This is a genomic window from Phenylobacterium sp. (assembly GCF_965229015.1).
Lineage (GTDB): Bacteria > Pseudomonadota > Alphaproteobacteria > Caulobacterales > Caulobacteraceae > Phenylobacterium.
The window spans coordinates 718511-773266 of sequence record NZ_CBDDIM010000001.1 but is presented as its reverse complement, the minus strand read 5'-3'; the positions used below and the strand labels follow the sequence as shown (position 1 = coordinate 773266).

The window sequence follows — 54756 nt, the reverse complement described above, 5'->3', positions numbered from 1 at the left end:
TTCTTGCCGATGCGCCTGATCGATCGATACCTGCTTCGTCAGCTCTTGGGACCGACCGTCTTCGCGACGCTCGCGCTGACGGCTGTCGCCCTGTTGTCCACCAGCCTGTCGCAGCTCGACATCATCGTCAGCCAGCGCCAGAGCGCCCTGGTCTTCCTGGAGGTGACCCTGCTGGCCATGCCGCAGCTCATCAACATGGTGATGCCCATCGCCCTGCTGGTGGCCGCCCTGGTGGCGCTCAACCGCCTGCACGTGGAGCAGGAGATCGTGGTCTGCTTCGCGGGCGGCATGAGCCGCTGGCGGGTGATCGCGCCGGCCCTGCGCCTGGCCGGCGTCGTCACCCTCATCGCGCTGTTCATGAACCTCTGGGTCCAGCCCGCCGCCTCGCGCCAGATGCGCGAGACCCTGTTCCAGGTGCGCACGGACCTGGCCTCCACCCTGGTCCGGGAGGGCGAGTTCACCGAGCCGGCCCCCGGACTGACCGTCTACGCCCAGTCGGTGGACAATGGCGGCCTGATCCACAACCTCTTCATCCACCAGACCAAGAGCGACGGCGGGGCCACCACCTACACCGCCGACGAGGGCCGCGTGGTCAAGCGCGGCGACAAGCCGGTGCTGCTGATGCGCAAGGGCTCCAACCAGGAGTTCAGCCGCACCGGGGTGCTGAACTTCCTGTCCTTCGACGAATACGTCTTCGACCTGTCGCGCTACCTGCAGTCCGACGAGATGGTCCACTACAAGCCGTCTGACCGCTACCTGCACGAACTGCTGTTCCCCGACCTGCAGCAGGTCTGGGAGAAGCAGAACCGCAACAAGCTGCTGGCCGAGGGCGCCGCGCGCCTGTCGACCCCGCTCTACAACCTCACCTTCATGAGCTTCGCCCTGCTGGCCATCATCGGCGGCGGCTTCTCGCGCCTGGGCTATGGCCGGCGCATCGCCACCGTCGCCGGCCTGGCCGTCGCCGTCCGCATCCTGGGCTTCGTCGTCCAGGCCGGCAGCGAGTCCGAGCCCTGGCTGAACCTGGCCCAGTTCATCGTGCCCCTGGGGGCCATGGCCCTCGCCCTGCGCGGCATCTTCAAGCAGCGGGTCAGCCGCTTCATCGACGTGCGCCTGCGCCCGGCCCGTATCGCCCAGGCCGCCGCATGATCGGGACCGGCCGCCTCGAACGCTACGTCCTGGTCCGCACCTTCACCGGCGTCGGCGCGGCGCTCGCCGTCATCTCGGCGGTGATCCTGCTGGTGCAGTTCGTCGACCTGTCGCGCTCGGTGGGCGTGCGCGCCGATGTCGGGGTCGCCCAGCTGTTCGGCCTGACCCTGCTCAAGGCGCCGGCCCTGATCCTGCTGCTGCTGCCCTTCGTCTTCCTGGCCGGCGGCATCAGCGCCTATGTGGGCCTCAACCGCTCCAGCGAACTGGTGGCCATGCGGGCCGCCGGCATCTCGGCCTGGCGCTTCATCCTGCCCTCGGGGGTGGCGGCCTTCCTGGCCGGCGTCGTGGCGGTCACCGCCTTCAATCCCCTGGCCTCGGCCTTCAGCGCCCGCTTCGAGGCCGACCGCGCCAGCCTGATGGAGAACTACCTCACCGACGCCCCCAAGGAGGTCTGGCTGCGCCAGGGGGACGACCGCAACCAGATCGTCATCCACGCCAAGGCCCGCGACGTCGTGGCCGGGCGGGTGCGGCTCAAGGGGGTCTCGCTCTTCGTCTACCAGAAGAACAAGGCCGGCCTGCCCGAGTTCAAGCGCCGGCTGGAGGCCGCCCAGGCCGAGCTGCTGCCGGGCTTCTGGAAGCTCACCGACGTGCGCGAGGCCACCGCCGGCGAAAGCTCGGTGCGCTCCGACTCGCTGTCGATCCGCTCCACCTTGGATTCCGAATCGGCCATGGAGCGGTTCGCCTCGCCCGAGGCCATCGCCTTCTGGCGGCTGCCCGCCGCCATCCGCCTGACCGAACAGGCCGGCTTCTCCGCCGACGGCTATCGGCTGCGCTTCCAGCAGCTCCTGGCCACGCCCCTGCTGTTTGCGGCCATGTCGGTGCTGGCGGCGGCCTTTTCCCTGCGCCTGGCCCGTTTGGGCGGCCTGGCGAGCCTCGCAGGCGCCGGCGTGGCCATCGGTTTCATCTTCTTTTTCTTCAACGAATTCTCCGGCGCCCTGGCCGATGCGGAGATCATCCCGCTCTACGCGGCCGCCTGGGCGCCGCCCTTGGTCGCGCTCCTGTCCGGGCTGACTTTGCTCTGCTACACCGAAGACGGTTGAATCGTTGGCGTTCCCGGCTATCAGTCCGCCAACAACCGCCTGGAGGGGGTTTCCTAGCTTCATGAGTCGTGGTCGCCGTTCCGTCTCCGTAAAGCGCGGCCTGCTGGCGAGCGTCGCGGTCATCGTCGTGGCGATGTCCGCGCAGGCCCACGCCCAGGCGCCGGTCGGCAAGGCCCCCGTCGACGGGCTCGAGCCCGGTCAGCTCTACATGGAAGCCGACCTCGTCATCCGCGACGACAAGAACAAGATCACCACCGCCCGCGGCCAGGCCGAGGTCCGCTACGAGGGTCGCACCCTCCGGGCTGACGAACTCATCTATGACGAGGTCCGCGGCGTGATGACCGCCAAGGGCCAGGTCCAGATCATCAACGCCGACGGCAGCATCGAATATGCCGACGAGCTGGTGCTGGACGACGCCATGAAGGCCGGGGTCGCCACGGGCTTCGCCGCCCGCCTGGCCCCCAGCATCAAGCTGGCCGCCGCCACCGCCGTCCGGCGCAGCGAGCGGGTCAACGAACTGAACCGCGCGATCTACACCCCCTGCGAGATCTGCGCCGCCGACGGCTCGCCCAAGACCCCCACCTGGTCCATCAAGGCCGACAAGGTGGTGCAGGACCGCGACCGGCAGCTGATCTACTACCGCAACGCCGTGATCCGCATCTTCGGCGCCCCGGTGCTCTATCTGCCGCTGTTCTGGCACCCCGACCCGCAGGCGGTCCGCAAGTCCGGCTTCCTGCCGCCCAAGCTCGGGGCCTCGAACCGCCGGGGTCTCAGCTATGAGCAGCCCTATCTGCAGGTTCTCTCGCCGTCTTCGGATATCACGCTAAGCCCTCAAATTAACACGAAAGTTAATCCGTTCTTCAACGGGCATTACCGCAAGCGGTTCTACTCCGGGGCCGTCGACGCGCGGTTCGGCTACACCTACGACGAGGACTTCGACGGCAAGGGTAACCGCTTCGGCGACGCCACCAGCCGCAGCTACGTGCTGGCCGCGGGCCAGTTCGCCATCGACGAGCGCTGGAACTGGGGCTTCACCGCCGAGCGCACCTCCGACGACCTGCTGTTCGACAAGTACGAGATCGGCGACGTCTACACCGCCCGCGGCCCCTATGTGGCCGACGACCGCCGGCTGATCTCCCAGATCTACGCCACCCGCCAGGACCAGCGGTCCTACTTCTCGGCCGCGGCCTTCTCCATCCAGGGTTTGCGCCCCGGCGACAACGACCGCACCTTCCCCATCGTCGGTCCGCTGATCGAGGCCCGGTGGGAGCCCGAGACCAATATCGCCGGCGGCCGCCTGCGCCTGCTGGGATCGGCCGTGGCCCTGACCCGCGATCAGTCGCCGGTCGGCGCCCCGCCCCTGCACCTGGCGGGCCTCGACAGCCGCCGCGTGACCGGCGAGGCCGACTGGCGCGCCACCTACACCGCCCCCGCCGGCATAAGGGTTTCGCCCTTCCTGAACCTGCGCGGCGACGCCTACAGCCTCGACGACCTGAACGCCGTCAAGGGCGCGTCCAAGACCCTGTCGCGGGGCCTGGCCGTGGCCGGCGCCGACATCAGCTGGCCCTTCGTGCGCCGGTTCTCCGACTCCACCGTGATCCTGGAGCCCATCGTCCAGATCGCCGCCTCCCCCAACGCCCGTCAGGTGGTGGTGGGTACCAGCGCCACCGGCGCGCCGGTCTATCTCAACGAGGATTCCGTCGCCTTCGAGTTCGACGAGACCAACCTCTTCCGGGCCAACAAATTCCCCGGCTACGACCTCTACGAGGACGGCGTGCGGGTGAACGCCGGCGGCCGGGCCTCGGTGTTCTGGGACGACGGGCGCCGCGCCAGCCTGCTGGTGGGCCGCAGCTTCCGCAACCAGAGCAACGACGTCTTCTCCACCCAGAGCGGGCTGCGCCAGACCAGCTCCGACTGGATCGTCGCCGCCGACGCCCAGCCCATCAAGGGTCTCTCATTCTTCGCCCGTACGCGATTGGATTCAGACGACTTTACGGTCCAGCGGGCCGAGGCCGGCGCCAACATCTCGATGAAGCGGGCCAACGGCTATTTCCGCTACCTGCGCGACCGCGCCAACGCCAACGGCGTCAAGGTCGAGAACCTCGATCTCGGCGGCGACCTCTACCTCACCAAGCACTGGGGCCTGACCGCCTACGGCAACCGCGACCTGGTCCAGGACGCCTGGGTGATCCGCGATCTCGGCGTCACCTACCGCGACGACTGCACCCGCGTGGACATCATCTATCGGCGTGAAGACACCGTGGTCGGCCGCCTTGGCCCCACCGAGTCCATCGCCATACGCCTCACCCTCGCCACATTGGGCGGACCGTTGTATGCGAACTGAAATTCGCCACCGAAATGGCCCTTCGCACCGACCTGCCCATGGCCATCCGCTCCAAGGAAACTCCTCACCCATGATGCGTGCGCGTAATGTCACGGGCCTTTCGGCGCGCGGCGCCGCCATGGCGATCGCCCTGGCCACGACAGCGATTCCCTCGGTCCTCTGGGCCCAGGAGGCGCCGCCGGCGGCCACCGCTCCGGTCGAGACCGCCGCCCCGGCCGCCCCGGTCCAGCCGGCGGGGATCAACGAGTCCGTCGCCGCCGTCGTCAATGACGACATCATCTCGACCTACGACCTGGCCCAGCGGATGCGCCTGCTGATCGCCACCTCGGGGGTCCAGCCGACGGCTCAGAACCTGCCCCAGTTCCAGCGCGAGGCCCTGGTGGGCCTGGTGGACGAGCGCCTCCAGCTCCAGGAACTGCGCCGCGTCGAGCGCGACCAGAAGATGGAGATCATCGCCACCGACGACGAGGTCACCGAGGAACTGGCCGACATGGCCAAGGGCAACAACATGTCGCTCGAGCAGTTCCTGGGCAATCTCAAGGCCCAGGGCATCGGCGAGGAGACCCTGCGCCAGGAGGTCCGCGCCAACACCAGCTGGCAGCGCTGGATCCGCGGCCGCTACGGCTCGCGCCTGCGCATCGGCGACGACCAGGTGAAGGCGGTCCAGCAGCGTCTCGCCGCCGCGGCCTCCAAGCCCCAGTACCAGATCAGCGAAGTCTTCATCGACGCCAACCGCGTCGGCGGCATGGACACCGCCATGACCGGCGCCGGCCAGCTCATCACCCAGATGCAGCAGGGCGCGCCCTTCCCCGCCGTCGCCCGCCAGTTCTCCGCAGCCGCCACCGCCGCGGCCGGCGGCGACGCCGGCTGGATCACCGCCGGCGAAATGGCCCCCGAGGTCGACGCGGCCCTGGAGCAGATGCGCCCCGGTCAGCTCTCGCGCCCGATCCAGGTCAAGGACGGCGTCTACATCATCTACCTGCGCGACAAGCGGGCCGGCGCCGGCGGCATGATGGTCAGCCTCAAGCAGGCCGCCGTCGGCCTGCCCCAGACCGCCGACCCGAGCGCCGTGGCGGCCGCCAACGCCAAGCTGGTGGCCCTACGCGCCCAGGTGACCGGCTGCGGCGACCTGGAGGCCCAGGCCGCCAAGGTGCCCGGCGTCGTCGCCGGCGACCTCGGCGAGGCCGAGATCAAGGACCTGGCGCCCGCCTTCCGCGAGGCCGCCGAAGGCCTCGAGGCCGGGCAACTGTCCCAGCCGATCCGCACCAGCGCCGGCCTACACCTGCTGGCCGTCTGCGCCAAGCGCGCCAGCGGCGGCGAGGGCCAGTCCAAGGAGCAGATCGAGAACCGCCTGTTCGGTCAGCAACTGAGCATGATCGCCCGGCGTTACATGCGTGACCTTAGGAATTCGGCGACCATCGAGACCAAGTGAAGACAGGCCCACTCGCCCTGACGCTCGGCGATCCCGCCGGCATCGGACCGGAGATCATCGTCAAGGCTTGGGCGCAGCTGCGTCAGTCGGGGCCAGCCTTCCTTGTGGTCGGCGACAGCCAGTCCCTGGCCTCGGCCTCCGGCTCGGGCGCGGCCATCGTGCGCCGGGTGATCTCGCCGGACGAGGCCGCCAGGGTCTTCCCCGACGCCATTCCCGTCCTCGACATTCCCCTGCGCGCGCCGGTGGTCTCGGGCCAGCCCACCGCGGCGGCGGCCAAGTCGGTGATCCAGTGGATCGAGACCGGGGTCGGCCTGGCGCTCTCCGGCCAGGTCTGCGGCCTGGTCACCGCCCCCATCGCCAAGGCCCCCCTCTACGAGGCCGGTTTCGCCTTCCCCGGCCATACCGAGTTCCTGGGGGAGCTCACCCAGTCCACCCGCTATGACGGGGCCCGCGGCCCCATCATGATGCTGGCCGTGCCCGGCCTGCGCACCACCCTGGTCACCGTCCACGAGCCCGTCGCCAAGGTGTCGGCGGCGCTCACCATCGAGAAGGTGGTGAACGCCGGCCTGGTGACGGCCCAGGCCCTGCGCCGCGACTTCGGGATCGAGGTCCCCCGCCTGGCCGTGGCCGGCCTCAATCCCCACGCCGGCGAGAGCGGGACCATCGGCCGCGAGGAGCACGACATCATCGAACCCGCCGTCCGCGCCCTGCGCGACCTCGGCGTCGACGCCGTCGGCCCCACCCCGGCCGACAGCCTGTTCCCGGAAGAGATGCGCGCCCGCTATGACGCAGCGCTGTGCATGTATCACGATCAGGCGCTTATCCCCGTGAAGATGCTCGACTTCTGGGGCGGCGTTAATGTGACCCTGGGCCTGCCGATCGTGCGCACCTCGCCCGATCACGGCACCGCCTTCGACATCGCCGGGCGCGGCCTGGCCCGCGCCGACAGCCTGGTGGCCGCCATCCGCATGGCCGACGAGATCGCCACTCGCCGCGCGGCCTGATAGGCAGGGCCATGACCCTCGACGACCTCCCGCCCCTGCGCGACACCCTCGACGCGCACGGCCTGATCGCCAAGAAGAGCTTCGGCCAGCACTTCCTCTTCGACCTCAACATCACCCGCAAGATCGCCCGCCTGGCGGGCGTCGGCGCCGGCGACCACGTCATCGAGGTGGGGCCGGGCCCTGGCGGCCTGACGCGGGCCCTGCTGGAGACCGGCGCGCGGGTCACCGCCATCGAGAAAGACCCCCGTTTCCTGCCCTTGCTGCAGGAGCTGGCGGAGGTGAGCGGCGGCGCCCTGACCGTCCTGCTGGAGGACGCCCTCACCGCCGACGAGGCCGCCCTCGCCGCCGGCCGGCCGACGGCGGTGGTCTCCAACCTGCCCTACAACGTCGGCACCCCCCTGCTCATCAAGTGGCTGACCGGCCCCTTCACCCCGGCCTCCCTGACCCTGATGTTCCAGAAGGAGGTGGCCGAGCGGATCGTGGCCGCCCCGGGCTCGGACGCCTATGGCCGCCTGGCGGTGATCGCCCAGGCCACCGCCGACGCCAAGCTGGTGATGGAGGTCTCGCCCCGGGCCTTCACCCCGCCGCCCAAGGTCACCTCGGCCGTGGTCCACCTGGTCCCGCACGCGACGCGCCTGGACCAGGCACTGCTGAACGCCCTGCAGACGGTCACCGCCGCAGCCTTCGGCCAGCGCCGCAAGATGCTCCGCTCCAGCCTCAAGCAGCTGGGCGGCGAGAGCCTCTGTGAGAAGGCCGGCATCGATCCCTCACGCCGGGCCGAGACCCTCGACGTCGCGGAATTCCTGAACCTGGCCCGCGCGATCTAGCGGGGGGCGAGGCGCGGCGCGCCCAGCCCGCAGGCCTCCGGGCCACGCCCGCGGCCGTCATGCCAGCTCGGGCCGCGACGCCCCGCGCAGGCGGTCTCCGGGTCGGTCGCCGCGCCGCTGGAGGAATAGGACAGGCCGATGGACTGGCGGTCGCCGGCCCCATAGCCGCCATAGCCGTCATAGCCGCCATAGCCCCCGTATCCGTAGCCGCCGAACCGCGCGTTGCGGCTCTCGCTGACGGCGATGGCCAGGGTTCCGGTCTCGCCGATGGGGATCAGGCTCATCGCGTAGGCGCTGCGATAGCCGCCGGTGCCGACCGCGATCCCCACCTCGCCGTGGACCTGGCGCTTGCCCTCCCCGGGCGTGATCCCGTCCACGCCCTCGTCCTCGAGGCTGGGGGTCGGCGTGGACCTGATGAACTGCTCGATCTGGGCCGCGGTGGAGAGCTCCGCCGCCGGCGCCGGGGTGGCCGAGGCCGTGGCGACCGCCTCCTCCGCCCGCGCGCCGCTCGCCGCCAGCAGGGCCGAAAGCGCCAGGCCGGCGGTCCAGGATCGTGGCGTCATGGGAAAAGCTCCTTCGTCCCCAAGCTCGTCCGCGATTGCGGCGCGCTGAGGGCCCGACGGTTTCAGTCCTATCGCAAAAGCGAGATCGCGCCATCCCAGGCGAGCTTGCCCCCCACCCCGATCAGCAGCAGGTAGATCACCCGGTAGAAGGCGGCGCCCGGCACGCGCCGGACCAGCCAAACCCCGGCCCAGGTCGAGGCGATGGCCAGCGGCAGCAGGGCGACCGAGGTGGCCAGGCTCTGGTGGGTGAACTGCCCCAAGGCCAGATAGGCCGGGACCTTCATCCAGTTGACCACCGCGAAGAAGATGGCGCTGGTGCCGATGAACACATCGCGCTCCAGCTTCTTCGGCAGGACGTACATCTGGAAGGGCGGACCGCCGGCGTGGCTGATCTGGCTGGTGAAGCCCGCGGCGATCCCCGCCAGCACGCCGCGCCAGGGCAGGCCCTCGGGCCGCGCCGCCACCACCGGCGCCGCCGCCCGCTCCAGCCACAGCCGCTGCAGGGCGAAGACCACGCTCACCGCCCCCACCGCCAGCTCCACCGCCCCGGGCTTGACGAAGGCCGCGAGCGCGAAGCCCGCGAAGATCCCCACCGCCGCGCTGGGCAGCATCAGGATCAGAATCCCCCGGTCCCAGGTCTTCCGGAACGCCCAGACGCTGACCACGTCCTGGACGATCAGGATCGGCAGGGTGATGGAGGCCGCCAGCACCGGCGAAACCGCGAGCGCCATCAGCGGCACCGCGATCACCCCGATTCCGGCGAACCCGCCCTTGGCCAGGCCCAGGATGATCACCGCCGGAACCGCCAGGACGTAGAACCACGGGTCGGTGATCATCGGCGCCGGCCGCTCTGGTCCGAGCCGGTCGCGACATCGGTCCCCGGCCCGCCGTCGCGGATGGTCTTGTCGCGATAGATCACCGCCCCGATCAGGTTGGGCGTCCGGCCGATCGCGGCGCAGAAGTCGTCCCAGTGCTCGCTGGGCACCCACAGGCAGGGGCTGCGCGGATCCTCGTCGATGGCCAGGTCCACCAGGTCGCGGATCCCCATCATCCCAATGCGGCCACGCGGGCGGCGAGCGCGGTGTTCACCGCCTCATAGGCCGGCACGAAGTCGCGGGCGATCTGGGCCTTGGAAAACGTCATGGGGATCAGGCCCCGCAGGTCCTCGCCGTGCAGGAGCCGCGTGCCGCCGGCCTCCGGCGACAGGGTGAAGTGATGCCGGCCCCTGAACAGCAGGGGGACCGTCCCGGCCCAGGCCAGGGTCCGGCCCGGCTCGCAGGCCACCAGGGTCACGGTCTGGGAGATCGTCGCCCCGGGCGTCTTGGAGGCCAGGTTGCGGAACACCATCTTGACCTTCGCCCCGGGCGCCGCCTCCCCGTGGGCCTCCAGGTTGAGCGGGTTCCACGCGCCATAGCGTTCGAAATCGGCCAGCACCGACCACACCGCCTCCGGCGCCGCGGCGATCAGGGCCTCGGTGCGGATCAGGTGGGCCATCAGCGCTTCTTGCCCAGCTCGACGGCGATGTCCTTCACCATCATGCCGACCTTGCGATAGGCGCTGATGATCTGGTCGTGGGTCACCCCCCAGCGCTTGGCCCAGTATTCCACCTGGTGGCGCTCCTTGGGATCGAGCCGCGGCGAGTCGCGGAAGTCCCGCTTGCCCTTGGGTTCGGCCATGTCAGCTCCTTGAATCCGAGCCCCTGGATTGTCACCGTCCCCGGCCTTGGGCAAGTCCCGCCGCGAGGCTTGCCGCTGGGCCATGCCCAGGGTCTAGACTGGCGGGGGGGCCCGAGCTCGGAGGAGAGGCCCGCCATGGTCGCACCTGGACTCATCGCGGCCCTGCTGATCGCTGGCGCCGCGCCCCCCACCCCGGTCGGCGTCTGGCAGGACACCAACCAGCGCACCCGGGTGGAGATCGCCCCCTGCGGCGACCGGCTGTGCGGCGAGATCGTCTGGTTCCAGTGGCCCAACAACGCCCAGGGCCTGCCCCTGGTGGACCGCAAGAATCCCGACCCGGCCCTGCGCGGCCGCCCCCTGCTGGGCCTGCAGATCCTCTACGGCCTGCGCAGCGTCGACGGGCGCACCTGGAAGGACGGCCGCATCTACAATCCCGACGACGGCGTGAACTACCGGGCCACCATGACCCTCGACGACGACGGCGCCCTGCGGGTGCGGGCCTATGTACTGCATCCCCTGCTGGGCAAGACCCGGGTCTTCCTCCGCGCCCCCGACGCGTCCGAGGGGCCGCCGGCCCCCTGACGCTCAGGCCGCCGGGCAGGCCAGGCCCAGGCGCACGCCCTTCAGATAGCCGCGCCGCGCCGTGGCCGCCAGGATCGCCAGCCGCAGCTCGCGGTCCAGCTTGCCGGCCTGGGTCATCAGGCGCAGCACCCAGCGATAGGGGATGGCGCCGCGCACCGCGCCCACGATCGCCCGGTCAGCCGCCCGGCCCATGGCGCCCGAGCGGGTCTCGACCGCCGCCAGCACATCGACGTCGGGCCCCAGCAGATCGTCCAGCTGCAGGATCTCCCGGGCCAGGGCGGCGCAGTCGGGGGGCGTGGCCAGGGCGTAGGGCGCCAGCGCCACCGCCTTCAGCTCCGGCGGCGTCACCGCCCCGGAAATCCCCAGGCCGCTCTCCCCGCCCCGCGCCATGGCGCTGGAACGCTGGGCGGCCGACGCGCGCTCGGTCGGCGGGGCCTTGGTGGAGGCGCAGCCCCCCGTCGCCAGGCCAAGGGCCAGGATGGGGACGAGGACGGCGCGGGAGAAGGTCTTGGTCATGGCGGTCACGGTCTCAACCCAGGGTGCGTGCGAGCTTGGCCGTGCAGGACGCTCCGCGACCTGATTCAGATCAAGGCCCCGCAAGGTTCTGGGTCGAGGATCGCCCCCGCCCTTGACCGCCGAGGGCCCGTGCCGCCTGACTGCGGCCGATGGAGACGCCTATCGAAAACGATCTTCTGCTCCGCCTGGGCCTGGCCCTGGCCATCGGCCTCATCGTCGGCATCGAGCGCGGCTGGCGCTGGCGCGACGCGCCCGAGGGCGCCCGCACGGCCGGGGTGCGCACCTTCACCCTCATCGGCCTGCTGGGGGGCCTCTGCGGCGCCCTGTCGATCCTGGCGGGCAGCTTCGTCCCCTGGGTCGCGGGCCTGGCCGTCCTCACCGCCGCCTTCGCCGTCTTCAGCTACCGGGAGAGCACCTTCGAGGCCGACTTCAGCGTCACCAATGTGGTGGCGGCCATGACCGTCTTCGTGCTGGGGGTCCTGGCGGCCATGGGCGACATCCGCGCCGCCGCCGCCGGCGGGGTGGCCACCGCCGGCCTGCTGGCCAGCCGCGAGACCCTGCACCGCGCCGTCGCCCGCCTCAGCTGGATCGAGCTGCGCTCGGCCCTGCTGCTGCTGGCCATGACCGTGGTGATCCTGCCCCTGCTGCCCAACCGCACGGTCGACCCGCTGAACGCCCTCAATCCCCACGAGCTCTGGCTGCTGACGATCCTGATCGCGGCGGTCTCCTACAGCGGCTACATCGCCCAGAAGGTGGCCGGCCCCGACCGCGGACCGCCGCTCGCGGGCCTGCTGGGGGGCCTGGCCTCCTCCACCGCCACGACGCTGGCCATGGCCCGCCTGAGCCGCCAGGCCGACGACGCCCGCGGCCTCGGCTCCGGGGTCTGCCTGGCGGCCATGGTCTCCCTGATCCGCGCCACCGTCCTGGCCGGGGTCCTGCAGCCGGCCCTGGTCCCCCTGGTGGCCATTCCCGCCGCCGCCGGCGCCCTGGTCTTCGCCGCCGCCGGCCTCCTGCCCCTGCTGCGCCCGGCGCTCGGCGCCCCGGCCCGCCCCGACACCGTGCCCTTCGAGCTCTCGGCCGTCCTCGGCTTCGGCCTGCTGCTGATCGTCGTCACCTTCCTCGGCGCCTGGGTGACCCGGGAGGCGGGCGTCACCGGCGGCTACCTGTTCGCCGTGGTCTCGGGCCTGGTGGACGTCGACGCCATCACCCTTTCCACCGCCCGATCGGTAGCCCGTGGCGTCAGCCTCGACTTCGCCGCCGGCGCCATCCTGGCCGCCTTCGCCGCCAACGCCGTCCAGCGCGCCGTCTTCGCCCACCTGTTCGGCAGCCGCCCCTTCGCCCTGCGCTTCACCCTGGTCTCCGCCCTGGCGCTGGCCGCCGGCGCCACGGCCTGGGGGGTGCGGGCGGCGCTGTAGCGCGACGCAGACTCCTCCTCTCCCCTTTCAAGGGGAGAGGTTGGGTGAGGGGGTGAGGAACTCCGGCTCGCGCTTGCGAGCCGGTTGAGATCGACAACGATTTGTCGATCTCAGTGACGAACGCCTTCGCGCAGCGAAGGCTCGTGCCGACGCGCACCGCCCAGCCGAATCGCCCCCCTCACCCCACCCTCACCCCCCGAAGAGGCGGGGGGAGAGGACCTCTCGCAACCGGCGACCACACCCCCTAAGCTGCCCCCATGTCCACCAAACGCCCCGGCGTCCTCCTCGCCATCGCCTCGGCCGTCCTGTTCGGCGCCAGCACCCCCTTCGCCAAGCTGCTCCTGGGAGGCGGGGTCAGCCCCTGGCTGCTGGCCGGCCTGCTCTATCTCGGCTCGGGCCTGGGGCTCACCGTCGTCCACCTGGCGAGGGGCGCCCTGGGGGTCCCGGCCGCCGAGGCGCCCCTGCGCCGCGCCGACCTGCCCTGGCTGGCCCTGGTGGTGCTGAGCGGCGGGGTCGTGGGTCCGGTCCTGCTGATGGTGGGTCTGGCCACCACCGCGGCCTCCAGCGCCGCCCTGCTGCTCAACCTCGAGGGCCTGGCCACCATGGCCATCGCCTGGATCGTGTTCCGCGAGAACGTCGACCGCCGCCTGCTGCTGGGCGCCGCCGCCATCCTGGCCGGCGCCGTCATCCTCTCCTGGCAGGGCGGTCCCGCGGGCCTCGGCCTCGGCGCGCTCGCCATCGCCGGCGCCTGCCTGGCCTGGGGCATCGACAACAACCTGACCCGCAAGCTCAGCGCCGCGGACCCCGTCCAGATCGCCCTCATCAAGGGCCTGGCCGCCGGCGCGGTGAACCTCGGCCTGGCGCTCACCCTGGGCGCCCATCTGCCGCCCCTGACCCAGACCCTGGGCGCGGGCCTGGTGGGCCTGCTGGGCTACGGCGTAAGCCTGGTCATGTTCGTGCTCGCCCTGCGCCACCTCGGCGCGGCCCGCACCGGCGCCTACTTCTCCACCGCCCCCTTCATCGGAGCGGTCCTGGCCATCGCCATGTTCGGCGAGCCCGTCACCCTGCAGCTCGTCGCCGCCTCCGCCCTGATGCTGATCGGCGTGGCCCTGCACCTGATGGAAGCCCACGAGCACCCCCACACCCACGAGGCGATGAACCACGAACACCGCCACGTCCACGACGCCCACCACCAGCACGAGCACGGGCCCGACGACCCGCCCGGCGAACCCCACAGCCACCCCCACCGCCACACCCCCCTGACCCACACACACGCGCACTACCCGGACCTGCATCACCGGCACGGGCACGGAGCGGGGTAGGCGAGGCCGCAGGCTCATCTCCTCTCCCCTTTCAAGGGGAGAGGGTAGGGTGAGGGGGTGAGGAACTCCGGCTCGCGCTTGCGAGCCGGTTGAGATCGACAACGATTTGTCGATCTCAGTGACGAACGCCTTCGCGCAGCGAAGGCTCGTGCCGACGCTCACCACCCGGCCGGACCGCTCCCCTTCACCCAAGCTCTCCCCCCGGAAGAAGGGGGGAGAGGAGGACCTACCCCTCCACCACCTTCGCCGCCTCGCCCCGGTTCAACCCCGGCAACCTCGGCGGGATCGGGTTCAGCGCCGACACCTCCGGCAGGCTCATCCCCGCCGCCGTGACCATCGCCCTCAGCTTCTCCACCTCGTCCTCCAGGCAGAAGTCGCGGACCTGCACATTGATCACCGGCGCCTCCGGCTCCAGGTCCCGCTCCACCCGCGCCCCATAGACCCGCGGCGCCAGCTTGGCCGCCTGCCATTTCAGGGTGTCGATCCGCAGTTTCGGCACCGCCACCGACTTGACCGTGGCCGCCTTGGCGATGGCGCGGGCCTCGTCGAACATCCGGTGCGCCTGGACCTGCCGGGCCTGCCCATAGCGCGTCGCGAACTCCGGATAGTCCGCCAGCCAGCGATAGACCGTGGCCGAGGACGGCAGGTCGGGCGCCGCGCACACCGCCTCCAGCCCCTGCGACCCCGCCGCCAGCCGCTCGCACACCGCCGCCGCCAGGGCCTCGTCGAACGCCACCGGCCGCACCCGGATCACCAGGGGCCGCGCCGCCATCACCACCGCGCCCTTGGCTCGGGCCGCGTCCACCCGGGCCTTCAGGTCCGGATACCGCTTCAGCCAGCCCCGCAGAGTGGTCTCCTGCGGCATCTCCTCATCGCGGCACACCACGGCCAGCGGGTCGCCGGCCTCCAGCCGCAGGCACACCTCCTCCACCACCGGGGCGACCTCGCCCCAGACCCGCTTCCGGCTCATGGGAATATCCTGAAATTGTAGGGATCACGGCCCCCGGACGCGCCACGCGCAGTCCTCACCGATGGCGCAAATCTACCAAACTTGCGCGAAACCGCAAGAACATTTAGCGAACATCTTGCTTCTCTCTCCTGAGCAGAAAGGATACGGTGACGAAACCACGCCGGTAGTGTGCACTTGGCCAGTTGTTCGATTTAGTTCGCGGGGAGACCCCAATTCCATGGCCGGACCGCTAAATCCCTACACCGGCGCGCTTGAGCTTCCGGAGGTCGCTGAAGGAATGGCAGCCGCGGCAACAAATGCTGCTCGGCTCCTCGCGGATGCCGAGCTGCTCTTCGAACACGAACGATATCCGGCCGCTGCCTCGCTAGCGATCCTCTCGATTGAGGAGCGTGGAAAGATCCAAATTCTCAAAGAATTCGCCATTCTGCCAGACGACCATTGGACTAAGACTTGGCGAGCTTACCGTAACCACCGCCACAAGAACGTCGGGTGGATATTGTTTGATCTGGTGCGCCGTGGTGCACGGAAGTTGGGGGAACTCAGCCAAGCTGTTGATCCAAAGGGGGATCACACCGCTACGTTGGACGCTGTGAAGCAGATCGCTATTTACTCGGACTGCTTTGGCGCGCGGCATTGGAGCCTGCCTGCCGAGGTGATCGGCCGGGAAACGGCCGCGTCGATGCTCGCGGTGGCGAGGAGCATGTGGCCAGCGCGGACAATGAGCGTGCGTGAACTGGAGCTCTGGCGCGAACATGTTCGGCCGCATTACGGGACACTTGGGATGAGCGGCGCAATGATCCGCCTCCAGACCGCGTTGTACGCAGAGGGGCTTACAACGACGACGCCCGAAGAACTTGGAGCGTTCATGGTCGGGGTGTGACCCTCCGGGTCTCAACCCTCCGCCAGCAACCCCTCCACGAACTCCGGCAGCCACGTGTTCCGCCCCGGCTTCAGCCGCTCGGCCCGGTAGATGTGGCTCAGGTCCGCATAGGCGCGGTCGAAGTTCTTGTTCACGATCACATAGTCATAGGCGCCCCAGTGGGCGATCTCGTCCTTGCCCAGCAGCAGGCGGCTGTTGATCACCGCCTCGGAGTCCTGGGCGCGGGCGTGCAGGCGGCGCGACAGGTCCTCCCAGGAGGGCGGCAGGATGAAGACCCGCACGCTGTCGGCGGACGCCGCCTCGGCGATCTGCTTGGCGCCCTGCCAGTCGATGTCGAACAGCACGTCCTTGCCGGCGTCCAACGCGGCCATCACCGCGGCCTTCGGGGTGCCGTAGAGATTGCCGTTCACCTCGGCCCATTCCAGGAAATGGCCCTGGGCGATCATCGCCTCGAACCCCGGGCGGTCGACGAAGAAGTACTCGCGCCCCTCCTCCTCGCCGGGCCGCGGGTCCCGGGTGGTGGCCGAGATCGACAGCGTCATGTCGGCGTTGTCCGACACCAGCCGCCGCGACAGCGAGGTCTTGCCTGCGCCCGCCGGGCTGGAGACCAGCAGCAGCAGGCCGCGCCGGGTGGTTTCCCAGGGCTTGGAATGGTCGTCGGTCATCGGGGGCTATTCCACATTCTGCACCTGCTCGCGGAACTGCTCGATGGTGGCCTTCAGGTCCAGCCCCACCGTGGTCAGGCCCGGCAGGGCAGATTTCGAGCATAGGGTGTTGGCCTCGCGCATGAATTCCTGGGTCAGGAAGTCCAGCCGCCGTCCGGCCGGGCCCTCGCCGGCCATCAGGGTCCGGGCGGCCTCCACATGGCCGGCCAGCCGGTCCAGCTCCTCGCGGACGTCGGCCTTCACGGCGAGCGCCGCGGCCTCCACCACGATCCGCTCGGCCACGCCCGGCGCGTCGGGCGCCAGCTCGTTCATCCGCCGCTCGAAACGTTCCTTGATCGCCGCCGTCTGGCCCGCCGCCTCGCTCTCGGCCTGGACCACCAGGGCGGCGATGCGGTCGATCTGCCCGGCCAGGACGACGGCGAGGGACGCGCCTTCCTCCCGGCGGTTGGCCAGCAGGGCGTCCAGGGCGGCGTTCAGGCTCGCGGCCATGGCCGCCTCCACCTGGGCCAGGGTCTCGGGATCGTCCACGGCCTCGCCGGCCTCGATCACCCCGCGCAGGGCCAGCAACCCGTCAAGGCTGGGCGTCGCCGCCCGCCCCTCGGCGACATAGGGCGCGCCCGCCGCCAGATAGCGTTCCAGCTGCTCCAGGTTGATGCTGACCTTGCCGGCCACGTCGCTGCGCTTGCCGGTGATCCCGATGGTGACGTTGCCCCGCTGGAACCGCGCCTGGGCGGCGTCGCGGGCGGTGCGGTCCAGGGCCTCGAACCCGGGGACCCCGCGATAGCGGATCTCCAGGTTGCGCCCGTTCACCGAACGCGCCTCCACCGACCAGCTCCAGTCGTGGCTGGCGCCCTCCGCGCGGCCGAAGCCCGTCATGCCGGAGAGGGGCATCAGCAAGCCCTCAGGAAAGAGGAGCCACGAACCTCGCGAACACCACGAACATGAACCCGGCGGCGCTTCCCCAGAGTGTCATCCCGGTTTCCGCGCAGCGGAAGACCGGGACCCAGAAGCACCGATCCATCCTGCAAGCCCCCGCGCATCTGGGTCCCGGACAAGCCCTGCGGGCTTTCCGGGATGACACGGGTTTGCTTGTTCGTGTGGTTCGTGGACAATCTCATGGGCGCTCCCGCGCACACGGCGGCGCTCACCCTACGGCTCCACGGTCACGCCGGGCGCGTCCACGGGCGCTCCGGCCAGGTCGGAGGTCTCATTCGCCGTCGCCGCGCCTTTGGAGCGCTCGATGGCGCGCCACTTGGCGACATTGGCGTTGTGCTCCTCCAGGGTGGAGGCGAAGACGTGCCCCCCCGTCCCGTCGGCCACGAAATAGAGCTCGGTGGTCTTGGGCGGGTCCAGCACCGCGGCGATCGCCGCCCGGCCCGGATTGGCGATCGGCGTCGGCGGCAGGCCGTTGATGGCGTAGGTGTTGTAGGGCGTGGCCGCCGCCAGCTCCGAGGCGCGGATGCCGCGCCCGAGCGGCTCGCCCTGGGTCAGGCCGTAGATGATGGTGGGGTCGCTCTGCAGGCGGATGCCCTGGCGCAGGCGGTTGATGAACACCGCCGCCACCCGCGGCCGCTCACTGGCCTTGCCGGTCTCCTTCTCCACGATGGAGGCGAGCGTCACCGCCTCCTCCGGGGTGGCGAAGGGCAGGCCCGGCTGGCGCTTGGCCCATAGGCTGGCCAGCAGTTCGTCGCGGGCGTCCATCATCCGGCGCAGCACCGCCGAGCGGTCCTCGCCCCGCTCGTACTGATAGGTCTCGGGCAGGATCGAGCCCTCCGGCGGAGCCGCGGCCACCCCGGTCAGGTCGGTCTTGGCGGCCAGCGCGGCCACCACCATGGCGCTGGTGCGGCCCTCGGGGATGGTGATCTGGTGGCGGACGATCTTGCCGTCGCGGATGTCGGCCAGGACGCTGGCCATGGAGGCGCGGCTCGCGAACTCGTACTCGCCGGCCTTCAGGGCCCGCGCCGCCCCGGTGACCTGGGCGGCGGCCACGAAGACCGGGGCCGAGCGGATGACGCCCTCATGGGACAGGGTGGAGGCGATCTCGGGCAGGCTGGCGCCATGGCGCAGCATCACCGTGGTGGCGTCGCCCGACCTGGCCGCGGGCCCCGGTCCCTGGAAGGACCAGACCACCCAGACGGCCACCAGCATCGCGGCCACCGCCAGGGTGGCCGCCGCGCTCAGCAGCATGATGACCAGCCTGCGCAAGGGGGTGATGCCGCCGTTCCGTTTGGGGGATCGCGGCCTCTGGCTCACGTGACCTTCTTGAACACGACCGAGGCGTTGGTGCCGCCGAAGCCGAAGCTATTGGACAGGGCGTACTCGATGGCCATCGGCTTCGCCTTGTGCGGGATGAGGTCGATGACCGTATCCACCGAGGGGTTGTCCAGGTTGAGGGTCGGAGGGGCGATCTGGTCGCGGATCGCCAGGCAGGAGAAGGCCGCCTCGATGGCCCCGGCGGCGCCCAGCAGGTGGCCGGTGGCCGACTTGGTGGACGACATCGAGATGTCCTTGGCGTGGTCGCCCATCAGACGGGTGACGGCGCCCAGCTCGATCTCGTCGCCCATGGGGGTCGAGGTGCCGTGGGCGTTCACATAGTCGATGTCGTCGGGCGTGACGCCGGCGTCCTTGAGGGCCATCTTCATGGCCCGGAAGCCGCCGTCGCCGTCCTCGGCCGGGGAGGTGATGTGGTAGGCGTCGCCGGCCAGGCCGTAGCCCACGACCTCGGCGTAGATCTTCGCGCCGCGGGCCTTGGCGTGCTCGTATTCCTCCAGGACCAGGATGCCGGCGCCCTCGCCCATCACGAAGCCGTCGCGGTCCTTGTCATAGGGACGGCTGGCCTTGGTGGGCTGGTCGTTGAAGTTGGTCGACATGGCGCGCGCGGCGATGAAGCCGGCCATGCCCACCGGGCAGATGGCGGCCTCGGCCCCGCCGGCGATCATGATGTCGGCGTCGCCGTACTTGATCAGCCGGGCGCCGTCGCCGATGGCGTGGGCCCCGGTGGCGCAGGCCGTCACCACCGAGTGGTTGGGGCCCTTGAAGCCGTAGCGGATGGAGACCTGGCCCGAGGCCAGGTTGATCAGGGCCGACGGAATGAAGAACGGCCCGATGCGGCGCGGCCCCTTCAGGTGCAGCTCCACGGCGTTCTTCTCGATGGTGGCAAGGCCGCCGATCCCCGAGCCGATGATGACCCCGGTGCGTTCCTTGTCCTCGTCGGTCTCCGGGACCCAGCCCGAATCCTTCACCGCCTCGTCGGCCGCGGCCATGGCGTAGAGGATGAAGTCGTCCACCCGGCGCTGGTCGCGCGGGCTCATGGTCTGGTCGGGGTCGAAGGAGCCCGGAACGTCCGGGCCGCCGCCGCCGCGCCCGTCGACGCGCGGGACCTCGAAGGCCACCTGACAGCCATAGTCGGTCGGATCGAAGGTCGTGACCCGACCCGCCCCGGACTTGCCCGCAAGCAGGGCCTGCCAGCTCAACTCGGTTCCCTGGCCCAGGGGGGTCAGAAGACCGATGCCGGTGACCACAACTCGACGCATGGTGGAGCTCCAAAACGCAGACCGCCGCGGCTCATGTGAGCGTCGCGGCGGTCAAATCTTGAACGAACTCTGGGCCTTAGGCGCCCAGACGCTCTCCGATGAACTTCACCGCGTCGCCGACGGTCTGGATGTGCTCCGCCGCGTCGTCGGGGATCTCGATATCGAATTCTTCTTCGAAGGCCATCACCAGTTCGACGTTGTCGAGGCTGTCGGCGCCCAGATCGTCGATGAAGCTCGCCTTCTCGGTGACCTTCTCCGGATCGGCGTCGAGGTGTTCGATGACGATCTTACGCACGCGCTCGAGGATGTCGGACATCAGGTTTAGTTCCTCAATTAGTCACTTGATCCATCCGTGACCGCCGACATGTTGTCAACCGTAACGGAGCTTCGATTTCGGCCTTCGCCCAACCGCTTCGGGCGTGGCCGTAGCATGTTCGCTTGGCCTAGGCCAACAGTTCAGATCATCGCCATGCCGCCGTTCACATGCAGGGTCTGCCCCGTCATGTAAGCGGCTTCATCGCTGGCCAGATAAACGCACGCCGCGGCCACATCGCTCCCGAGGCCCAGGCGGCCGGCGGGGATGGTGGCCAGGATCTGGGCCTTCTGGGCCTCGTTCAGGGCGTCGGTCATGGGGCTCTCGATGAAGCCCGGGGCCACGCAGTTGACGGTGATGCCGCGGGTGGCGACTTCCTGGGCCAGGGCCTTGGAAAACCCGATCATTCCGGCCTTGGAGGCCGCGTAATTGGCCTGGCCGGGATTGCCCATGACCCCCACCACAGAGGTGATTCCGATGATCCGCCCGGCCCGGCGCTTCATCATCCCGCGCATCGCCGCGCGGCTGAGGCGGAAATAGCTTTCCAGGTTGATCTTCAGGACGGACTCCCAGTCCTCGTCCTTCATGCGCATCAGCAGGCCGTCCTTGGTGATGCCGGCGTTGGCCACCAGGATGTCCAGGGGATGGCCGGAGACCTCCTCGGCCTTGGCGATCAGCCCGTCCACCGATTCGGCGTCGGCCAGGTTGGCGGGCGCGATGGAGGTGCGATCCCCCAGTTCCTTGGCCAGCTCGGCCAGCACGGCCTCACGGGTGCCCGAAAGCACCACATGGGCGCCCTGGGCGTGCATGGCGCGGGCGATATGGGCGCCGATGCCGCCCGTGGCCCCGGTGACGAGGGCGGTCTTTCCGGTGAGGTCGAACATCAGAGGCTGCTCGCGAAGGATTCGAGGTCTGCGGGGGTGTTCAGGGGCGTGGCTTCGGCGTCGGGCGCGATGCGCTTGGCCATGCCCGACAGCACCTTGCCCGAACCGGCCTCGGCGAAGCGGGTCACCCCGCCCTCCTCCACCAGCCAGATCATGCTCTCGCGCCAGCGGACGCGGCCGGTGACCTGCTCCACCAGCAGCCGGCGGATCTCCTCGGGGTCGAGGGTCGGGCGGGCGGTGACGTTGGCCACCAGGGGCGCGCGGGGCGCCAGGATGGTGGCCGAACCGAGGGCCTTTGCCATCTCGTCGGCGGCGGGCTGCATCAGCGGGCAGTGGAAGGGTGCCGAGACGTTGAGCGGAATGGCGCGCGCGCCCAGCTCCTTGGCCTTCTCGATGGCCGCGTCGACGGCGGCCTTGGCCCCGGAGATCACCACATTGCCGTTGTTGTTGTCATTGGCCACCACGCAGACCCCGAAGGCCGAACCCGCCTTGGCGGCCTCCTCGGCCAGGGCCACGTCGCTCTTGGGCCCGATCAGGGAGGCCATGGCCCCCTCGCCCACCGGCACGGCCCGTTGCATGGCCTGGCCGCGCAGCTTCAGCAGGCGGGCGGTGTCGGCCAGGCTGATGGCGCCGGCGGCGGCCAGGGCGGAGTACTCACCCAGGGAGTGGCCGGCCACGAAGGCGGCCTTGTCGATCCCGATCTTGAATTCCTTTTCCAGGGTCCGGCTCACCGCCAGGCTGACCGCCATCAGGGCGGGCTGCGCGTTCTCGGTGAGGGTGAGCTGGTCCTCCGGCCCCTCCTTCATCAGCTTGAACAGCTTCTGGCCAAGGGCGTCGTCCACCTCCTGGAACACTTCGCGCGCGCTGGCGAAGGCTTCGGCGAGGTCGGCGCCCATGCCCACGGCCTGGCTGCCCTGACCGGGAAAGAGAAAGGCGAGGCTCATCTGGGGCTCCCTTCGGCGCGCGTTGGCGCCACTTCGATTCAAGGGCGGAGGGTTAGGGGATTGCGTCCCGCCGGGCAAGGCGGGCGGCGCTTCCGCTACGACAGGCTGGAATTCCCGACGGTCCGCCCGCAAGCTGGCGAAAACACCCGGGAGGCCTCCATGCGCGCCGTCATCCGCCGTAACAAGCAGCTGGTCTGCGATGAAATCCCCGAGCTGACCCCCGGTCCCGGCCAGGTGCTGGTCAAGACGCTGGCCTGCGGCATCTGCGGGTCGGACCTGCACGCCCTGCACCACATGGAACACATGATCGAGACCTCGCGCCGCGCCGGCGGCGGCGGGGACGCCATGGGCGGCGGCTTCAACCCGTCCGCCGACACCGTCTTCGGCCACGAGTTCTGCGCCGAGATCCTGGAGCATGGCCCCGGGACCACCGGCGCCCTGAAGGCCGGGACCCGGGTGGTCAGCGTGCCCGCCACCCTCACCGGGACCGGGGTGGAGCTGCTGGGCTATTCCAACGCCCTGCCCGGCGGCTTCGCCGAACGGATGATCCTGTCGGAGATGATGCTGCTGGAGGTGAAGAACGGCCTGCCCACCGACCAGGCCGCGCTCACCGAGCCCTTCGCCGTCGGCGCCCACGCCGTAGCCAAGGCCCGTCTGGACAAGGACAGCGTCAGCCTGGTGATCGGCTGCGGCCCGGTGGGCCTGGCGGTGATCGCCGGCCTCAAGGCCAAGGGCCACGGTCCGGTCATCGCCGCCGACTATTCGCCGCGCCGCCGCGCCGCCGCCGAGATGCTGGGCGCCGACCTGGTGATCGACCCGGCCACCGAGAGCCCGCACGCGCGCTGGGAAGCCTTCGGCGTGCCCACCGCCCGTGCGGCCCAGAACATGGCCCGGATGATGGGCAAGACCTTCGGCCAGCCGGTGGTCTTCGAATGCGTCGGCTCTCCCGGCATCCTGCAGCACCTGATCGAGGCCTCGCCGGCCGGCAGCCAGATCGTGGTGGCCGGGGTCTGCATGGAGACCGACAAGATCGAGCCGGCCATCGCCATCACCAAGGAGATCGAGCTGACCTTCGTCTTCGGCTACTCGCCGGAGGAGTTCGCCCAGACCCTGCACCAGATCTCCGAGGGCGTGATCGATGTCAGCGGGGTGGTCACCGGCAAGGTCGGCCTGTCGGAGGTCGCCCAGGCGTTCGTCACCCTCGGGGACCCGGAATCCCATGTGAAGATCCTCGTCGAGCCAGGGCGCTGATGCCCCGCCTCTTCGGGCTGGCCTTCGCCGCCCTGATGCTGGCCGCCGGCCCCGCCAGCGCCCAGACGACCCTGCGCGATCTCTGCCCCGACCGGCCGGGCAAGGGCAGCCCGCCCTGTATCCTTGATGTCGGCCACCTCCAGGCCGAGATAGGCCTGGCCGACTTGCAGCGCGACCGCCAGTCGGGCGTGACCACCGACAGTCTCGCCTATGGCGACCTGGAGCTGCGCGCCGGCCTGACGCCCCGCCTGGAGGCTCAGCTGGCCTGGTCGCCGCTGCTGTCCGTCCGCCAGAAGGCGGCGGGACTCAGCACCCGCGAGACCGGCGTCGGCGACCTGACCCTGGCCCTGCGCGCCTCGCTGAGGAACCCGGACGGCCAGGGCCTGTCCATCGCCCTCCAGCCCTATGTCAGCGCGCCCACCGCCACCCACGGCTTTGGGGCGGGCGGTTGGGAGGGCGGGTTGATCGTCCCCATGTCCCTGCCCCTGACGCCGGACCTGGCCCTGGCCTTCTCGCCCGAGCTCGATCTGGTGCGCGACAGCGGGGGCCGGGGAACCCACCTGGCCTGGAGCGCCGCGGCCGGGGTGGGCCACGGCTTCGGTCCGGTCCAGGTCGGGATCGAGCTTTGGGCCGGCCGCGACGACGACCCTTCCGGCGCCGTCACCCAGGCCAGCCTCGACCTGATGGCCGCCTGGAGCCCCAGCGGCGACCTTCAGCTTGACCTGGGCCTCAACGCGGGGCTGAACCGCGACACGCCCGATATCGAAATCTATGCCGGCCTGGCGCGGCGCTTCTAGGATGCCGCCCATGAGAACCTCCTTCGTCAGCTTCCCCACCTCCGCCGGCCTGCAGGTCGCGGGCCTGCTGCGCACCCCGCGCGAGGCCACCGCCCCGGTCGGCGCCGTGCTGATCTGCCATGGCTCCGACGGGGTGGACGGGCGCGGCGAGTACTATGCCGGCGCCCTCAACGCCGCGGGCCTCGCCACCCTGGAGATCGACATGTGGGCCGCGCGGAGCACCTCGCGGGGCGCGGCGGGCCGGCCGCGTTCGCCCATGGAGACCCTGCCCGACGCCTTCGGCGCGTTGAAGCTGCTGGGGGAGCAGCCGGAGATCGACCCGGCCCGAATCGGCGTCCTGGGCTTCTCCTGGGGCGGGGTGGTCACCCTGCTGAGCGCCACCCGCGGCCGGGCAGATCCCCTGCGCGGGGCGCTGGCCGGGTTCAAGGCCCACGCCGCACACTATCCAGTCTGCTACGCCTACGCCGCCGACCCCCGCATGGCGCTCACCGACCTCACCGGCGCACCAATCCTGATCCAGACCGGGGACATCGACACCTACGACCACCCCGACGCGGGGGCGAAGCTGGCCGCCGCCCTCAGCGCCCAGGGGACGGCGGAGGTGCGCAACATCACCTATGCCGGAGCCACCCACGGCTTCGACCGCGACCTGCCGGCCCAGACCATCAACGACCCCTTCGCCCACAACGGCGCCGGCGGGCCGGTGCTGATGGAATTCAACAGGACGGCGGCGGAGGCCGCGCGCGCCGAGGTGGTGAGCTTCTTCACCAGCGCGCTCTAGGCAACACAGCGCCGCCTGGCGCGTTCACCCCTTCGGATTTCTCGGAGGGTCAAATGGCGGCGCGTCCAACCTGGCAGGGTCACCTGCGCCTCTCGCTCGTCTCCTGTCCGGTGGCGCTCTACACCGCCACCAGCCGGACCGGCGACGTGTCCTTCAACATGCTGCACAAGACCACCCACAACCGCATCCGGATGATCCCCACCGATCCGGAGACCGGGCCGGTGGAGCGCGCCGACATCGTCAAGGGCTACGAAATCGAGAAGGACCACTACGTGGTGGTCACGCCCGAGGAGATCGACAGCGTCCGGCTGGAGAGCACGCGGACCATCGACATCGACAAGTTCGTCGACGCCGAGGAGATCGACCGCCTCTACTGGAACGACCCCTATTTCCTGGTCCCGGACGGCAAGGTGGCGGTGGAGGCCTTCACCGTCATCCGCGAGGCCATGGAGAAGGCCGGCAAGATCGCGCTGGGGCGCCTGGTCATGCACCAGCGCGAGCGGATGCTGGCCATGGAGCCCCGCGGCAAGGGGCTGGTGGCCTACACCCTGCGCACCTTCGACGAGGTCAAGGCGCCCGAGGCCTTCTTCGACGACATTCCGGAGGCCAAGGCCGACAAGAACATGATCGCCATCGCCGAGAAGATCATCGAGCAGCAGGAGGGCGACTTCGACCCCCGCGAGTTCAAGGACCACTACGAGGAGGCCCTGCGCGCCCTGATCAAGGAGAAGGAGAAGGGCGCCGGCCGCAAGGTCACCGTCGAGGCGCCGCAGGGCGCTGAGGTCATCGACCTGATGGAAGCCCTGCGCCGCAGCCTGGCCGGCGACAAGAAGGGCGCGGCGAAGGCGACCAAGCCCCCCGCCAAGAAAGCCGCCGCCAAACACCCGCCGGCCAAGAAGCGCGCGTAATCCCCTCCGCGTCATCCCGGACGCCGACAGGCGATCCGGGACCCAGGGGCCGCGCGCTGCGGCCGGGATGACGGCCAGTGGCTACACCTTCCCCAGCCGCTTGATCGCCGCCGCCAGGGGCCGCTCGGAGTCGAAGTAGTCGGCCCAGGCCGTCAGCTTGGGCAGCAGGCCCGGCACGGTGCGGATCGTGTACTTGGCCGGGTCGAGCCCCTTCTTCACCTGGCTCCAGGTCAGCGGCATGGAGACCGGCGCGCCGTCCCGGCCGCGAGGCGAGAACGGCGCCACCGCCGTCGCCATCCGGTCGTTGCGCAGATAGTCGAGGAAGATCCGCCCGCCGCGGTCCTTCTTGGCCATGGTGATCAGGAACCGCTCGGGGTCGTCGGCCGCCATGGCCTTGCACACGTCCCGGGCGAAGGCCTTGGCGGTGGGCCAGTCGATCTTCCCGGCCTTCAGGGGTGTGACCACGTGCAGGCCCTTGCCGCCGGTGGTCTTGCAGAAGCTGACGAGACCCAGGTCCTCCAGCCGGTCGCGGACCTCGCGCGCCGCCTCGATCACCGCCTCGAACGGCACGTCCGGCGCGGGATCGAGGTCGAAGACCAGCCGCCCCGGGACCTCGGGCTTGAAGGGCTCGCAGTTCCAGGGGTGCAGTTCCACCGCGCCGATCTGGGCCGCGGCGATCAGGGCCTGCGGCCGGTCGATCTGCAGGTAGGGCTTGCGGTCGCCGAACACTTCCACCTCGGTGAACAGGGACGACGAGCCCCGCGAGGCGTGGCGCTGGAAGAAGGTCTCACCGCCCGTGATCCCGTCCGGCATGCGGATGATCGAGCAGGGCCGGCCCTTGATGTGGGGCAGGATCGCCTCGGCCACGGCCTCGTAGTAGTGGGCGAGGTCCAGCTTGGTCACCGGCTGGCCATCGTGGGCGTCGGGCCAGAGCGCCTTGCCGGAGCTGGAGATCGTCACCCCCATGACCACCGCTGAGCCCTTCGGCGAAACGGTCTTCGAAACCACCGTCTTCGGCGCCGGATCGGCCAGGTCGGCGCTCTCGGCCGGCGCCGGAACCTCGGCCTCCACCTCCTGGGCGGGCTTGTCCTCCCGCAGGCCCTTGAAGGCCGCCTGCCGGATCGAGCCGTCGCCGGTGAAGCCCGCATATTCGATCTCGGCCACCAGGTCGGGCTTCACCCAATGGACCCCGGCGGCCTTCTTCGGCGCGCCCTTGCCGGTGAAGGGGCTCTTGTCGCTCTCCAGGGCCCGCAGCTTGGGCAGCAGGCGATCGACCTTGTCGCGGCCGAAACCGGTGCCGATCCGCCCCACATGCACCAGGTCCCCGTCGCGATAGACCCCGGCGATCAGCGAGCGGAAGGCGTCCCCCGTGGTGCTCCAGCCGCCGATCACCACCTCATGGCCCTGGCGGCACTTGGACTTGGCCCAGGTCTCGCTGCGGCCCGACCGGTAGGCCGCGTCGGCCCGCTTGGAGATGATCCCCTCCAGGTCCATGCGGCAGGCCGACTGCAGCACCGCGTCGCCGGCGGTGGTGAAGTGGTCGACATAGCGGATGTTGGGTGGGGCCTTGGCGGTCAGGGCCTGCAGCCGCGCCTTGCGCTCGGTGAGCGGCAGGCCGCGCAGGTCCGCGGTCCCCTCGAACAGCAGGTCGAAGACGAAGAAGATCAGGTCGTCGGTCCTGCCCGCCGAGATCGCCGCCTGCAGGGCCGCGAAATCCGGCGCGCCGGTGTGGTCCAGCGCCACCACCTCGCCGTCGATCAGGTTGTCGGGCAGGCGTGCGCCGGCCGCCACGATGGCCGGGAACTTGGCCGACCAGTCCAGGCCCTTGCGGGTCTTCAGGCTCGCCGCGCCGCCGGCGGTCCGCAACTGCATGCGGTAGCCGTCGAACTTGATCTCATGCACCCAGCCGGGCCCCTGGGGCGGCCTTTCCAGCGTCTTGCACAGCTGGGGGGCCACGAAGTCGGGCAAGGCGGCGACGGTCTTGGGATTGGCGGAGGATTTCGGACCGGCCCGCGCCACCTTCGGCGAGGCCGCGGCGGTGGAGTGGGCGTTCTCGCGGCTCTGCCAGACGGCGTCGGCGGCGGCCCCCTTGGCGGTCATGAAGGGGCTGGCGGGCGCGCCCTCCCCCGCGGCGATCTGGGTCATGGTGCGGCCCGAGGCGATGGAGCGGTCCTCGGCGGCCAGGGCCCCGCCCTCCCCCTCCACGGCGGCGTCGTCTCGGTGCTTGATCAGCAACCAGTTGTTGCGCTTGGACTTGGCGTCCGGCCGCAGCCGCACCAGCACCCAGGAGCCGTGCAGCCGTCCGCCCTCCATGACGAACTTCAGCTCGCCCTTCTTCAGGGCCTTGTCGATGTCCTCCATCCCCGGCTCGGGCGCCCAGTAGCCCCGGTCCCAGAGTTGGACCGTGCCGCCGCCGTACTGGCCCTTGGGGATGGCGCCCTCGAAGTCGCCATAGTCCAGGGGGTGGTCCTCCACCTCCACGGCCAGGCGCTTGTCATGCGGATCCAGGGACGGCCCGCGGGTCACCGCCCAGGACTTGAACACCCCGTCGTGCTCCAGCCACAGATCGAAGTGCAGGCGGGTGGCGGCGTGCTTCTGGATGACGAACCGCAGGCGGTTGGACTTGACCACCTTGGCGTCGCGGCCCGACGGCTCGGCCGTCTGCCCGAAGTCCCGCATCTTCTGGTAGCGGGCAAGTTTCTCTGCCGCCATGGCCGCCTCCGATCCCGGTTAGATTGCCGAAACGATTGAGGCCGATACTCGATCCAGACGGGCCGCGAAGATGAACGGCAGATAACAGAAAACCATAGCTAAGCCTTTGAAACCTGCGGGAAAACGTCGCAACGCGGGCTTCCTGGTTGCCGGGGCCGCCGTCGCCCCGTACGGAGGTTTGAAGTTGGGGAGCTTGTAGTGTGGTGACCGTCCCATGGCCATGACCTCTTCCGGCGACCCCATCGGCGCCAGCTTCGCCCTGGAGGGCGACACCTCCCCCCAATCCTACCTCAACGCCGACGCCCGCGGCGGCACGGCGGGAGGCAAACAGAGCTTCACCGTCGCCGAGGCCGCCAACCGCCTGGTGGGCGGCGAGCCCGGCTGGTCCAGCGCCCTGGGGGTCGGCTTCACGGTGACCTACGGCTTCCGGGCCGACGCGCCGGCCACCATGCCCGACGACGCCACCGGCTTCTCGCGGTTCAATTCCGCCCAGATCCATCAGGCCGAGCTGGCCCTGGCGGGCTGGTCCGACGCAGGCAATATCAGCTTCGTTCGCGTGGGCTCCGGCGCCTCCGGGGAGGCGGCCTACTCGAACGCCGCCAGCATCCTGTTCTCGAACTATTCGGGGGGGGTGTCTGGCGCCTCGGCCTTCAGCTTCTTCCCCCGCAACACCGCCTTTTCCGCCCAGTCGGGGGATGTCTGGACCAACAGCACGCTCAGCTACAACGTCAATCCGACGGTCGGGAACTATGGCGGATCGGTCCTGGTCCACGAGATCGGCCACGCCATCGGCCTGGGCCATCCCAGCAACTATGACGCCAGCGACACCACGGCGCCCACCTACGCCACCAGCGCCGACTACGCCGAGGACAGCCGCCAGTACACGGTGATGAGCTACTTCAGCGAGACCAACACCGGCGGCAGCTTCGGCGGGACCTATTCGGCCGCGCCGATGCTGGACGACATCGCCGCGGTGCAGCTGGAGTACGGCGCCAACACCACCACCCGCCTGGGCGACAACACCTATGGCTTCAATTCCAACGCCGGCCGGCCCTGGTTCGAGGCGAGCTCGGGGGGCTCGCGCCTGGTCTTCGCGGTGTGGGACGCCGGCGGTAACGACACCTTCGACTTCTCCGGCTTCAGCCAGAACCAGGTCATCGACCTGCGCCAGGGCTTCTTCTCCAATGTCGGGGGCCTGGTGGGCAACGTCGCCGTGGCCGTAGGCGCCACGATCGAGAACGCCCTGGGCGGCTCGGGCTCCGACCAGATCAACGGCAACAGCGCCGCCAACCAGATCCTCGGCGGCCTGGGAAACGACACCATCGATGGCGGCGAGGCCAACGACTACCTGCGCGGCAACGAGGGCGACGACAGCCTGGTTGGCGGCAGCGGCTTCGACGACATGCTGGGCAACCAGGGGTATGACACCCTGCGCGGCGGCGACGGCCCCGACTGGGTGGTGGGCGGCCAGGCCGACGACCGGCTGTTCGGCGAGGCCGGCGACGACGTCGTCTACGGCAACCTGGGCGCCGACACCCAGGACGGCGGCGACGGCCGCGACTGGGTCCGGGGCGGCCAGGCCAATGACAGCCTCTCCGGCGGCGCCGGCGACGACTGGCTGTCCGGCGACCTCGGCGACGACACCCTCTCGGGCGGCGCGGGCGCCGACATTTTCCACAGCTGGGGTGCGGCCGGGATCGACCGTGTCACCGACTTCAGCCGCGCCGAGGGCGACCGTATCCAGGTCGATGTCGGCACGACCTGGACCCTGGCCCAGGTCGGCGGCGACGCCGTCGTCTCCATGGCCGGCGGCGGTCAGGTCATTCTGGTGGGCGTCCAGACCACGGCGCTCACCGGCGACTGGATCTTCGCGGCCTGAGACTGAGCGACCGGCCTAGAGCGCGTCAGGATTAGTTGGAAGCCGGTGAGCCCGTCCGACGCGCGCTCTCTACTTTGAGTTAGAGCCCCGGGCCGGATGATTCCATCCGACCCTGAAAGGCTCTAGGCGGCCCGTCGCCGGGGACGCGCCTCGATGGCCACCGCGCCGACGCGGAAGCGTCCGGCCGAGGTGGCGAGGTTCTCGGCCTCGGAGGACAGGCTGTGGCTGGCGGCGGTGGACTGCTCCACCATGGCCGCGTTCTGCTGGGTCACCTGGTCCATCTGATTGACCGCGGTATTGACCTGGGCCAGGCCGTTGGACTGCTCCTGGGCGCTGGCGGCGATCTCCCCCACCAGGGCGTCGATCTCGGCCACGCGGCCGACGATCCGCTGCAGGACCTCGCCGGTCTGCCCCACCAGCAGCACCCCCGACCCCACCTGTTGGCTGGAGGCCGAGATCAGCGACTTGATCTCCTTGGCCGCCTCGGCCGAACGCTGGGCGAGGGCGCGGACTTCCGACGCCACCACGGCGAAGCCGCGGCCGGCCTCGCCGGCGCGCGCGGCCTCGACCCCGGCGTTCAGGGCCAGCAGGTTGGTCTGGAAGGCGATTTCGTCGATCACCCCGATGATCTGGCTGATCTCGGAGGCGGATTTCTCGATGCCGCTCATGGCCGCGACGGCCTGCTGTACGACCTCGCCGCTGGCCTGGGCGTCGCCGCGGGCGGCCAGCACCACGTCGGCGGCGGCCTTCGCCCCGCCCGCGGTCTTGCGGACCGTGGCGGTGATCTCGTCCAGGGCCGCGGCGGTCTCCTCCAGGCCGGCGGCCTGGCGTTCGGTGCGGCGCGACAGGTCGTCGGCGGCGCCGGAGATCTCCGAGGCGCCGTTGCGGATGATCTGGGCCGAGGCGACCATGCCGGCCAGGGTCTGCTCCAGCCGCTCGGAGGCGACGTTGAAGTCCAGGCGCAGGGTCTCGTACTTGGCGGGGAAGGCCTGGGAGATACGGGCGGTCAGGTCGCCCTCGGACAGTTGCTTCAGGCCGCGCGCCAGGCCGTCCACCACCACCACGGCCTCGTCCTCGACGGTCTTCTGGTAGACCTCACGGTCCCGCGCCGCGGTTCCCTCGGCCAGGCGGGCGGACTCGACCTGCTGGACGGAGGCCTCGGCCACCTGCCGGGCCTGGGCGGCCTCGGTCAGCGCGGCGCCGGACCGGGCGAACATGCTCGAAATGTTGAAGGTGGCCCACATCAGCACGGCGGCCTCGGCCACCAGGATCACGGCGTGGACGACGACGCGGCCCAGGTCCCCGCCTCCGGGGAAGACCACGGCCGGCGCCACGAAGCTCAGCAGCAGGTGGTGGACCGCCACCACTCCGGCGCCGATGGCGATCGCCCGCCAGTCGCAGGAGACGATCAGCACGGCCAGGGCCGCGAAATAGGCCATGTGCATGTCGACCTGCCAGGGCTTGCCGGCGAAGGCCGCCACCAGCAGGGACACCGAGCCCATCAGGGCGGCGGCGCCGGCCATGCGCACGGCCGCGCCGTGCGGGGCGAGGCGCCAGAAGACGGTGACCGCGCCCGCCAGCCCCGCCGAGGCCAGGCCAAAGCCGATCCACGGCGCCTTCAGCACGGCGGCGGTGGCCGCGATGATCGGAACCAGCAGCCAGAGCATGGTCACCACGAGTCGGTCGGCGAACCGGCGCTGATCTTCAATGGACTGGAACATGGTGGCTCCTAGGCGGCGCAGGGGGCGACCCGGCCGGGATCGATGGAAAACAGCGCGCCCGCGGCCCGCAGCCGCGCGGGGGCGTCGGCGTGGGGGGTGCGGACGATGACGATGAAGGGAAGGGTTCCGACCGCCAGGACGGCGCCGGCGTCGGAAGCCGCCAGCAGGCTGGCCTCGCGGCCCCACCAGGGCGGGAACACGCCGGCCGCTTCGTGGGGATCGAGGGGGCGCGCGCCGAGCACGGTGGCGCCGGCCACGCTGGCGACCGCGATCAGCCCGATGAAGATCAAGCTCGAGAGCGGCAGGCGCTCGGATGACGGCTTGTCGAACATGCTACCCGATTGCGGGCGACATGCTTTCTGAAGGCTTAACTTCAGGGGGGTGCGACAAATTTCCCCTGAAAAATCAGGGGCGAGGTTGCGTTTTTGGGCGCCGCGCTATCCTGGGATGCGCTTAGGACTCGTCGTCGTCCTCATCGGCGTCCTCGACGAGGACGGCGGTCTTCTTGGCGCGCGCCTTGGCCGGCGCCTTGGGCGGGACCCGGGTCAGGCGTTCGGCCAGCTCGGCGTCGATCAGCGGCAGCAGGGCCGAGGCCTGTTCGGCCTGGCGGGCGACGCTCGAGGTCTCGAGGCGCTGGGCGTTGGCGCGCAGGTTGGCGAGGCCTTCGTTGTCGAGCGTGGGGATCAGGTCGGCCATGGCCATGAGCAGCTCCCGTCAGCGCGAACGCCGCGCAAATAAGATCGGGGCCGGCGCGAGGATCGCGCCGGCCCCTTTTCGTCTTAGGCCGACTTCAGATTGACGGCGCTTTCCTTGCCGGAACGCTGATCGCGCTCCAGCTCGTAGGACACCGTGTCGCCTTCGTTCAGACCATTGAGGTCCGAGCGCTCGACGGCGGAGATGTGGACGAAGACGTCCTTGCCGCCGTCAGCCGGCTGGATGAAGCCGAAGCCCTTGGTGGAATTGAACCATTTGACAGTACCGGTCGCCATGACAGCCTCCGAGAAGTGCGTAGGCGCGCCGGAACAGCCCGGCGGCCATCGAGGTCTGAGAGGGTCGGCTTCGAAAGTTCCGCGCGCTGAGCGAGAGGGCTTAAGAGCGTTGCGCGGCAGAGATCGACGCAGGCCTTATGCGCCTAATGGCCGACATAGGCCAGACAATCCGCTGAACCCCGCGTTGCCCGCGATGACATGGGCGTGATAGGCCGCCCCCATGACTGACACCCCAGAGCCCACGCCCGAGGAATTGAAGGCCGAGCAACGCCGGAAATGGTTCGGCCGCATCCTGTTGATCGGCTTCGGCCTCCTGGTGCTGGCGCAGGTCATCCCGCTCATCCTGCGGTCCGGCGAGCTCGGCTGATCCCGCGCCGAACATTCGTTTGACAGGCCGCGCCGGCGCTCCGGTAAGATGTCCTCAATGACGCTGCGTAAGGCGTCGCGGAGGAACCTGCATGCGCCTGACCCAACCTCGGATCGCCCCGGTCGACCTGGATAAGCTGGACGAGGCTCAGGCCGAGATCCTGGCGCCGATGGTCGCCACCGGGCGCGTGCTCAACATCTTCCGCACCATGGTCAACGCCCCCAAGGCCGCCAAGGGCTTCCTGGCCTGGGGCAACTACGTCCTGTCGCGCCGCAACGACCTGCCCGGCCGCGAGCGGGAGATCGTCGTCCTGCGCATCGGCTATCTCTGCAAGGCCGGCTACGAGTGGACCCAGCACGTGCCCATCGGCCAGCGCGAGGGCCTCACCGCCGAGGAGTGCGAGCGCATCAAGGCCGGGGCCGAGGCCCCCGGCTGGAGCGCCGCCGACGCCGCCCTGCTCCGCGCCACCGACGAACTCCACAACGACCAGTTCATCACCAACGCCACCTGGGCCCAGCTGAAGGCCCATTTCACCGACAAGCAGTGCATGGACGTGGTCTTCACCGCCGGCCAGTACACCCAGGTCTCGATGATCCTGAACTCGTTCGGCGTGCAGCTCGACGAGGGCCAGACCCTCGACCCCGATCTGAAGGGGTTCTGAGTATGGCCGACCGCCTGCAGGGCAAGACCGCGATCATCGTCGGCGCCGGCCAGACGCCGGGCGAGACCATCGGCAACGGCCGGGCCATGGCCATCCTCTTCGCCCGCGAGGGCGCGCAGGTTCTCTGTGTCGACCGCCTCGGCGAGCGCGCCGAGGAGACCGCCGCCATGATCACGTCGGAAGGCGGCAAGGCCACGGCCTTCACGGCCAACGTCACCTCGGCGGCCGACTGCGACGCCATGATCCAGACGGGCAAGGCGCGCCTGGGGCGCATCGACATCCTGGTGAACAATGTCGGGATCGGCGGCGGCGACGGTCCCGCCCACCGGGTCGAGGAGGCCGCCTTCGACCGCATCCTCAGCGTGAACCTCAAGGGCATGTGGCTGACCATCAAGGCCGCCATCCCGGTGATGCGCGACCAGGGCGGCGGCGCCATCGTCAACATCTCGTCCCTGGCGGGGATCGCCGGGGGCAATCAGGTGGCCTACGAGGTCTCCAAGGCCGCGGTGAACCGCCTGACCACCAGCGTCGCCCAGTCCAACGCGGCGAAGGGCATACGCTGCAACGCCATCATGCCGGGCCTGATGGACACCCCCATGGCCGTGGCCGGCATCGCCCAGGCCAGCGGCCAGGAGCAGGAGGCCGTCCGCGCCGCCCGCAACGCCCGCGTCCCGCTCGGCGGCAAGATGGGCGACGCCTGGGACACCGCCTATGCGGCCCTGTTCCTGGCCTCCGACGAGGCCGACTTCATCACCGGGGCGATCCTGCCCGTGGACGGCGGCATGGGGAGCCGGATCGGATGATCCTCCAACGCAGAACCTTCCTGGCCGGGGCCGCGAGCCTCGCCGCCTCCCCCGCCCTGGCCGCGCCGGGGGTGGTCTATGTGAAGCTCACCACCCCGGACGGGGCGATCGTGCTGGCGCTGGACCAGGCCAAGGCCCCGATCACCGTGGCCAACTTCCTGCGCTATACCGACACCAAGCGCTATGACGGGGCCACCTTCTACCGGGCCTCGCGACCCAAGGGCTACACCGCCGACGACTACGGCTCGATCCAGGGCGGGCTGCAGAACGACCCGGCCAAGGTGATGAAGCCCATCGCCCACGAGCCCACCACCAGGACGGGCCTCTCCCATACCGACGGGGCCATCTCCATGGGCCGCTTCGCCCCGGGCAGCGCCACCTCGGACTTCTTCATCTGCGTCGGCGACAACACCTATCTGGACGCCAACCCCAAGGCCAAGGGCGACAACCTCGGCTTCGCCGCCTTCGGCCACGTGGTCCAGGGCATGGAGGTGGTGCGCAAGATCCTCGTCAAGCCGCGCTCCCCCACGGCGGGCGTGGGGGTGATGAAGGGCGAGATGCTGAAACCGCCGGTGCCGATCCTCAGCGCGCGCCGCACCACGGCGCCCGTCCCGAAGGTCGAGACGCCGCCGGTGGAGGCCGCGCCGACAGCGCCGGTTGCGACACCGGCGCCCGTCGGGCCTACGCCTTCGCCGGAGGCGGCGGCGCCCCAGGGCTGAGCCGCCGCTGGGCCAGCGCCGCGCAGGAGGCCTGGCCGATCGGCCCCTGCTCGTCATAGAGCCAGCATTCGCCGATCGCCACGCCGTCGGTGGCGTGATGGTCGGCGACCTCGAACCCGATCCACTCGGTGGCCGGCAGGCGGTGCAGATAGACCGTCACGTCGGAGTTGATGTAGCCCAGCCCCTCGGTGCTGGAATTGGCGAAGGGGCTGGAGAAGTCGGCCGCCAGGGACACCCGCTGGAAGGGCGTGAGCGGAACCCCCTCCACCATCTCGCGGACCTCGCTCATCCAGGTCTTGCGCGGGCCCGGCTGGCCAAAGCCGCCGGTGATCGGCCGCATGGCCCACATGCCGCCCATGCCCTGGCGCCCATCGGTCGGGGCCGGGATATCGGCCGGCCTGGGCGCGTCCCAGTCGGGGCGATGCCAGGACTCGCCCGGCGAATTCTCGGTGCGCTTCAGGAACTGCACCGAGGCGCGCGCCATGCTGACCCCGCCGGAGATGAACTCGGCGTCGACGACCCGGATGCGGTTGCCGTCGCGGATCACCGTGGTCTTGATCTCGATCGGATCGAAATTGGGCAGCCGGTACATGTCCACCGTCAGGCGGGCCGGCATGAAATCAGGGCTGCCGTGCTTGGCCTCGATCTCGAAGCCGAGCAGGCCGACGATGACGCGCCCGTGCAGGGACTGAGGATTCCAGGGGCCGCGGCAGGACGGTTGCGGGACGTAAAATTGACCGTCCCTTTTGAAAAAAGGTTCGTTTTGCATGGAGCGGGACCATGACGGATTCCCCCCGCGCGCGCGACTCCCGGTTCCCGTACCCCGGCCCAGAAATTCTAGGCCGGAACGTAGCTGGCCAGGTTGCGCCGGATGCGCTCCAGGATCGGGACGTCGGAGGGCGGCGCCTCGAAGGCCTGGCCGGTGATGGTCTCGAAGGCGCGGATATAGACCCGGGCCGTCTCGTCGATCATCTGCGCCGGTATCTCCGGGATCGGGTCCGTGTAGGGGTCGCATCGCTCGGCCACCCAGGAGCGCACGAAGTCCTTGTCGAAGCTCTCGGGCCGCTCGCCCTTGGCGAACAGCGCCGGATAGCTCTCCGCGAACCAGTAGCGGCTGGAGTCCGGGGTGTGAATCTCGTCGGCCAGGATGATGGTCCCGGCCTTGTCGACGCCGAACTCGTACTTGGTGTCCACCAGGATCAGGCCGCGGTCCGCCGCCATCGCCTGGCCGCGGGCGAACAGGGCCAGGGCGTACTGGCTCAGGGTCTCCCACTGCGGGGCGCTCAGCAGCCCCTGCTCGACGATCTGCGCCGGGGTCAGGGGGGCGTCGTGCTCGCCGTCGTTGGCCTTGGAGGTCGGCGTGATGATCGGGGTCGGCAGCACCTGGTTGTCGGCCATCCCGTCCGGCAGCCGGTGGCCGTACATCTCCCTCTGGCCCTGCTTGTAGAGGGTCAGGATCGAGGTCCCCGTGGTCCCGGCCAGATAGCCGCGCACCACGATCTCCACCGGCAGGATCTCCAGCCGCGTCCCCACCACCACATTGGGGTCGGGATAGGCCAGCACGTGGTTGGGGCAGATGTCCTTGGTGGCCTCGAACCAGAACTTCGCCGTCTGGGTCAGGACCTGGCCCTTGTAGGGGATCACCGCCAGGATGGTGTCGAAGGCCGACAGCCGGTCGCTGGAGATCAGCACCATGCGCCCGTCGCCCAGATCGTAGGTGTCGCGCACCTTGCCCCGATAGTGGTTGGGCAGTTCGGGAAGGATGGCGTCGGCCAGCACCTGGTCGGGGCGGGCGGGAAGCTGCGGTGTCATTGTCTGCCTATGCTGCGAAGACAAAGCGCCGTCCAGTTCGTATGATCATCGAACCCCGGAGGAACACCCCATGAAACGCCTGATCGCCCTCGCCGTCCTGGCCGCTGTCGCCGCCGCCACGCCCGCCCTCGCCGATCTCGCGGTGGGCGCCAAGGCCCCCGACTTCACCGCCCCGGCCTATCTGGCGGGCAAGCCCTTCACCTTCGACATGGCCGCGGCGCGCAAGAAGGGGCCAGTCGTGCTCTACTTCTTCCCCTCGGCCTTCACCGGCGGCTGCAATCTCGAGGCCCACCTGTTCTCCGAGGCCGCCGACGACTTCAAGGCCCAGGGCGCGACCCTGATCGGGGTCACCGCGGGCAAGGTCGAGCGCCTGGCCGAATTCTCCGCCGACACCACCACCTGCGGCGGCAAGTTCGCCGTGGCCGCCGATCCGGGCGCCAAGATCGCCAAGGCCTATGATTCGCCCATGAAGATGGCCGGCATGAAGGCCCCGGTGGACCTCTCGGCCCGCACCTCCTACGTCATCGCCCCCGACGGGACGGTCCTGCTGGCCTACGACAACATGAAGGCCGACGACCACGTCAACCAGACCCTCACCGCCCTGAAAGCCTGGAAGGCCAAGCAGAAGAAGTAGGCGCGAGGCGCGGGAAGGCTTGCGAAACAAGCGGTTTTCCCGTATCTGCCCGCCTCTTCACGGACGGCGGTCTCAAGTCGGAACGTAAAAGGCGCGGGAGCCTCCCGCGCGCCGCATTGAGATCCATCGTTTTCGCCGGGCTTCCGCCGTCGACAGCGCCGCCTCCACAACGGAAGAAGGAAAACATGGCGCTCTACGAGCACGTCGTTATCTCGCGGCAGGATATCTCGCCGCAACAAGCCGAAGCCCTCAATGACCAGATCAAGGCCCTCATCGAAGAGGGTGGCGGCGTGGTCGCGAAGATCGAGTACTGGGGCCTTCGCAACCTGACCTACCGGATCAAGAAGAACCGCAAGGGTCACTATTCCCTGATCTCCATCGACGCCCCGCCCCCGGCGGTGAAGGAAATGGAGCGCCAGCTGTCTCTCAATGAAGACGTGCTGCGCCACCTGACGGTCCGCGTCGAGGAGCTCGACCTCGAGCTCTCGCCGGTCCTGGCCCGTCGTGACCGCGATCGTGAGCGCGAACCGCGCCGCGAAGACAGCTTCCAAGCCTAAGAAAGGGAGGATCATCACATGACCGACGAAACCTCCGAAGCCACCACCGCCGGCGCGCCTGCCGCGGGTGGCCAGCGCCGCCCCTTCTTCCGTCGCCGCAAGGTCTGCCCGTTCTCGGGCGCCGGCGCGCCGAAGATCGACTACAAGGACGTGAAGCTGCTGCAGCGCTACGTCTCCGAACGCGGCAAGATCGTGCCCTCGCGCATCACCGCGGTGTCGGCCAAGAAGCAACGTGAGCTGGCCAAGGCCATCAAGCGCGCCCGCTTCCTGGCCCTCCTCCCTTACGTCGTGAAGTAGGGAGACAGGCACATGAAAGTCATTCTGCTCGAACGCGTCGAAGGCAAGGGCGCCCTGGGCGATGTGGTCACCGTAAAGGACGGCTACGCGCGCAACTTCCTGCTTCCGCGCAACAAGGCGCTCCGCGCCAACGCCGCCAACGTCAAGGTCTTCGAGGCCCAGCGCGCCGACATCGAGGCTCGCAACCAGAAGGCCAAGGAACAGGCCGCCAAGACCGGCGAAGGTCTGGACGGCACGTCCTACATCCTGATCCGTCAGGCGGGCGAAAGCGGCCAGCTCTACGGTTCGGTCTCCGGCCGTGACGTCGCCGACATCGTCAACGCGGCCGGCGGCAAGCTGGAACGCTCGATGGTGGCCCTCGACAAGCCGATCAAGACCCTGGGTCTCCACCCGGTGAAGGTCGTCCTGCACGCCGAAGTCGTCGTGACGGTGACCCTCAACATCGCCCGCAGCCAGGACGAGGCCGAGCGCCAAGCCCGCGGCGAGGACGTGATCAACGCTCAATTCGAGGAAGATCGCGTCGCGGCCGAGGAAGCCGCCCAGGACATGCTGGCCGGCGGCGCCGGTTCGCACGAAGGCGACTACGTCGAGAGCTGATCTTCGGATCGGACAATTCAAGATTGAAGACGGCGCGGGACACTCGGTCCCGCGCCGTTTTTCATGCCCGCCGTTGCAGAAATGTCATTTTCACGAGCAGCGGCGCCCCCTAGCTAGGCAGTCATAAGGGCCAAGCTAGAGCTTCGGGACCTCCCGGAGCAGAGGGGATAATATGCGCTACCGTACACTCCTGATCACCACGGCGTCCGCCGTAAGCCTCTGGGCCAGCCTCGCCGCCGCCCAGACCGCCCCCAAGACCCAGACCGAGGTCGAGGAGTTCGTCGTCACCGGCACCCGCGCGGTGGGCCGCACGCGGCTCGAGACCCTGGCCCCCGTCGACGTCATCACCACCGAGACCCTGCAGCAGCGCGGCACCACCGAGCTGGCCACGGCCTTGGCGACCACGGTGCCCTCCATCAACTTCCCGCGGCCGTCCAACACCGACGGCACCGACACCATCCGCCCGGCCACCCTGCGCGGCCAGGGCCCCGACCAGACCCTGGTCCTGGTGAACGGCACGCGCCGCCACGCCACGGCCCTGGTGAACACCAACGGCTCGGTGGGCCGCGGCTCGGCCGCCGTCGACCTCAACGCCATTCCCTCCACCGCGATCGAGCGCATCGAGGTCCTGCGGGACGGCGCCTCGGCCCAGTACGGCTCCGACGCCATCGCCGGGGTCATCAACATGCGCCTGCGCGAAGCCAGCAGCGGCGGCGGCCTGTCGGTCACCACCGGCGAGTACGTCACCAGCTTCGACGGCTTCTACGGCGGCAAGCGCGACCTCACCGACGGCCGAACCACCACGGTCTCCGGCTGGCAGGGCCTGACCCTGTTGGGCGACGGCTTCCTGACCCTCTCGGCGGAATACCGCACGCGCCAGAACACCAACCGCAGCGACGTCGATCCGCGCGTCACCCCGGTGCGCGTCACCTCGCGCTTCGGCGACGGCGACGCCGACGACCTGTCCTTCTACGCCAACGCCGGCAAGCCGCTGGGCGACACCTGGAACCTCTACGGCTGGTACGGCTACGAGCACCGCGACGCCTCGTCGGCGGCCACCTACCGCCTGCCCACCGACGCCACCCAGAACATCCCGTCGGTCTATCCCAACGGCTACCTGCCGCTGATCACCACCGACACCGAGGACAACAGCGCCGGCCTCGGCATCAAGGGCGAGTGGGCCGGCTTCAACGTCGACGTGAACCTGGTCTACGGCAAGAACGACATCGACTTCGGGGTACAGCACACCCTCAACCCGTCGCTGGGTCCGACCTCGCCCACCTCGTTCCAGGCCGGCGGCCTGACCTATGACCAGACCGTCTTCGGCGCCGACTTCAGCCGCGAGGTCGAGGTCGGGCTGGTGAAGCCGCTCAACGTGGCCTTCGGCCTCGAGGCCCGCCGCGAGAACTACAAGATCAACCCGGGCGAGCCCGGCTCCTACATCCGCGGACCCTTCACGACGCTGGCCCTGGGCTCGCGCGGCTTCACCGGCTTCACCCCCTCCAACATCGTCGACGTCGATCGCGACGCCGTCGGGGTCTATCTGGATCTCGAGGGCAACCTGACCGAGAAGCTCTCGGCCTCGGCGGCCGTGCGCTACGAGGACTATTCGGACTTCGGCGGCAACACGACGGGCAAGCTCTCGGCGCGTTACGACTTCACGCCGGAATTCGCGATCCGCGGTTCGGTCTCCACCGGCTTCCGGGCCCCGGCCCTGCAGCAGCAGTACTACACCGCCACCTCGATCCTCTACATCAACGGCGTGCCCTTCGAGACCGGCACCTATCCCTCGGTCAGTCCGGTGGGCCGCGCCCTGGGGGGCAAGCCCCTGGAGCCGGAGACCTCGGACAACTACGCCCTGGGCTTCGTCTTCCGGAAGGGCGCCTTCGAGCTGACGGTGGACGCCTATCAGATCAAGGTGAAGGACCGCATCGTCCTGTCGGAGACCCTCACCGGCAGCGCCACCGCCGCCCCCGGGACCAACGCCCGGATCATCTATGACCTGCTGTCGCCCTACGGCGCCTCGGCCGCCCGCTTCTTCATCAACGGCGTGGACACCGACACCAAGGGCGTCGACATCGTCGCCCACTACAAGATCGTCGACGACCAGGCCGGCACGTTCGACCTGACCGCGGCGGGCAACGTCAACGACTTCAGCGTCACCAAGACCCCCACCACCTCGGCCACCATCCTGCCGACCCCGGTCTCGCTCTTCGCCCGCCAGGCGACGCTGCGGTTCGAGGACGGCGCGCCCAAGCACAAGCTGACCCTGCAGGGCGACTGGAAGAAGGAGGGCTGGGGCGCCACCCTGCGCACCACCTTCTACGGCGACGTCCTGTCGCCGGGCACCCTGGCCGACGGCAGCGGTGACAGCCACACCGGCTCCGAGGGCATCGTCGACCTGGAGGGTCGCTACACCTTCCCGATGGGGGTGACCGTCTCGGTGGGCGCCGACAACCTCTTCGACGGCTACCCGCTGCAGATCGCGCCGAACCTCAACACCTCGGGCGCGGCGCCTTTCTCCTCCTTCTCGCCTTTCGGCTTCGGCGGGCGGTTCGTCTACGGCCGCCTGTCCTACAAGTGGTAGGACCAAGCCAACTCTGAGAAATGGAGCGGCGCGGAACCCCGGTTCCGCGCCGTTTCTCTTTTGTTCCAGATCTGCTAGGCTCCCGCGGTACCCAAAGTGAGGTCATCCACAGGCTGGGCCGTTACCTGTGAGTAGGGCTTCTCGCCGCACTGTTCCGGCCCCCTCGTTAAGCTATCAGTAACCCATGGCCCTCGTTCCCGCGCTCGACCTCCGCCCCGCCCACAACGACACGGCGATCCCCCACGCCCCGGCCAATATCGAGGCTGAACAGGCCCTGCTGGGCGCCGTCCTCTATGACAACGCCACCTTTGAGCGGATCGGCGACTACCTGCAGGCTCGACACTTCTACGAGCCCTTCCACGCCCGCCTCTACGCCGCCATCGAGACCCACGTCCGCAAGGGCCAGCTGGCCGAGCCGATCCTGCTGGCCGAGCAGTTCAGCCGCGACCCGGCCTTCGAGGAGCTGGGCGGCATCCGCTACCTGGCCGACCTGGTGGACCGCGCCCCGCCCGGCGCCAACGCCCCGGACTATTCCCGCGTCATCTATGACCTGGCCCTGCGCCGCGACCTGATCCGCATCGGCGGCGACATCGCCCAGGCGGCCACCGCGCCCGAGGACGACCTTTCGGCCCGCGACCAGATCGAGGCGGCCGAGCAGCAGCTCTACGCCCTGGCCGAGAGCGGCGGCCAGAGCCAGGGCTTCGTGCCCCTGTCGGAGGCCCTGCACGGCGCCGTCACCATGGCCGCCGAGGCCCACAGCAGAGACGGCGGCCTGGCCGGCCTCTCCACCGGCCTGATCGACCTGGACCAGAAGCTGGGGGGCCTGCATCCCTCCGACCTGCTGATCCTCGCGGCCCGCCCCTCCATGGGCAAGAGCGCGCTCGCCGTGAACATCGCCTTCCATGTGGCGCGCAACTACGCCTGGGAGCCGCAGCCGGACGGCACCAAGAAGACCGTCAGCGGCGGGGTGGTGGCCTTCTTCCAGCTCGAAATGTCCGCCGACCAGCTGGCCATGCGTATGCTGGCCGACGTCTCCGGGGTGTCCGGCGACCGCCTGCGCAAGGGCGAGATCGACGCCGTGGAGTTCGGCCGGGTGCGCGACGCGGCCCTCGAGATCCAGGACGCCCCCCTCTATATCGACGACACCGGCGGCATCACCATGGCCAAGCTGGCCGCCCGCGCCCGGCGCCTGAAGCGCATGGTGGGCCTGGACCTGATCGTGGTGGACTACCTCCAGCTGGTCACCATCGGGCCCGGCAGCAAGGTGGACAACCGGGTGCAGGAGGTCAGCGCCATCACCCAGGGGCTCAAGACCCTGGCCAAGGAGCTCTCCGTCCCGGTCATCGCCCTCGCCCAGCTCTCCCGTCAGGTGGAGAACCGCGAGGACAAGAAGCCCCAGCTCTCCGACCTGCGGGAATCCGGCTCCATCGAGCAGGACGCCGACTGTGTGATGTTCATCTACCGGGAGGAATACTACCTCTCCCGCACCGAGCCCCGGGAAGGCACGCCCGAACACCTCACCTGGCAGGACCAGATGGACCAGGTGGCCGGCCTGGCCGAGGTGATCATCGGCAAGCAGCGTCACGGCCCCATCGGCACGGTGAAACTGTCCTTCAACTCCGACCTCACCAAGTTCGGCAACCTGGCCCGCGACCACAGCCGCTACGACCAGCAGCAGCGCGACTGAGCCTTTCCCTTCCGCCTGCCAGCCTCTAAGGGAGCGCCAATGGCACTCCCCTCCTCCGCGCGTCTGACCATCGACCTCGACGCCCTGGCCCACAACTACGGCGTCCTGCGCGCCCAGGCCCCCGGCGCGGAAGCCGCTCCGGTGGTCAAGGGCGACGGCTATGGCCTGGGCGCCGGCCCCATCGGCCGCCGGCTGTGGGCCGAGGGCGCCCGCAGCTTCTTCGTCGCCCGCCTCACCGAGGGCGAGGCCCTGCGCGCGGCCCTGGGCCCGGAGCGCCGGGCGACCATCTATGTCCTGGACGGCATGACCAGCGGCACGGCCCCACGCCTGTTGGCCGCCGACCTGACCCCGTCCCTCACCAGCGTGCCGCAGATCGAGGCGGCCGGCAGCTTCGCCTCGGGCCTGGGCCGGCCCCTGGCCGTGGCCCTGCACGTCGACACCGGCATGAACCGCCAGGGGATCACCCCGGACCAGGCCGTGGCGCTCGCCCAGTCCCGCGACCGCCTGGCCCACCTCGACGTCGGCCTGGTGATGAGCCACCTGGGCTCGGCGCCCGAACCCCAGAGCCCGCGCAACGCCCGCCAGCTCGAACGCTTCGCCGCGGTCCGCAAGCTGTTCCCCGACGCCCGCGCCAGCTTCGCCGCCTCGGCCGGCATCTTCCTCGGCGAGGCCTACCGGTTCGAGATGGTCCGTCCCGGCGTCAGCCTCTATGGCGGCGGCCCCGAGGAGCGCCCCGATGCGCGCCTGAAGGCGGTGGCCACCCTGGAGGCCCCCATCCTCGACATCCGCAACATCGAGGCCGGCGAGACCGTCGGCTACGGCTCCAGCCGCGTCGTCGACCGCCCCACCCGGGTGGCGGTGGTGGCCGCGGGCTACGCCGACGGCCTGGTGCGCGCCGCCAAGGCGACGGGCCACGGCTGGTACGCTGGCGCGCCGCGCCCCTTCCTCATCGTCACCATGGACCTGATCCTGGTGGAGATCGGCGACACCCCCGCCGGCCTGGGGGACATGGTCGAACTCATGGGCCCCAACGCCCACATCGACGACCTGGCCGCCGCCGCCGGCACCGTGGCCCACGAATGCCTGGTCCGCCTCAGCCCCCGGGCCGAACGGGTCTATCTCGGGGAAACCTGAGCCGCGGCCCCAGCCACACGTCCCAGCCAACATGCCGCGTTAACTCTACCTAAGGTTTGACCAACTGATTCGCGTTAGCTAGTTGTTAAGCTTGCGTGCCTGGTAGGGGCCGCCGCGTGGGGGGCGTTCCGGGTCATGACTGACTTTTCCGGTACAAGCGGCAACGACACCTTCACGGGCGGGCTTGTTGAAAACACCGCTTCAGGCGGGGCCGGAAACGACCAACTGACCGGAGGCGGCTACGGCGACGTCCTGGCAGGCGGCTCGGGAGCCGACACCCTCGATGGCGGCGCGGGGGTAGACTGGCTGTACAGCGGCGACGCCTCGCCAGGCTTCCAGTTCCCCTACTACGGCAACGCCTATGTTCTCCCACAACTCGATACCGGCGTCGAGGTCGACAGTCTGCAGGGTGGCGATTTCGGCGACATGCTGTTTGCGGGTTATGGCGACAACGTCGACGGGGGGGCCGGGGAAGACGCCCTATTCATCAGCTTCCAGGGCGCACCCGCCGGTGTGGCTTTTGAAGCTGGCCCCGGCATCCATGTGGTCGGCGGCGGCGTCATCAAGAACATCGAGATTACGCGCTACATTCAGGGCAGCCAGTTCGGGGATAATCTGAGCCATCAGAACGCTACGGGATCTGGCCTTTTCATTTCTGGAATGGACGGCGACGATACGCTCACCGCCGGATACTATTCTTCAGGCTTGTTTGGAGACTCCGGCAACGACCTGGTCGATGGGCGACAAAGTCAGTATCTCCAGTTCGTAGACGGCGGAGACGGTAACGACACGCTATACGGAACCTATCTCACCGGTGCGCAGGCAGTCGGCGGCGCAGGCGACGACCTGATCTATGCCGCGCAGGCCTACGGGGGGGCCGGCAACGACGTCATCGACATGCAAAGGCCGAACTTCGCCGGCTGGGCGTCCGGCGACGAGGGCGACGACAGGATCACGGGCGCCAACGTCGGAAATAGGATCGCGGGCGGTATTGGCGCTGATGTGCTGACTGGCGGCGATGGCGAGGACTTCCTGTTCTCCGCCAATTTCTCGGGCGTCTACAACGACCCCGCCGACGACATGGGGCTGGAGCACGACCAGATTTCGGCCGGCGGCGGCAATGACGTCCTGGCCATCGGGTTCGGCGACGACGCCGATGGCGGCGGCGGGACCGACACGCTGCGGCTGTCCTTCGGCGGCCTGGGCTACGGCGTCACCTTCAACACCGCCGGCATCGCCGCCGGCAGCCCGTACACCATCGGCGGCGGCGTCATCCAGAACGTGGAGAGCCTGGTCTATCTGCGCGGCACCGACTTCGCCGACAACCTGAACCTGGCGACCCAGAGCGTGATGCTCACCGTGAACGCCGGCGGCGGCGATGACGTCATCACCTCCAATTCCAGCTCCGCGTCCGTGATGGGCGGCGATGGGGACGATCGCCTCGTCAGCGGGCCGGCCGGCGACTATTTCAACGGCGGCGCCGGGCGCGACACCATCGACTACAGCGGCGTTGGGTCGGCGATCAGCGTCAGCCTCAGGACCGGCGTCGGGGTCGGGGGCGACAGCCTGATCAGCGTCGAAGGGATTATCGGCGCCAGCTTCAACGACACCCTGACAGGGACGGCCACCGGCAGTTCGCTGTCGGGTGGCGCCGGGAACGACCGGTTCGAGATCGGCGCCCAGGACTCCGCGTCGCTGGGGACCGGCGCCGACCTGGTCTATGTGACGGCGGGAACCCACTCCGCGAGCGCCCAGGCCAATGTGGTGACCGTCACCGGCTGGTCCGCCGACGACCAGCTGCAGTTCGGCGCCGCCACCGGCGCCTATACCGAGACGACCGCCACCACCTATGCCGGCGCCGTCCAGGCCGCCGAGGCCCAGGCCGCGGCGGGGTACAACTTCGTCTCCGTCCAGGTCGGCTCCGACGTCTACGTCTTCGGCCAGCCCACCAGTGGCCGCCTCCATTTCGACGACGCCGTGCGGCTGGTGGGGACGGACCTGAATGCGGTCTCCGCCGCCAATGTGGGCCTGCCGGGCCCCTTGGAGACGCCCCTTCCCCCGCCCGCCCCGCCGACGACTCCGCCCCCGCCGACCACCCCGACCACCCCCACGTCGCCATCCTCCGGCGACCCGGCCCTTCCGGCCGCGCCCTCGGCGGGCGTCGGCGGCGCCAGCGGGACCATCGCCGGCGACATGGACCACATGCACCTGACCTATGTGCTGGACGCCATCATCACGGACGGTTCGAACAGCTTCGTCACGGCGAGCCTGGGCGACATCTCCCTGCGCCTGACCGGGTTCAACTTCGCCCTCGACAACAACGGCCAGTTGGCTGGCGGCATCGCCACCTCGATGTCCTATTCCTACGGCGCGGCCCACGGCGGACCCTTCTCCCTGTCCCTGGCGACCCCCCAGGTGGCGCTCACCACCCTTGCGGCCTGGTCTCTCACCGACGCCACCTCGACCTTCTTCAACACGGTCCTGGCGGGCGGCGACCGCGTCGGCGGCGGCGTGGGGGCGGACCTGCTGCGCGGCTATGGCGGTAACGACCTGCTCTACGGAAACGGCGGGTCTGACACCCTTTGGGGCGGCACGGGGAACGACGTCCTCTATGCCGGCGGATCGTCCGGCGGCGCGACGGGGCCCCTCGGCTCGACCTACCTGCGCGGCGAGGAGGGGAACGACTACATCCTCGGCGGCGCCGGCTTCGACGACATCAACGGCAACCAGGGCGACGACGTGCTCTCCGGCGGCCAGGGCGACGACTGGGTGGTGGGCGGCAAGGACAACGACCTGCTGTTCGGCGACGCGGGCGGGGACGTCGTCTACGGCAACCTGGGCAATGACACCCAGTTCGGCGGCGACGGCTTCGACTGGGTGCGCGGCGGCCAGGGCGATGACAGCCTGAACGGCGGGGCCGGCGACGACTGGATCTGGGGCGATCGCGGCGACGACACCGTGGCCGGCGGCGCCGGCGCCGACACCTTCCACATCTTCACCGGCGGCGGCCTCGATCGGGTCACCGACTTCAACGCCGCCGAGGGCGACCGGGTGGTCATCGACTACGGGACCTACGCGGTTTCGCAGGTCGGGTCCGACACCGTCATCGACCTCGGCGGCGGCGATCGGATGGTGCTGGTGGGCGTCACCGCGTCGGCCCTGCCCACGGGATGGCTCACCGCCCTCTGAGATCGCGCGAACGGCGGCGGGCCCGAGCCCCGCGTTGACTCGCATACATGCGTCAGATATTTCTGACACATGAAATGGAATTGCCGGATCGTTCGGCGTCTCCAGCCTGTCGAGAACGCCATGACCGCCCGCACCCTTGAGACCCACCCCAACCTCTATGCCCGGCTGGCCGGCGCCATCTACCTGCTGGTGATCCTGTTCGGCGGCTTCTCGGAGGGGTTCGTCATGAGCAGCCTGGTGGTCTCCGGAGACCCTGCGGCGACGGCCCACAACATCCTCGCCTCGCCGGACCTCTGGACCCTCAGCGTGGCGGGCAACCTCATCGTGCCGCTGATCGCGGTGGCCCAGCTCTGGATCGAGTACCTGCTGCTGCGGCCGGTGAGCCGGAACCTCGCCCTGCTGTTCCTGCTGTTCAACCTGGTCTCCCTGGCCGTGGAGTGCGTCAGCAAGCTGTTCCTGCTGATGGTGGTCCCGATCCTGCGCCGCGCGGACGGCGCCTTCGATCCCGGCCAGATCCAGGCCCTGGCCGGCCTGGCCCTCACCGCCCACGACATCGCCTTCCACATCACCCTGATCTTCTTCGGCTGCGCCTGCCTGGTCAGCGGCTTGCTGATCTTCCGCTCGGGCTACCTGCCCCGCCTCGTGGGCCTGCTGATGCAGGCGGCCGGCGCCAGCTACCTGATCGCCGCCTTCGCCCAGCTGTTCGCCCCGGCCTTCGCCGCCCAGATCACCCCGGCCATCCTGCTGCCGGCCCTGGTGGGCGAATCCTCGCTCTGCCTGTGGCTGCTGCTGAAGGGCGTGAACCTCCGGGCCTGGACCGCGCGGCTCGCCCAGAACGCCTAGGGCCTCGGGACGTCGCGCTCGGCGACGACCGCCTTCCCGCGACGGGGTTTGTTCCCTATATGTACCGGCGCGCCGCCGATCCGCCGCCGCCTCGCGGCGTTTCGGGTTAGTCTGCGCCGACCCCGAATCAGGAGACCCCATGGCCCGCGACGGCGCCGTCTATGTCTGCCAGACCTGCGGCGCGACCCAGTCCAAGTGGGCGGGCCAGTGCCCGGCCTGCCTGGCGTGGAACTCGCTGGTGGAGGAGGTCCAGAGCCGCCCCCCCGGCGCGCTGGCCCCCAGCCGCGGCAGCCTGCGCGGCAAGGGCCTGCCCTTCCAGGGCCTGCAGGAACACACCCCGGCCCCGCCCCGCATCCTCACCGGGGTCGGGGAGTTCGACCGCGTCTGCGGCGGCGGGGTGGTGCCCGGCTCGGCCATCCTGGTGGGGGGCGACCCCGGGGTGGGCAAGTCCACCCTGCTGCTGCAGGTGGCCGCCTTCGCCGCCCGCCGCGGGTCCAACTGCGCCTACATCTCCGGCGAGGAGGCCGTGGAGCAGGTCCGCAGCCGCGCCCAGCGCATGGGCCTGGCCGACGCCCCGGTCCGCCTGGCGGCCGAGACCTCCCTGCGCGACATCGTCGAGGGCCTGAAGCGCGAGAAGTTCGACCTGGTGGTGATCGACTCCATCCAGACCCTGTGGAGCGACGCCCACGAGGCCGGCCCCGGCTCCGTCACCCAGGTCCGCGCCGCCACCGGCGAACTGGTGCGTCTGGCCAAGAAACAAGGCGTGGCGGTCATCCTGGTGGGCCACGTCACCAAGGAGGGGACCATCGCCGGCCCCCGGGTGATCGAGCACATGGTGGACGCCGTCCTCGCCTTCGAGGGCGAGCGCGGCTACCCGTTCCGCATCCTGCGCGGGGTCAAGAACCGCTTCGGGGCCACCGACGAGATCGGGGTCTTCGAGATGGGCGACGCCGGCCTGGCGGAGGTGAAGAACCCCTCGGCCCTGTTCCTCGACACCTCCGGCGAGCGGGCGGCCGGCGCGGCGGTCTTCGCCGGCATCGAGGGCTCCCGGCCCGTCCTGGTGGAGTTCCAGGCCCTGGTCGCCCCTTCGGCTTACGGCACGCCTCGCCGGGCGGTGGTGGGCTGGGACACGGGCCGGCTGAACATGGTCCTGGCGGTGCTGGAGGCGCGCTGCGGCCTGGGCCTCGGCAATCGCGACGTCTATCTCAACGTGGCCGGCGGTCTGCGCATCAGCGAGCCGGCGGCCGATCTGGCGGCGGCGGCGGCGCTCGCCTCCTCGGCCCTGGACGTCGCTTTGCCCCAGGACTGCGTGGTGTTCGGCGAGGTCAGCCTGTCGGGGGACGTGCGTCCTGTCAGCCGCATGGATTCCCGTCTGAAAGAAGCCGCAAAGCTCGGTTTTAAAAGGGCTTTCGGGCCCTCCGACGTCGATGGCGGGCCTCTGAGGATGACCGGCGTGGCCCGCCTGGGCGACGCCATCCGCCGCATCGGCGACGGCGATTGGGATTAGACGGCTTGCCCTGGTTCGACATCGTCGTGCTGTCCATCCTGCTGGCCTCGGCGGGGATCGGATTCTACCAGGGCGCGGCCCGCGAGATGGTCGCGGTGCTGTCCTTCCTGATCGCCGCCGTGGTGGCGGTCTATGGCCTGCGCTTCACCGGCCCCCTGGGCCGGGCGATGGTCGATCCCGACTGGGCGGGCATGGCCGGCGCCATCGTGGCCACCTTCGTCCTGGTCTACGGCGCCCTGCGGCTTACGGGCGCAGGGCTTGCGCGACGCATCCAGGAGACTCAGATCCTGGGTCTGCTGGACCGGACCGTCGGCCTCGGCTTCGGACTGATCCGCGCCTTCGTGGTGCTGGGAGCATTCAACCTGGCCTTCAACGCCGCCACCCCGCCGGAACTTCGGCCCAAATGGATGACCGGCGCGGTCTTCTATCCGATGACCACGGCGGCCGGTCAGCTTCTGAAGGCCTTCGCGCCGCGCGGCCTGGACATGGCCAACAAGCTCAAGCCCGCGGTTTCCGAGGCGGTTCGTGACGGTTCGGCGAAGGCCCCGCGTGACTCTGGCGACGGTCGCGGCTATGACGCCCGCGATCGCGGCAGTATCGACGATCTAGTGGAGAAATCCCGATGAGCCAGACTTCGGATCGATGGCGACAGGTTTCCCGCGATCCGGATGATGACACGCCCCGCCTGGAGTGCGGCGTGTTCGGCGTCTTCGACACCGAGGGCGCCTCGGCCATCACGGCGCTGGGGCTGCACGCCCTGCAGCATCGCGGGCAGGAAGCCTGCGGCATCGCCAGCTTCGACGGCCTGGGCTTCCACACCGAGCGCCATATGGGCCATGTCGGCGACGCCTTCGCCGGCGGCGACCTCATGGACCGCCTGCCCGGCGTCTCGGCCATCGGCCACACCCGCTATTCCACCGCCGGCGGCAGTTTCATCCGCAACGTCCAGCCGATGTTCGCCGACCTCGAGGCCGGCGGCCTGGCCATCGCCCACAACGGCAACCTCACCAACTTCCTGACCCTGCGCCAGCAGCTGGTGGCCGAGGGCGCGATCTTCCAGTCCACCTCGGACTCCGAGGTCATCCTCCACCTCATCGCCCGCTCGCGCCGCGCCCGTCTGGTGGACAAGTTCATCGACGCCCTGTCGCGCATCGAGGGCGGCTACGCCCTGGTGGCGCTGTCCAACAAGAAGCTGATCGGGGTGCGCGATCCCCTCGGCATCCGCCCCCTGGTTCTCGGCGACCTGGACGGCAAGCCCGTCCTGGCGTCCGAGACCTGCGCCCTCGACATGATCGGCGCCACCTTCGTCCGCGACGTCGAACACGGCGAGATGGTGGTCATCGACCACGACGGCATCGAGTCCCTGCGCCCCTTCCCGGCCGCAAAGGCCCGTCCCTGCATCTTCGAATACGTCTATTTCGCCCGCCCCGACTCGGTCGTGAACGGCCGCTCGGTCTATGAAGTGCGCAAGCGCATGGGCCGCAGGCTGGCCATGGAGAGCCACGTGCCGGTGGACGTCATCGTCCCCGTCCCCGACTCCGGCGTCCCCGCCGCCCTGGGCTACGCTCAAGAGGTCGGCATTCCCTTCGAGATGGGGATCATCCGCAATCACTATGTCGGCCGGACCTTCATCCAGCCGACCCAGGGCGCCCGCGAGAACGGGGTGCGCATGAAGCTCTCCCCCAACCGCTCGGTCCTGGCCGGCAAGCGGGTGATGCTGATCGACGACTCCATCGTCCGCGGCACCAACTCCGTCCGCGTCGCCCGCATGGTCCGCGAGGCCGGCGCCGCCGAGGTCCACCTGCGCTCGGCCTCGCCGCCGATCATGTGGCCCGACTACTACGGCATCGACATGCCCGACCGCGACAAGCTGCTGGCCGCCAACCATACCGTCGAGGAGATCGCCAAGATCCTCGAGGTCGACTCCATGGGCTACCTATCGGTGGACGGCCTCTACTGGGCCATGGAATCGGCCCCGCGCAATCCCGACGAGCCGCAGTTCACCGACCACTACTTCACCGGCGACTATCCGACCCGCCTGCTGGATCGCGAGATCGCCGAGGGCCGCAACGAGACGGCCGAGCGCCAGCTGTCGTTCCTGGTCGACGCGTGAGTCCAGGACTCAGATCCTCCCCCAGCGCGCAGCGCGGATTGGGGGAGGTGGCGCGCGTCGGCAGACGCGTGACGGAGGGGGCCGACGCCCACAAACGAGAGTCAGAGTCCCCCTCAGGCGCTTCGCGCCAGCTCCCCCAAAGGGGGAGCATCTAGGGTGGTGGGGCTTCTCCGCCGCCTGAAGCCGGACTGGTACATCATCCTGATCGTCAGCATGGTGGTGCTGGCCTCGATCCTGCCCGCCCGCGGCGCGGCGGCCCCGGCCTTCGGCCTGGCCACCAAGATCGCCATCGCCCTGGTCTTCTTCCTGCACGGCGCCAAGCTGTCGCGGGAGGCGGTGATCAAGGGCGTCACCCACTGGCGGCTGCACCTGCTGGTCCTGGCCGCCACCTTCATCCTCTTCCCCCTCCTCTGCCTGGGCCTGGCCGCCCTGCCCGGCGCGATCACCCCGGCGGCCCTCGCCCCGGGCCTGATCTTCCTGGGCTGCCTGCCCTCCACCATCCAGTCCTCCATCGGCTTCACCGCCGTGGCGCGGGGCAATGTGGCGGCCACCGTCGCCTCGGCGACGGCCTCGAACCTGCTGGGCATAGCCCTGACGCCCTTGCTGGCGGCGATGCTGATGCACACCCAGGGCGGCTTCTCCCTGCACTCGGCCCAGTCGATCGTCCTGCAGCTGCTGCTGCCCTTCATCGCCGGCCAGGTCCTGCGCCCCTGGGTCGGCCCCTGGATCATCGCCCGGGCCAAGGCGGTGGGCTATGTGGACCGCGGCTCCATCCTGCTGGTGGTCTATTCGGCCTTCTCCGAGGCCGTGGTCCAGGGCATCTGGACCAAGGTCAGCGCGCTCGACCTGGTGCGCCTGCTGATCCTCTGCGTCGTCCTGCTGGCCGCCGTCCTGCTGGCCACCCTGTTCGCGGCGCGGGCCTTCAAGTTCAACAAGGAGGACGAGATCACCATCGTCTTCTGCGGCTCCAAGAAGAGCCTGGCCAGCGGCGTGCCCATGGCCGGGGTGCTGTTCCCCGGCGCGACGCTCGGCCTGATCCTGCTGCCGATCATGGTCTTCCACCAGATCCAGCTGATGGCCTGCGCGGTGATCGCCGGCGCCTATGCAAAGCGGGCGGACAGCGACGCCCAGACCAGCTAGAAGCCCCGCCATGACTGACCAGAATCTCCCCCTCGCCGGCAAGATCGCCCTCGTCACCGGCGCCTCCCGCGGCATCGGCCGCGCCAGCGCCCTGGCGCTCGCCAAGGCCGGCGCCCACGTCATCGCCGTGGCCCGCACCACCGGCGGCCTGGAGGAGCTCGACGACGAGATCCGCGCCGCCACCGGCCAGCCCGCCACCCTGGTCCCCATGGACATCTCCCAGGTCGAGGGCCTGGACCAGCTGGGCCTGGCCATCCATGAGCGCCACGGCCGTCTGGACATCCTGGTGCACGCCGCCGCCATCCTGGGCGCCATCACCCCGGTCAGCCACATCGAACCGGCCCTCTGGGACAAGGTGATGGCCACCAACCTGACGGCCACCTACCGCCTGATCCGCACCACCGAGCGCCTGCTGCGGGCCTCCGACGCCGGTCGGGCCATCTTCCTGACCACCGGCCGCGTGCAGCGCCCCAAGGCCTTCTGGGGCGTCTACGGCGTCTCCAAGGCGGCCATGGAGCACCTGGTCCAGACCTGGGCCGACGAGCTGGAGAACACCACCATCCGCGCCGCCCTGGTGGATCCGGGCGTCATGCGCACCAAGATGCGCGCCGAGGCCATGCCGGGCGAGGATCCCATGACCCTGCCCGAGCCCTCGGAGATCGGGCCGATGATCGTGGAGCTGGCCCAGGCGGACCTGGGCCTGCCGAAATCTAGCGTTTTGTTTTCGGACTGGAAGCGGACGTCCGGCTCGCCCGCTTCGGCTTGACCCCCGGGCGGGCCAGCTTCTGGGTCCGCCCCTTGGGATTGCCCACCTGCTTGGGCTTGGCGACATAGGCGCGCTTCGGCTTGGCCGCAGCCCCCGCCTTGGCCTTGGCCGAGGCCGCCGCCTTGGTCTTGGCGCGCAGGCCCGTCGAGGGCCCTGAAGCCGCCTTGCTGGCCGCCTTGGCCGCGAAGC

Annotated in this window: 55 protein-coding genes (1 of these 55 running past the window's edge); 33 read left to right on the top strand and 22 right to left on the bottom strand. The window is 69.8% G+C overall.

Annotation, left to right across the window (positions count from 1 at the left end; all coding sequences use genetic code 11):
* The first annotated feature begins 9 nt into the window (after positions 1-9).
* The 6 genes from lptF to rsmA all read left to right on the top strand — a co-directional run bounded on the left by lptF (position 10) and on the right by rsmA (position 7853).
* Entirely contained in the window at positions 10-1146 is a 1137-nt protein-coding gene (gene lptF, locus ACO06I_RS03835; RefSeq protein ID WP_421931285.1) for an LPS export ABC transporter permease LptF, read from the top strand.
* Complete coding sequence (locus tag ACO06I_RS03830) at positions 1143-2246, top strand: LptF/LptG family permease (RefSeq protein WP_421931284.1); 1104 nt, start codon at positions 1143-1145, stop codon at positions 2244-2246. The genes lptF and ACO06I_RS03830 overlap by 4 nt, the downstream gene beginning before the upstream one ends.
* A 61-nt stretch (positions 2247-2307) precedes the next feature.
* Complete coding sequence (locus ACO06I_RS03825; protein WP_421931283.1) at positions 2308-4590, top strand: LPS-assembly protein LptD; 2283 nt, start codon at positions 2308-2310, stop codon at positions 4588-4590.
* Positions 4591-4660: 70 nt separating this feature from the next.
* Positions 4661-6022 carry a peptidylprolyl isomerase gene (locus tag ACO06I_RS03820; RefSeq protein ID WP_421931282.1) on the top strand — a complete coding sequence of 454 codons (1362 nt, stop codon included), beginning with the start codon at positions 4661-4663 and terminating at the stop codon, positions 6020-6022.
* Positions 6019-7026, top strand: a complete 1008-nt coding sequence (gene pdxA / locus ACO06I_RS03815) for a 4-hydroxythreonine-4-phosphate dehydrogenase PdxA (RefSeq protein ID WP_421931281.1) — start codon at positions 6019-6021, stop codon at positions 7024-7026. Before ACO06I_RS03820 ends, pdxA begins: the two co-directional genes overlap by 4 nt.
* A gap of 11 nt (positions 7027-7037) precedes the next feature.
* Positions 7038-7853, top strand: a complete 816-nt coding sequence (gene rsmA, locus ACO06I_RS03810; RefSeq protein WP_421931280.1) for a 16S rRNA (adenine(1518)-N(6)/adenine(1519)-N(6))-dimethyltransferase RsmA — start codon at positions 7038-7040, stop codon at positions 7851-7853.
* On the opposite strand, the gene ACO06I_RS03805 is transcribed toward rsmA, so the two are convergent.
* The 5 genes from ACO06I_RS03805 to ACO06I_RS03785 all read right to left on the bottom strand — a co-directional run bounded on the left by ACO06I_RS03805 (position 7850) and on the right by ACO06I_RS03785 (position 10092).
* Positions 7850-8416, bottom strand: a complete 567-nt coding sequence (locus ACO06I_RS03805) for a hypothetical protein (RefSeq protein WP_421931279.1) — start codon at positions 8414-8416, stop codon at positions 7850-7852. The genes rsmA and ACO06I_RS03805 overlap by 4 nt on opposite strands.
* A 68-nt stretch (positions 8417-8484) precedes the next feature.
* The gene (locus tag ACO06I_RS03800) at positions 8485-9252 is read right to left on the bottom strand and encodes a sulfite exporter TauE/SafE family protein (RefSeq protein ID WP_421931278.1); all 768 of its coding nucleotides are present in this window, start codon (positions 9250-9252) and stop codon (positions 8485-8487) included.
* Positions 9249-9467 carry a hypothetical protein gene (locus ACO06I_RS03795; RefSeq protein ID WP_421931277.1) on the bottom strand — a complete coding sequence of 73 codons (219 nt, stop codon included), beginning with the start codon at positions 9465-9467 and terminating at the stop codon, positions 9249-9251. Before ACO06I_RS03795 ends, ACO06I_RS03800 begins: the two co-directional genes overlap by 4 nt.
* Complete coding sequence (locus ACO06I_RS03790) at positions 9464-9910, bottom strand: SRPBCC family protein (protein ID WP_421931276.1); 447 nt, start codon at positions 9908-9910, stop codon at positions 9464-9466. Before ACO06I_RS03790 ends, ACO06I_RS03795 begins: the two co-directional genes overlap by 4 nt.
* Positions 9910-10092, bottom strand: a complete 183-nt coding sequence (locus ACO06I_RS03785; protein WP_304783446.1) for a DUF3606 domain-containing protein — start codon at positions 10090-10092, stop codon at positions 9910-9912. The genes ACO06I_RS03790 and ACO06I_RS03785 overlap by 1 nt, the downstream gene beginning before the upstream one ends.
* A 135-nt stretch (positions 10093-10227) precedes the next feature.
* On the opposite strand from ACO06I_RS03785, the gene ACO06I_RS03780 reads away from it, so the two are divergent.
* Positions 10228-10674, top strand: a complete 447-nt coding sequence (locus tag ACO06I_RS03780) for a DUF2147 domain-containing protein (protein WP_421931275.1) — start codon at positions 10228-10230, stop codon at positions 10672-10674.
* Positions 10675-10677: 3 nt separating this feature from the next.
* On the opposite strand, the gene ACO06I_RS03775 is transcribed toward ACO06I_RS03780, so the two are convergent.
* Positions 10678-11190, bottom strand: coding sequence for a hypothetical protein (locus ACO06I_RS03775; protein ID WP_421931274.1), 513 nt, complete (start codon positions 11188-11190; stop codon positions 10678-10680).
* Between the two features lie 149 nt (positions 11191-11339).
* Between ACO06I_RS03775 and ACO06I_RS03770 the strand changes: the two genes are divergently transcribed.
* Positions 11340-12605, top strand: coding sequence for an MgtC/SapB family protein (locus ACO06I_RS03770; RefSeq protein ID WP_421931273.1), 1266 nt, complete (start codon positions 11340-11342; stop codon positions 12603-12605).
* Between the two features lie 257 nt (positions 12606-12862).
* Positions 12863-13927 (top strand): EamA family transporter, encoded by a 1065-nt coding sequence (locus ACO06I_RS03765; RefSeq protein WP_421931272.1) that lies wholly within the window; start codon positions 12863-12865, stop codon positions 13925-13927.
* Positions 13928-14153: 226 nt separating this feature from the next.
* Here the strand turns inward: ACO06I_RS03765 and ACO06I_RS03760 are convergent, their stop codons facing one another.
* Complete coding sequence (locus ACO06I_RS03760) at positions 14154-14897, bottom strand: hypothetical protein (protein ID WP_421931271.1); 744 nt, start codon at positions 14895-14897, stop codon at positions 14154-14156.
* A 61-nt stretch (positions 14898-14958) separates the two neighbouring features.
* Between ACO06I_RS03760 and ACO06I_RS03755 the strand changes: the two genes are divergently transcribed.
* Positions 14959-15777, top strand: a complete 819-nt coding sequence (locus tag ACO06I_RS03755; RefSeq protein WP_421931270.1) for an AbiV family abortive infection protein — start codon at positions 14959-14961, stop codon at positions 15775-15777.
* An 11-nt stretch (positions 15778-15788) separates the two neighbouring features.
* Here the strand turns inward: ACO06I_RS03755 and gmk are convergent, their stop codons facing one another.
* The 7 genes from gmk to fabD form a co-directional block, all read right to left on the bottom strand.
* Positions 15789-16442, bottom strand: coding sequence for a guanylate kinase (gene gmk, locus ACO06I_RS03750; RefSeq protein WP_421931269.1), 654 nt, complete (start codon positions 16440-16442; stop codon positions 15789-15791).
* A gap of 6 nt (positions 16443-16448) precedes the next feature.
* The gene (locus tag ACO06I_RS03745) at positions 16449-17333 is read right to left on the bottom strand and encodes a YicC/YloC family endoribonuclease (protein WP_421931268.1); all 885 of its coding nucleotides are present in this window, start codon (positions 17331-17333) and stop codon (positions 16449-16451) included.
* Positions 17334-17591: 258 nt separating this feature from the next.
* Entirely contained in the window at positions 17592-18629 is a 1038-nt protein-coding gene (gene mltG, locus ACO06I_RS03740; RefSeq protein ID WP_421933593.1) for an endolytic transglycosylase MltG, read from the bottom strand.
* 62 nt (positions 18630-18691) lie between these two features.
* On the bottom strand, positions 18692-19975 hold the full coding sequence (gene fabF, locus ACO06I_RS03735; protein WP_421931267.1) for a beta-ketoacyl-ACP synthase II: 1284 nt from the start codon (positions 19973-19975) through the stop codon (positions 18692-18694).
* Between the two features lie 76 nt (positions 19976-20051).
* Positions 20052-20291 (bottom strand): acyl carrier protein, encoded by a 240-nt coding sequence (locus tag ACO06I_RS03730; RefSeq protein ID WP_056019455.1) that lies wholly within the window; start codon positions 20289-20291, stop codon positions 20052-20054.
* Positions 20292-20431: 140 nt separating this feature from the next.
* Complete coding sequence (gene fabG / locus ACO06I_RS03725) at positions 20432-21172, bottom strand: 3-oxoacyl-[acyl-carrier-protein] reductase (protein WP_421931266.1); 741 nt, start codon at positions 21170-21172, stop codon at positions 20432-20434.
* Entirely contained in the window at positions 21172-22116 is a 945-nt protein-coding gene (fabD, locus tag ACO06I_RS03720; RefSeq protein ID WP_421931265.1) for an ACP S-malonyltransferase, read from the bottom strand. Before fabD ends, fabG begins: the two co-directional genes overlap by 1 nt.
* Positions 22117-22275: 159 nt before the next feature.
* Here fabD and ACO06I_RS03715 point away from each other — a divergent pair, with 159 nt between their 5' ends.
* Genes ACO06I_RS03715 through ACO06I_RS03700 form a run of 4 tightly spaced genes read left to right on the top strand, consistent with a single transcriptional unit; the run spans position 22276 to position 25853 of the window.
* A complete protein-coding gene (locus ACO06I_RS03715) occupies positions 22276-23367 on the top strand; it encodes a zinc-binding dehydrogenase (protein ID WP_421931264.1) in 1092 nt (363 codons plus the stop codon).
* Positions 23367-24164 carry a transporter gene (locus ACO06I_RS03710; protein WP_421931263.1) on the top strand — a complete coding sequence of 266 codons (798 nt, stop codon included), beginning with the start codon at positions 23367-23369 and terminating at the stop codon, positions 24162-24164. The genes ACO06I_RS03715 and ACO06I_RS03710 overlap by 1 nt, the downstream gene beginning before the upstream one ends.
* A 10-nt stretch (positions 24165-24174) precedes the next feature.
* Positions 24175-24945 (top strand): dienelactone hydrolase family protein, encoded by a 771-nt coding sequence (locus tag ACO06I_RS03705; protein ID WP_421931262.1) that lies wholly within the window; start codon positions 24175-24177, stop codon positions 24943-24945.
* 53 nt (positions 24946-24998) lie between these two features.
* Positions 24999-25853, top strand: a complete 855-nt coding sequence (locus tag ACO06I_RS03700) for a Ku protein (protein WP_421931261.1) — start codon at positions 24999-25001, stop codon at positions 25851-25853.
* An 81-nt stretch (positions 25854-25934) separates the two neighbouring features.
* On the opposite strand, the gene ligD is transcribed toward ACO06I_RS03700, so the two are convergent.
* Entirely contained in the window at positions 25935-28565 is a 2631-nt protein-coding gene (gene ligD / locus ACO06I_RS03695) for a DNA ligase D (protein WP_421931260.1), read from the bottom strand.
* A 214-nt stretch (positions 28566-28779) separates the two neighbouring features.
* Here ligD and ACO06I_RS03690 point away from each other — a divergent pair, with 214 nt between their 5' ends.
* Positions 28780-30444, top strand: a complete 1665-nt coding sequence (locus ACO06I_RS03690) for a M10 family metallopeptidase C-terminal domain-containing protein (RefSeq protein ID WP_421931259.1) — start codon at positions 28780-28782, stop codon at positions 30442-30444.
* 122 nt (positions 30445-30566) lie between these two features.
* On the opposite strand, the gene ACO06I_RS03685 is transcribed toward ACO06I_RS03690, so the two are convergent.
* The 4 genes from ACO06I_RS03685 to ACO06I_RS03670 all read right to left on the bottom strand — a co-directional run bounded on the left by ACO06I_RS03685 (position 30567) and on the right by ACO06I_RS03670 (position 33154).
* On the bottom strand, positions 30567-32165 hold the full coding sequence (locus ACO06I_RS03685) for a methyl-accepting chemotaxis protein (protein WP_421931258.1): 1599 nt from the start codon (positions 32163-32165) through the stop codon (positions 30567-30569).
* An 8-nt stretch (positions 32166-32173) separates the two neighbouring features.
* Complete coding sequence (locus ACO06I_RS03680; RefSeq protein ID WP_421931257.1) at positions 32174-32497, bottom strand: hypothetical protein; 324 nt, start codon at positions 32495-32497, stop codon at positions 32174-32176.
* Between the two features lie 121 nt (positions 32498-32618).
* On the bottom strand, positions 32619-32867 hold the full coding sequence (locus ACO06I_RS03675; RefSeq protein ID WP_421931256.1) for a hypothetical protein: 249 nt from the start codon (positions 32865-32867) through the stop codon (positions 32619-32621).
* A gap of 77 nt (positions 32868-32944) precedes the next feature.
* Entirely contained in the window at positions 32945-33154 is a 210-nt protein-coding gene (locus tag ACO06I_RS03670; RefSeq protein ID WP_304697132.1) for a cold-shock protein, read from the bottom strand.
* A gap of 220 nt (positions 33155-33374) precedes the next feature.
* Here ACO06I_RS03670 and ACO06I_RS03665 point away from each other — a divergent pair, with 220 nt between their 5' ends.
* The 4 genes from ACO06I_RS03665 to ACO06I_RS03650 all read left to right on the top strand — a co-directional run bounded on the left by ACO06I_RS03665 (position 33375) and on the right by ACO06I_RS03650 (position 35704).
* A complete protein-coding gene (locus ACO06I_RS03665; protein WP_421931255.1) occupies positions 33375-33521 on the top strand; it encodes a hypothetical protein in 147 nt (48 codons plus the stop codon).
* 91 nt (positions 33522-33612) lie between these two features.
* Entirely contained in the window at positions 33613-34182 is a 570-nt protein-coding gene (locus ACO06I_RS03660) for a carboxymuconolactone decarboxylase family protein (protein ID WP_421931254.1), read from the top strand.
* 2 nt (positions 34183-34184) lie between these two features.
* Positions 34185-34985 (top strand): SDR family NAD(P)-dependent oxidoreductase, encoded by an 801-nt coding sequence (locus tag ACO06I_RS03655; RefSeq protein ID WP_421931253.1) that lies wholly within the window; start codon positions 34185-34187, stop codon positions 34983-34985.
* A complete protein-coding gene (locus ACO06I_RS03650) occupies positions 34982-35704 on the top strand; it encodes a peptidylprolyl isomerase (RefSeq protein WP_421931252.1) in 723 nt (240 codons plus the stop codon). The genes ACO06I_RS03655 and ACO06I_RS03650 overlap by 4 nt, the downstream gene beginning before the upstream one ends.
* Here the strand turns inward: ACO06I_RS03650 and ACO06I_RS03645 are convergent.
* Positions 35667-36473: a thioesterase family protein gene (locus ACO06I_RS03645; RefSeq protein ID WP_421931251.1), complete on the bottom strand. Its 807-nt coding sequence runs from the start codon at positions 36471-36473 to the stop codon at positions 35667-35669. The genes ACO06I_RS03650 and ACO06I_RS03645 overlap by 38 nt on opposite strands.
* Before the next feature lie 68 nt (positions 36474-36541).
* Complete coding sequence (locus tag ACO06I_RS03640; RefSeq protein ID WP_421931250.1) at positions 36542-37516, bottom strand: phosphoribosylaminoimidazolesuccinocarboxamide synthase; 975 nt, start codon at positions 37514-37516, stop codon at positions 36542-36544.
* Positions 37517-37586: 70 nt separating this feature from the next.
* Between ACO06I_RS03640 and ACO06I_RS03635 the strand changes: the two genes are divergently transcribed.
* From ACO06I_RS03635 to ACO06I_RS03570, 14 genes are all read left to right on the top strand, one after another.
* Entirely contained in the window at positions 37587-38150 is a 564-nt protein-coding gene (locus ACO06I_RS03635) for a peroxiredoxin (protein WP_421931249.1), read from the top strand.
* Positions 38151-38335: 185 nt separating this feature from the next.
* Complete coding sequence (gene rpsF / locus ACO06I_RS03630) at positions 38336-38707, top strand: 30S ribosomal protein S6 (RefSeq protein WP_421931248.1); 372 nt, start codon at positions 38336-38338, stop codon at positions 38705-38707.
* 18 nt (positions 38708-38725) lie between these two features.
* A complete protein-coding gene (rpsR, locus tag ACO06I_RS03625; protein WP_215340908.1) occupies positions 38726-39004 on the top strand; it encodes a 30S ribosomal protein S18 in 279 nt (92 codons plus the stop codon).
* A gap of 12 nt (positions 39005-39016) precedes the next feature.
* Positions 39017-39601: a 50S ribosomal protein L9 gene (gene rplI / locus ACO06I_RS03620; protein ID WP_421931247.1), complete on the top strand. Its 585-nt coding sequence runs from the start codon at positions 39017-39019 to the stop codon at positions 39599-39601.
* Between the two features lie 172 nt (positions 39602-39773).
* Entirely contained in the window at positions 39774-42188 is a 2415-nt protein-coding gene (locus tag ACO06I_RS03615) for a TonB-dependent receptor plug domain-containing protein (RefSeq protein WP_421931246.1), read from the top strand.
* 184 nt (positions 42189-42372) lie between these two features.
* On the top strand, positions 42373-43875 hold the full coding sequence (locus tag ACO06I_RS03610) for a replicative DNA helicase (protein WP_421931245.1): 1503 nt from the start codon (positions 42373-42375) through the stop codon (positions 43873-43875).
* A gap of 39 nt (positions 43876-43914) precedes the next feature.
* Entirely contained in the window at positions 43915-45009 is a 1095-nt protein-coding gene (alr, locus tag ACO06I_RS03605) for an alanine racemase (RefSeq protein WP_421931244.1), read from the top strand.
* A 135-nt stretch (positions 45010-45144) separates the two neighbouring features.
* Positions 45145-48198: a hypothetical protein gene (locus ACO06I_RS03600; protein ID WP_421931243.1), complete on the top strand. Its 3054-nt coding sequence runs from the start codon at positions 45145-45147 to the stop codon at positions 48196-48198.
* Between the two features lie 120 nt (positions 48199-48318).
* Positions 48319-49041 carry a DUF4386 domain-containing protein gene (locus tag ACO06I_RS03595; protein WP_421931242.1) on the top strand — a complete coding sequence of 241 codons (723 nt, stop codon included), beginning with the start codon at positions 48319-48321 and terminating at the stop codon, positions 49039-49041.
* Positions 49042-49180: 139 nt separating this feature from the next.
* Positions 49181-50548, top strand: coding sequence for a DNA repair protein RadA (gene radA / locus ACO06I_RS03590; RefSeq protein WP_421931241.1), 1368 nt, complete (start codon positions 49181-49183; stop codon positions 50546-50548).
* 5 nt (positions 50549-50553) lie between these two features.
* Positions 50554-51174 (top strand): CvpA family protein, encoded by a 621-nt coding sequence (locus ACO06I_RS03585; RefSeq protein WP_421931240.1) that lies wholly within the window; start codon positions 50554-50556, stop codon positions 51172-51174.
* Positions 51171-52661 (top strand): amidophosphoribosyltransferase, encoded by a 1491-nt coding sequence (gene purF, locus ACO06I_RS03580; protein WP_421931239.1) that lies wholly within the window; start codon positions 51171-51173, stop codon positions 52659-52661. The genes ACO06I_RS03585 and purF overlap by 4 nt, the downstream gene beginning before the upstream one ends.
* Before the next feature lie 156 nt (positions 52662-52817).
* Positions 52818-53801 carry a bile acid:sodium symporter family protein gene (locus tag ACO06I_RS03575; RefSeq protein WP_421931238.1) on the top strand — a complete coding sequence of 328 codons (984 nt, stop codon included), beginning with the start codon at positions 52818-52820 and terminating at the stop codon, positions 53799-53801.
* Between the two features lie 10 nt (positions 53802-53811).
* On the top strand, positions 53812-54567 hold the full coding sequence (locus ACO06I_RS03570) for an SDR family NAD(P)-dependent oxidoreductase (protein ID WP_421931237.1): 756 nt from the start codon (positions 53812-53814) through the stop codon (positions 54565-54567).
* Here the strand turns inward: ACO06I_RS03570 and der are convergent.
* Positions 54512-54756, bottom strand: the final stretch of a protein-coding gene (der, locus tag ACO06I_RS03565; RefSeq protein WP_421931236.1) for a ribosome biogenesis GTPase Der. The gene runs 1357 nt beyond the window's last position; the window shows 245 of its 1602 coding nt (coding positions 1358-1602); its start codon lies beyond the right edge, outside the window — the gene reads right to left on this strand; its stop codon occupies positions 54512-54514. The genes ACO06I_RS03570 and der overlap by 56 nt on opposite strands.

Excerpts from the sequence above, each read along its gene's own strand:
- lptF (WP_421931285.1), top strand. The coding sequence starts at position 10 with ATGCGCCTGATCGATCGATACCTGCTTCGTCAGCTCTTGGGACCGACC.
- ACO06I_RS03830 (WP_421931284.1), top strand. The coding sequence starts at position 1,143 with ATGATCGGGACCGGCCGCCTCGAACGCTACGTCCTGGTCCGCACCTTC.
- ACO06I_RS03825 (WP_421931283.1), top strand. The coding sequence starts at position 2,308 with ATGAGTCGTGGTCGCCGTTCCGTCTCCGTAAAGCGCGGCCTGCTGGCG.
- ACO06I_RS03820 (WP_421931282.1), top strand. The coding sequence starts at position 4,661 with ATGATGCGTGCGCGTAATGTCACGGGCCTTTCGGCGCGCGGCGCCGCC.
- rsmA (WP_421931280.1), top strand. The coding sequence starts at position 7,038 with ATGACCCTCGACGACCTCCCGCCCCTGCGCGACACCCTCGACGCGCAC.
- ACO06I_RS03805 (WP_421931279.1), bottom strand. The coding sequence starts at position 8,416 with ATGACGCCACGATCCTGGACCGCCGGCCTGGCGCTTTCGGCCCTGCTG.
- ACO06I_RS03800 (WP_421931278.1), bottom strand. The coding sequence starts at position 9,252 with ATGATCACCGACCCGTGGTTCTACGTCCTGGCGGTTCCGGCGGTGATC.
- ACO06I_RS03795 (WP_421931277.1), bottom strand. The coding sequence starts at position 9,467 with ATGATGGGGATCCGCGACCTGGTGGACCTGGCCATCGACGAGGATCCG.
- ACO06I_RS03790 (WP_421931276.1), bottom strand. The coding sequence starts at position 9,910 with ATGGCCCACCTGATCCGCACCGAGGCCCTGATCGCCGCGGCGCCGGAG.
- ACO06I_RS03785 (WP_304783446.1), bottom strand. The coding sequence starts at position 10,092 with ATGGCCGAACCCAAGGGCAAGCGGGACTTCCGCGACTCGCCGCGGCTC.
- ACO06I_RS03780 (WP_421931275.1), top strand. The coding sequence starts at position 10,228 with ATGGTCGCACCTGGACTCATCGCGGCCCTGCTGATCGCTGGCGCCGCG.
- ACO06I_RS03775 (WP_421931274.1), bottom strand. The coding sequence starts at position 11,190 with ATGACCAAGACCTTCTCCCGCGCCGTCCTCGTCCCCATCCTGGCCCTT.
- ACO06I_RS03770 (WP_421931273.1), top strand. The coding sequence starts at position 11,340 with ATGGAGACGCCTATCGAAAACGATCTTCTGCTCCGCCTGGGCCTGGCC.
- ACO06I_RS03765 (WP_421931272.1), top strand. The coding sequence starts at position 12,863 with ATGTCCACCAAACGCCCCGGCGTCCTCCTCGCCATCGCCTCGGCCGTC.
- ACO06I_RS03760 (WP_421931271.1), bottom strand. The coding sequence starts at position 14,897 with ATGAGCCGGAAGCGGGTCTGGGGCGAGGTCGCCCCGGTGGTGGAGGAG.
- ACO06I_RS03755 (WP_421931270.1), top strand. The coding sequence starts at position 14,959 with ATGGCGCAAATCTACCAAACTTGCGCGAAACCGCAAGAACATTTAGCG.
- gmk (WP_421931269.1), bottom strand. The coding sequence starts at position 16,442 with ATGACCGACGACCATTCCAAGCCCTGGGAAACCACCCGGCGCGGCCTG.
- ACO06I_RS03745 (WP_421931268.1), bottom strand. The coding sequence starts at position 17,333 with ATGCCCCTCTCCGGCATGACGGGCTTCGGCCGCGCGGAGGGCGCCAGC.
- mltG (WP_421933593.1), bottom strand. The coding sequence starts at position 18,629 with ATGCTGCTGAGCGCGGCGGCCACCCTGGCGGTGGCCGCGATGCTGGTG.
- fabF (WP_421931267.1), bottom strand. The coding sequence starts at position 19,975 with ATGCGTCGAGTTGTGGTCACCGGCATCGGTCTTCTGACCCCCCTGGGC.
- ACO06I_RS03730 (WP_056019455.1), bottom strand. The coding sequence starts at position 20,291 with ATGTCCGACATCCTCGAGCGCGTGCGTAAGATCGTCATCGAACACCTC.
- fabG (WP_421931266.1), bottom strand. The coding sequence starts at position 21,172 with ATGTTCGACCTCACCGGAAAGACCGCCCTCGTCACCGGGGCCACGGGC.
- fabD (WP_421931265.1), bottom strand. The coding sequence starts at position 22,116 with ATGAGCCTCGCCTTTCTCTTTCCCGGTCAGGGCAGCCAGGCCGTGGGC.
- ACO06I_RS03715 (WP_421931264.1), top strand. The coding sequence starts at position 22,276 with ATGCGCGCCGTCATCCGCCGTAACAAGCAGCTGGTCTGCGATGAAATC.
- ACO06I_RS03710 (WP_421931263.1), top strand. The coding sequence starts at position 23,367 with ATGCCCCGCCTCTTCGGGCTGGCCTTCGCCGCCCTGATGCTGGCCGCC.
- ACO06I_RS03705 (WP_421931262.1), top strand. The coding sequence starts at position 24,175 with ATGAGAACCTCCTTCGTCAGCTTCCCCACCTCCGCCGGCCTGCAGGTC.
- ACO06I_RS03700 (WP_421931261.1), top strand. The coding sequence starts at position 24,999 with ATGGCGGCGCGTCCAACCTGGCAGGGTCACCTGCGCCTCTCGCTCGTC.
- ligD (WP_421931260.1), bottom strand. The coding sequence starts at position 28,565 with ATGGCGGCAGAGAAACTTGCCCGCTACCAGAAGATGCGGGACTTCGGG.
- ACO06I_RS03690 (WP_421931259.1), top strand. The coding sequence starts at position 28,780 with ATGGCCATGACCTCTTCCGGCGACCCCATCGGCGCCAGCTTCGCCCTG.
- ACO06I_RS03685 (WP_421931258.1), bottom strand. The coding sequence starts at position 32,165 with ATGTTCCAGTCCATTGAAGATCAGCGCCGGTTCGCCGACCGACTCGTG.
- ACO06I_RS03680 (WP_421931257.1), bottom strand. The coding sequence starts at position 32,497 with ATGTTCGACAAGCCGTCATCCGAGCGCCTGCCGCTCTCGAGCTTGATC.
- ACO06I_RS03675 (WP_421931256.1), bottom strand. The coding sequence starts at position 32,867 with ATGGCCATGGCCGACCTGATCCCCACGCTCGACAACGAAGGCCTCGCC.
- ACO06I_RS03670 (WP_304697132.1), bottom strand. The coding sequence starts at position 33,154 with ATGGCGACCGGTACTGTCAAATGGTTCAATTCCACCAAGGGCTTCGGC.
- ACO06I_RS03665 (WP_421931255.1), top strand. The coding sequence starts at position 33,375 with ATGACTGACACCCCAGAGCCCACGCCCGAGGAATTGAAGGCCGAGCAA.
- ACO06I_RS03660 (WP_421931254.1), top strand. The coding sequence starts at position 33,613 with ATGCGCCTGACCCAACCTCGGATCGCCCCGGTCGACCTGGATAAGCTG.
- ACO06I_RS03655 (WP_421931253.1), top strand. The coding sequence starts at position 34,185 with ATGGCCGACCGCCTGCAGGGCAAGACCGCGATCATCGTCGGCGCCGGC.
- ACO06I_RS03650 (WP_421931252.1), top strand. The coding sequence starts at position 34,982 with ATGATCCTCCAACGCAGAACCTTCCTGGCCGGGGCCGCGAGCCTCGCC.
- ACO06I_RS03645 (WP_421931251.1), bottom strand. The coding sequence starts at position 36,473 with ATGCAAAACGAACCTTTTTTCAAAAGGGACGGTCAATTTTACGTCCCG.
- ACO06I_RS03640 (WP_421931250.1), bottom strand. The coding sequence starts at position 37,516 with ATGACACCGCAGCTTCCCGCCCGCCCCGACCAGGTGCTGGCCGACGCC.
- ACO06I_RS03635 (WP_421931249.1), top strand. The coding sequence starts at position 37,587 with ATGAAACGCCTGATCGCCCTCGCCGTCCTGGCCGCTGTCGCCGCCGCC.
- rpsF (WP_421931248.1), top strand. The coding sequence starts at position 38,336 with ATGGCGCTCTACGAGCACGTCGTTATCTCGCGGCAGGATATCTCGCCG.
- rpsR (WP_215340908.1), top strand. The coding sequence starts at position 38,726 with ATGACCGACGAAACCTCCGAAGCCACCACCGCCGGCGCGCCTGCCGCG.
- rplI (WP_421931247.1), top strand. The coding sequence starts at position 39,017 with ATGAAAGTCATTCTGCTCGAACGCGTCGAAGGCAAGGGCGCCCTGGGC.
- ACO06I_RS03615 (WP_421931246.1), top strand. The coding sequence starts at position 39,774 with ATGCGCTACCGTACACTCCTGATCACCACGGCGTCCGCCGTAAGCCTC.
- ACO06I_RS03610 (WP_421931245.1), top strand. The coding sequence starts at position 42,373 with ATGGCCCTCGTTCCCGCGCTCGACCTCCGCCCCGCCCACAACGACACG.
- alr (WP_421931244.1), top strand. The coding sequence starts at position 43,915 with ATGGCACTCCCCTCCTCCGCGCGTCTGACCATCGACCTCGACGCCCTG.
- ACO06I_RS03600 (WP_421931243.1), top strand. The coding sequence starts at position 45,145 with ATGACTGACTTTTCCGGTACAAGCGGCAACGACACCTTCACGGGCGGG.
- ACO06I_RS03595 (WP_421931242.1), top strand. The coding sequence starts at position 48,319 with ATGACCGCCCGCACCCTTGAGACCCACCCCAACCTCTATGCCCGGCTG.
- radA (WP_421931241.1), top strand. The coding sequence starts at position 49,181 with ATGGCCCGCGACGGCGCCGTCTATGTCTGCCAGACCTGCGGCGCGACC.
- purF (WP_421931239.1), top strand. The coding sequence starts at position 51,171 with ATGAGCCAGACTTCGGATCGATGGCGACAGGTTTCCCGCGATCCGGAT.
- ACO06I_RS03570 (WP_421931237.1), top strand. The coding sequence starts at position 53,812 with ATGACTGACCAGAATCTCCCCCTCGCCGGCAAGATCGCCCTCGTCACC.